At 34.5% G+C, this 57,671-nt stretch carries 55 protein-coding genes, 1 tRNA gene and 3 pseudogenes (1 of these 59 cut by a window edge); 37 read left to right on the forward strand and 22 right to left on the reverse strand.

The window, feature by feature from the left end; genetic code table 11:
* The 7 genes from AB3U99_RS06625 to pepF all read left to right on the forward strand — a co-directional run.
* Positions 1-42: the end of a putative glycoside hydrolase gene (locus AB3U99_RS06625; protein WP_400246533.1), read on the forward strand. It extends 1,146 nt beyond the left edge of the window; the window shows 42 of its 1,188 coding nt (coding positions 1,147-1,188); the start codon falls outside the window, past its left edge; its stop codon occupies positions 40-42.
* Positions 43-67: 25 nt separating this feature from the next.
* Positions 68-643: a GNAT family N-acetyltransferase gene (locus tag AB3U99_RS06630; protein WP_400246534.1), complete on the forward strand. Its 576-nt coding sequence runs from the start codon at positions 68-70 to the stop codon at positions 641-643.
* Between the two features lie 516 nt (positions 644-1,159).
* Positions 1,160-1,555 carry a transcriptional regulator SpxA gene (spxA, locus tag AB3U99_RS06635; protein ID WP_016204317.1) on the forward strand — a complete coding sequence of 132 codons (396 nt, stop codon included), beginning with the start codon at positions 1,160-1,162 and terminating at the stop codon, positions 1,553-1,555.
* 575 nt (positions 1,556-2,130) lie between these two features.
* The gene (mecA, locus tag AB3U99_RS06640; RefSeq protein ID WP_400246535.1) at positions 2,131-2,793 is read left to right on the forward strand and encodes an adaptor protein MecA; all 663 of its coding nucleotides are present in this window, start codon (positions 2,131-2,133) and stop codon (positions 2,791-2,793) included.
* Between the two features lie 338 nt (positions 2,794-3,131).
* Positions 3,132-4,649 (forward strand): cardiolipin synthase, encoded by a 1,518-nt coding sequence (gene cls / locus AB3U99_RS06645; RefSeq protein ID WP_400247973.1) that lies wholly within the window; start codon positions 3,132-3,134, stop codon positions 4,647-4,649.
* Positions 4,650-5,179: 530 nt separating this feature from the next.
* Complete coding sequence (locus AB3U99_RS06650; RefSeq protein ID WP_400246536.1) at positions 5,180-6,361, forward strand: competence protein CoiA; 1,182 nt, start codon at positions 5,180-5,182, stop codon at positions 6,359-6,361.
* Positions 6,362-6,529: 168 nt separating this feature from the next.
* Complete coding sequence (gene pepF / locus AB3U99_RS06655; RefSeq protein WP_400246537.1) at positions 6,530-8,353, forward strand: oligoendopeptidase F; 1,824 nt, start codon at positions 6,530-6,532, stop codon at positions 8,351-8,353.
* 83 nt (positions 8,354-8,436) lie between these two features.
* Here pepF and AB3U99_RS06660 read toward each other — a convergent pair whose 3' ends face one another.
* A complete protein-coding gene (locus AB3U99_RS06660; RefSeq protein WP_400242608.1) occupies positions 8,437-9,087 on the reverse strand; it encodes a hypothetical protein in 651 nt (216 codons plus the stop codon).
* Entirely contained in the window at positions 9,017-10,021 is a 1,005-nt protein-coding gene (locus tag AB3U99_RS06665; RefSeq protein WP_400242607.1) for a transposase, read from the reverse strand. Before AB3U99_RS06665 ends, AB3U99_RS06660 begins: the two co-directional genes overlap by 71 nt.
* 412 nt (positions 10,022-10,433) lie before the next feature.
* Between AB3U99_RS06665 and AB3U99_RS06670 the strand changes: the two genes are divergently transcribed.
* The gene (locus tag AB3U99_RS06670) at positions 10,434-11,573 is read left to right on the forward strand and encodes a murein hydrolase activator EnvC family protein (protein WP_400246538.1); all 1,140 of its coding nucleotides are present in this window, start codon (positions 10,434-10,436) and stop codon (positions 11,571-11,573) included.
* A 321-nt stretch (positions 11,574-11,894) separates the two neighbouring features.
* Here the strand turns inward: AB3U99_RS06670 and AB3U99_RS06675 are convergent, their stop codons facing one another.
* Entirely contained in the window at positions 11,895-12,281 is a 387-nt protein-coding gene (locus AB3U99_RS06675) for a hypothetical protein (protein WP_400246539.1), read from the reverse strand.
* Between the two features lie 507 nt (positions 12,282-12,788).
* On the opposite strand from AB3U99_RS06675, the gene lgt reads away from it, so the two are divergent.
* Together lgt and AB3U99_RS06685 are read left to right on the forward strand one after the other, a co-directional pair.
* Entirely contained in the window at positions 12,789-13,616 is an 828-nt protein-coding gene (lgt, locus tag AB3U99_RS06680) for a prolipoprotein diacylglyceryl transferase (RefSeq protein WP_400246540.1), read from the forward strand.
* A 432-nt stretch (positions 13,617-14,048) separates the two neighbouring features.
* A complete protein-coding gene (locus AB3U99_RS06685) occupies positions 14,049-14,462 on the forward strand; it encodes a multicopper oxidase domain-containing protein (protein WP_400246541.1) in 414 nt (137 codons plus the stop codon).
* 436 nt (positions 14,463-14,898) lie between these two features.
* Here AB3U99_RS06685 and AB3U99_RS06690 read toward each other — a convergent pair whose 3' ends face one another.
* The 8 genes from AB3U99_RS06690 to AB3U99_RS06725 form a co-directional block, all read right to left on the reverse strand.
* On the reverse strand, positions 14,899-15,279 hold the full coding sequence (locus AB3U99_RS06690; RefSeq protein ID WP_400246542.1) for a hypothetical protein: 381 nt from the start codon (positions 15,277-15,279) through the stop codon (positions 14,899-14,901).
* Between the two features lie 47 nt (positions 15,280-15,326).
* Positions 15,327-15,569 carry an SHOCT domain-containing protein gene (locus AB3U99_RS06695; protein WP_400246543.1) on the reverse strand — a complete coding sequence of 81 codons (243 nt, stop codon included), beginning with the start codon at positions 15,567-15,569 and terminating at the stop codon, positions 15,327-15,329.
* 176 nt (positions 15,570-15,745) lie between these two features.
* A complete protein-coding gene (locus tag AB3U99_RS06700) occupies positions 15,746-17,119 on the reverse strand; it encodes a sensor histidine kinase (RefSeq protein ID WP_400246544.1) in 1,374 nt (457 codons plus the stop codon).
* Positions 17,103-17,810: a response regulator transcription factor gene (locus tag AB3U99_RS06705; RefSeq protein WP_400246545.1), complete on the reverse strand. Its 708-nt coding sequence runs from the start codon at positions 17,808-17,810 to the stop codon at positions 17,103-17,105. The genes AB3U99_RS06700 and AB3U99_RS06705 overlap by 17 nt, the downstream gene beginning before the upstream one ends.
* Before the next feature lie 818 nt (positions 17,811-18,628).
* Entirely contained in the window at positions 18,629-19,501 is an 873-nt protein-coding gene (locus AB3U99_RS06710) for a ClpXP adapter SpxH family protein (protein ID WP_400246546.1), read from the reverse strand.
* Complete coding sequence (locus tag AB3U99_RS06715) at positions 19,501-19,908, reverse strand: globin (RefSeq protein ID WP_400246547.1); 408 nt, start codon at positions 19,906-19,908, stop codon at positions 19,501-19,503. Before AB3U99_RS06715 ends, AB3U99_RS06710 begins: the two co-directional genes overlap by 1 nt.
* Positions 19,909-20,014: 106 nt before the next feature.
* Positions 20,015-20,638 carry a lytic transglycosylase domain-containing protein gene (locus AB3U99_RS06720; protein ID WP_400246548.1) on the reverse strand — a complete coding sequence of 208 codons (624 nt, stop codon included), beginning with the start codon at positions 20,636-20,638 and terminating at the stop codon, positions 20,015-20,017.
* A 412-nt stretch (positions 20,639-21,050) separates the two neighbouring features.
* Positions 21,051-21,641, reverse strand: a complete 591-nt coding sequence (locus AB3U99_RS06725; RefSeq protein WP_400246549.1) for a CYTH domain-containing protein — start codon at positions 21,639-21,641, stop codon at positions 21,051-21,053.
* A gap of 198 nt (positions 21,642-21,839) precedes the next feature.
* Here AB3U99_RS06725 and AB3U99_RS06730 point away from each other — a divergent pair, with 198 nt between their 5' ends.
* The 4 genes from AB3U99_RS06730 (at position 21,840) to AB3U99_RS06745 (ending at position 24,816) form a co-directional block, all read left to right on the forward strand.
* Positions 21,840-22,208 (forward strand): hypothetical protein, encoded by a 369-nt coding sequence (locus tag AB3U99_RS06730; protein WP_400246550.1) that lies wholly within the window; start codon positions 21,840-21,842, stop codon positions 22,206-22,208.
* A gap of 184 nt (positions 22,209-22,392) precedes the next feature.
* Positions 22,393-23,025, forward strand: coding sequence for a GTP pyrophosphokinase family protein (locus AB3U99_RS06735; RefSeq protein WP_400246551.1), 633 nt, complete (start codon positions 22,393-22,395; stop codon positions 23,023-23,025).
* Positions 23,026-23,103: 78 nt separating this feature from the next.
* Positions 23,104-23,898: an NAD kinase gene (locus AB3U99_RS06740; protein WP_400246552.1), complete on the forward strand. Its 795-nt coding sequence runs from the start codon at positions 23,104-23,106 to the stop codon at positions 23,896-23,898.
* 45 nt (positions 23,899-23,943) lie between these two features.
* A complete protein-coding gene (locus AB3U99_RS06745; protein ID WP_400247975.1) occupies positions 23,944-24,816 on the forward strand; it encodes an RluA family pseudouridine synthase in 873 nt (290 codons plus the stop codon).
* A 36-nt stretch (positions 24,817-24,852) separates the two neighbouring features.
* On the opposite strand, the gene prpE is transcribed toward AB3U99_RS06745, so the two are convergent.
* Positions 24,853-25,617 (reverse strand): bis(5'-nucleosyl)-tetraphosphatase PrpE, encoded by a 765-nt coding sequence (prpE, locus tag AB3U99_RS06750; RefSeq protein ID WP_400246553.1) that lies wholly within the window; start codon positions 25,615-25,617, stop codon positions 24,853-24,855.
* A gap of 186 nt (positions 25,618-25,803) precedes the next feature.
* Between prpE and mgtE the strand changes: the two genes are divergently transcribed.
* The 5 genes from mgtE (at position 25,804) to AB3U99_RS06775 (ending at position 32,921) form a co-directional block, all read left to right on the forward strand.
* The gene (gene mgtE, locus AB3U99_RS06755) at positions 25,804-27,174 is read left to right on the forward strand and encodes a magnesium transporter (RefSeq protein WP_400246554.1); all 1,371 of its coding nucleotides are present in this window, start codon (positions 25,804-25,806) and stop codon (positions 27,172-27,174) included.
* A gap of 22 nt (positions 27,175-27,196) precedes the next feature.
* A complete protein-coding gene (locus AB3U99_RS06760; protein WP_400246555.1) occupies positions 27,197-29,050 on the forward strand; it encodes a monovalent cation:proton antiporter family protein in 1,854 nt (617 codons plus the stop codon).
* A gap of 1,131 nt (positions 29,051-30,181) precedes the next feature.
* Positions 30,182-30,955, forward strand: a complete 774-nt coding sequence (fabI, locus tag AB3U99_RS06765) for an enoyl-ACP reductase FabI (RefSeq protein ID WP_400246556.1) — start codon at positions 30,182-30,184, stop codon at positions 30,953-30,955.
* 588 nt (positions 30,956-31,543) lie between these two features.
* Entirely contained in the window at positions 31,544-32,053 is a 510-nt protein-coding gene (locus AB3U99_RS06770) for a CotO family spore coat protein (RefSeq protein WP_400246557.1), read from the forward strand.
* 574 nt (positions 32,054-32,627) lie between these two features.
* Positions 32,628-32,921, forward strand: a complete 294-nt coding sequence (locus AB3U99_RS06775) for an RNA polymerase alpha subunit C-terminal domain-containing protein (RefSeq protein ID WP_400246558.1) — start codon at positions 32,628-32,630, stop codon at positions 32,919-32,921.
* 449 nt (positions 32,922-33,370) lie between these two features.
* Here the strand turns inward: AB3U99_RS06775 and AB3U99_RS06780 are convergent, their stop codons facing one another.
* A complete protein-coding gene (locus AB3U99_RS06780) occupies positions 33,371-33,859 on the reverse strand; it encodes a CotY/CotZ family spore coat protein (protein WP_400246559.1) in 489 nt (162 codons plus the stop codon).
* A gap of 160 nt (positions 33,860-34,019) precedes the next feature.
* Here AB3U99_RS06780 and AB3U99_RS06785 point away from each other — a divergent pair, with 160 nt between their 5' ends.
* From AB3U99_RS06785 to AB3U99_RS06815, 7 genes are all read left to right on the forward strand, one after another.
* On the forward strand, positions 34,020-34,376 hold the full coding sequence (locus AB3U99_RS06785; protein WP_400246560.1) for a DUF1360 domain-containing protein: 357 nt from the start codon (positions 34,020-34,022) through the stop codon (positions 34,374-34,376).
* 382 nt (positions 34,377-34,758) lie between these two features.
* Complete coding sequence (locus AB3U99_RS06790; RefSeq protein WP_400246561.1) at positions 34,759-35,238, forward strand: YhcN/YlaJ family sporulation lipoprotein; 480 nt, start codon at positions 34,759-34,761, stop codon at positions 35,236-35,238.
* Positions 35,239-35,249: 11 nt separating this feature from the next.
* Positions 35,250-35,732: a stage V sporulation protein AC gene (gene spoVAC, locus AB3U99_RS06795; protein ID WP_400246562.1), complete on the forward strand. Its 483-nt coding sequence runs from the start codon at positions 35,250-35,252 to the stop codon at positions 35,730-35,732.
* Positions 35,732-36,742, forward strand: a complete 1,011-nt coding sequence (gene spoVAD, locus AB3U99_RS06800) for a stage V sporulation protein AD (RefSeq protein ID WP_400246563.1) — start codon at positions 35,732-35,734, stop codon at positions 36,740-36,742. The genes spoVAC and spoVAD overlap by 1 nt, the downstream gene beginning before the upstream one ends.
* Positions 36,743-36,814: 72 nt before the next feature.
* On the forward strand, positions 36,815-37,171 hold the full coding sequence (gene spoVAE / locus AB3U99_RS06805; RefSeq protein WP_341192225.1) for a stage V sporulation protein AE: 357 nt from the start codon (positions 36,815-36,817) through the stop codon (positions 37,169-37,171).
* 200 nt (positions 37,172-37,371) lie between these two features.
* Positions 37,372-37,491 (forward strand): YjcZ family sporulation protein, encoded by a 120-nt coding sequence (locus AB3U99_RS06810; RefSeq protein ID WP_081836596.1) that lies wholly within the window; start codon positions 37,372-37,374, stop codon positions 37,489-37,491.
* A gap of 212 nt (positions 37,492-37,703) precedes the next feature.
* On the forward strand, positions 37,704-37,958 hold the full coding sequence (locus AB3U99_RS06815) for a stage VI sporulation protein F (RefSeq protein WP_031536798.1): 255 nt from the start codon (positions 37,704-37,706) through the stop codon (positions 37,956-37,958).
* Positions 37,959-38,058: 100 nt separating this feature from the next.
* Here the strand turns inward: AB3U99_RS06815 and AB3U99_RS06820 are convergent, their stop codons facing one another.
* Positions 38,059-40,377, reverse strand: coding sequence for a UvrD-helicase domain-containing protein (locus AB3U99_RS06820; RefSeq protein WP_400246564.1), 2,319 nt, complete (start codon positions 40,375-40,377; stop codon positions 38,059-38,061).
* A 162-nt stretch (positions 40,378-40,539) separates the two neighbouring features.
* Here AB3U99_RS06820 and AB3U99_RS06825 point away from each other — a divergent pair, with 162 nt between their 5' ends.
* Positions 40,540-40,797 (forward strand): hypothetical protein, encoded by a 258-nt coding sequence (locus AB3U99_RS06825; RefSeq protein ID WP_400246565.1) that lies wholly within the window; start codon positions 40,540-40,542, stop codon positions 40,795-40,797.
* Between the two features lie 6 nt (positions 40,798-40,803).
* On the opposite strand, the gene AB3U99_RS06830 is transcribed toward AB3U99_RS06825, so the two are convergent.
* The 4 genes from AB3U99_RS06830 to AB3U99_RS06845 form a co-directional block, all read right to left on the reverse strand.
* Positions 40,804-41,487, reverse strand: coding sequence for a YetF domain-containing protein (locus AB3U99_RS06830; protein ID WP_400246566.1), 684 nt, complete (start codon positions 41,485-41,487; stop codon positions 40,804-40,806).
* A 162-nt stretch (positions 41,488-41,649) separates the two neighbouring features.
* Positions 41,650-42,075 carry a GNAT family N-acetyltransferase gene (locus tag AB3U99_RS06835; protein ID WP_400246567.1) on the reverse strand — a complete coding sequence of 142 codons (426 nt, stop codon included), beginning with the start codon at positions 42,073-42,075 and terminating at the stop codon, positions 41,650-41,652.
* A gap of 4 nt (positions 42,076-42,079) precedes the next feature.
* Positions 42,080-42,592: a 2'-5' RNA ligase family protein gene (locus AB3U99_RS06840; protein WP_400246568.1), complete on the reverse strand. Its 513-nt coding sequence runs from the start codon at positions 42,590-42,592 to the stop codon at positions 42,080-42,082.
* Between the two features lie 266 nt (positions 42,593-42,858).
* Positions 42,859-43,584: an alpha/beta hydrolase gene (locus AB3U99_RS06845; protein ID WP_400246569.1), complete on the reverse strand. Its 726-nt coding sequence runs from the start codon at positions 43,582-43,584 to the stop codon at positions 42,859-42,861.
* A 207-nt stretch (positions 43,585-43,791) separates the two neighbouring features.
* On the opposite strand from AB3U99_RS06845, the pseudogene nrdD (AB3U99_RS06850) reads away from it, so the two are divergent.
* The 3 genes and pseudogenes from nrdD (AB3U99_RS06850) to nrdG form a co-directional block, all read left to right on the forward strand.
* Positions 43,792-44,367 (forward strand): annotated as a pseudogene (gene nrdD / locus AB3U99_RS06850) (anaerobic ribonucleoside-triphosphate reductase); the annotation flags it as partial.
* An 857-nt stretch (positions 44,368-45,224) separates the two neighbouring features.
* Positions 45,225-46,517 (forward strand): annotated as a pseudogene (gene nrdD / locus AB3U99_RS06855) (anaerobic ribonucleoside-triphosphate reductase); the annotation flags it as partial.
* Positions 46,514-47,002 (forward strand): anaerobic ribonucleoside-triphosphate reductase activating protein, encoded by a 489-nt coding sequence (gene nrdG, locus AB3U99_RS06860; RefSeq protein WP_400246570.1) that lies wholly within the window; start codon positions 46,514-46,516, stop codon positions 47,000-47,002. The pseudogene nrdD (AB3U99_RS06855) and the gene nrdG, both read left to right, overlap by 4 nt.
* A gap of 47 nt (positions 47,003-47,049) precedes the next feature.
* Here the strand turns inward: nrdG and AB3U99_RS06865 are convergent, their stop codons facing one another.
* Positions 47,050-47,580 (reverse strand): DoxX family protein, encoded by a 531-nt coding sequence (locus AB3U99_RS06865; protein WP_400246571.1) that lies wholly within the window; start codon positions 47,578-47,580, stop codon positions 47,050-47,052.
* A gap of 271 nt (positions 47,581-47,851) precedes the next feature.
* Between AB3U99_RS06865 and ssuE the strand changes: the two genes are divergently transcribed.
* Together ssuE and AB3U99_RS06875 are read left to right on the forward strand one after the other, a co-directional pair.
* Positions 47,852-48,379, forward strand: coding sequence for an NADPH-dependent FMN reductase (ssuE, locus tag AB3U99_RS06870; protein ID WP_400246572.1), 528 nt, complete (start codon positions 47,852-47,854; stop codon positions 48,377-48,379).
* Positions 48,380-48,479: 100 nt separating this feature from the next.
* Positions 48,480-48,551: transfer RNA gene (locus AB3U99_RS06875), tRNA-Val, on the forward strand.
* Between the two features lie 336 nt (positions 48,552-48,887).
* Here AB3U99_RS06875 and AB3U99_RS06880 read toward each other — a convergent pair.
* A complete protein-coding gene (locus tag AB3U99_RS06880; protein ID WP_400246573.1) occupies positions 48,888-49,115 on the reverse strand; it encodes a hypothetical protein in 228 nt (75 codons plus the stop codon).
* 773 nt (positions 49,116-49,888) lie between these two features.
* Positions 49,889-51,307: a polysaccharide deacetylase family protein gene (locus tag AB3U99_RS06885; RefSeq protein ID WP_400246574.1), complete on the reverse strand. Its 1,419-nt coding sequence runs from the start codon at positions 51,305-51,307 to the stop codon at positions 49,889-49,891.
* A gap of 275 nt (positions 51,308-51,582) precedes the next feature.
* Here AB3U99_RS06885 and AB3U99_RS06890 point away from each other — a divergent pair, with 275 nt between their 5' ends.
* Together AB3U99_RS06890 and AB3U99_RS06895 are read left to right on the forward strand one after the other, a co-directional pair.
* Positions 51,583-52,914: a gluconate:H+ symporter gene (locus AB3U99_RS06890; RefSeq protein WP_400246575.1), complete on the forward strand. Its 1,332-nt coding sequence runs from the start codon at positions 51,583-51,585 to the stop codon at positions 52,912-52,914.
* 596 nt (positions 52,915-53,510) lie between these two features.
* Entirely contained in the window at positions 53,511-54,560 is a 1,050-nt protein-coding gene (locus AB3U99_RS06895) for a C45 family autoproteolytic acyltransferase/hydolase (protein WP_400246576.1), read from the forward strand.
* Between the two features lie 98 nt (positions 54,561-54,658).
* On the opposite strand, the gene AB3U99_RS06900 is transcribed toward AB3U99_RS06895, so the two are convergent.
* Complete coding sequence (locus AB3U99_RS06900) at positions 54,659-55,504, reverse strand: MurR/RpiR family transcriptional regulator (protein ID WP_284561050.1); 846 nt, start codon at positions 55,502-55,504, stop codon at positions 54,659-54,661.
* A gap of 180 nt (positions 55,505-55,684) precedes the next feature.
* On the opposite strand from AB3U99_RS06900, the gene gnd reads away from it, so the two are divergent.
* From gnd to AB3U99_RS06915, 3 genes and pseudogenes are all read left to right on the forward strand, one after another.
* Positions 55,685-56,581 (forward strand): phosphogluconate dehydrogenase (NAD(+)-dependent, decarboxylating), encoded by an 897-nt coding sequence (gene gnd / locus AB3U99_RS06905; protein WP_400246577.1) that lies wholly within the window; start codon positions 55,685-55,687, stop codon positions 56,579-56,581.
* A 100-nt stretch (positions 56,582-56,681) separates the two neighbouring features.
* Positions 56,682-56,996 (forward strand): annotated as a pseudogene (locus AB3U99_RS06910) (serine/threonine protein kinase); the annotation flags it as partial.
* 127 nt (positions 56,997-57,123) lie between these two features.
* A complete protein-coding gene (locus AB3U99_RS06915) occupies positions 57,124-57,612 on the forward strand; it encodes a tetratricopeptide repeat protein (protein ID WP_400246578.1) in 489 nt (162 codons plus the stop codon).
* The last annotated feature ends 59 nt before the right edge of the window (positions 57,613-57,671 follow it).

Below are 57,671 nucleotides of genomic sequence, written 5' to 3' on the forward strand. Positions count from 1 at the left end.
GGGAATAATTATACGAAAAATGTTAACTATAAACCCGACTAACAAAGAACAAAAAGGAGATTAATGAATGCATTGGTATGATAAACTTAATAAATATTTTCCTGTTGAAGAAATGAAATCGCAAGAACATTTGGAAGCATTACTTAAGGATTTTCCGGAATATTATCATAAGGATGAAGACAAGTATCATGTGTTGATGTATGTGGAAGCAGAGGATTTTATTTTTATAGATTATTTATTTGTTTCTAATGAAGCCAGAGGTCAAGGTCTTGGACATCAATTAGTAGAGAATCTGAAAACGAAGGGGAAACCAATTATATTAGAAGTGGAACCGATAAATTATAAGGATAGTGATACAAAAAAACGACTAAGATTTTATCAGCGTGAAGGATTTAAACATGCAAAAACAATCGGATATAGACGGTTATCATTAGCAACTAGAGAAGTAAATGCGATGGAAATTCTCTATTGGGCTCCAAATAATGAAGGAGAAGATGTTGTTTATCAAGCATTGGTAAAAACATATAATAAAATTCATACATATAAGGACGTCCAGTTTTACGGTGAAGCTTATGAACCTGTCGAAAAAGTAGTGCAATTCAATAATGAAGAGAAGCAAAAAAATATATTTGATGAAATTTGATTCGCTTTTAAATAGATATGATCCTTCTTTATGCTAGCTGCTTACATTGGAGAAGAGTATTCGTATTTTCATTAAAACATATTTAATTGAGAATAGAAACAGGTTTAGAGATAAGAAATAAGGGGGATTAAAAAGAAAGGTCAGCTTATAAAATAAATATTTTAACAGATACCGTAAATTTTTGAAACTTTTTTTGTTTTCAAACGTCTATAATGATAAGCAACAAAATAAGAGGGGAATTCGTACAATGATAACGAGTTTTTCTTACATAAAGGAGGAGGGCACAGCAAATATCGTAAGAGTAGAAGTTTATATACAGAAAATAATCATACTTGTGGATAAATTTTTCAAAATATATACCATAAAGCAAACAATTAGTGTATAATAATTAATATAAATTACTTGATTGAATTAATTATAATTTAAGAATTTTCGAAAAAAAGAATTCAAGTTATTTATAATTATAATGAATGTAGTTAATTACATGTCTAAATAAAGGGAGCGTGAATTTGTAAAATGGTAACATTATACACTTCACCAAGTTGTACATCCTGCAGAAAAGCAAAAGCATGGTTAGAGGAACATGAAATTGCTTATAAAGAAAGAAATATATTTTCAGAGCCACTTTCTATTGAGGAGATAAAAGAAATTCTTCGCATGACAGAAGATGGAACAGATGAGATTATTTCAACAAGAAGTAAAACTTTTCAAAAACTAAATGTGAATTTAGAAACAATGCCACTACAAGATTTATTTGGTATCATTCAAAATAATCCTGGGCTATTAAGACGTCCTATTATTATTGATGAAAAAAGGCTGCAGGTAGGGTATAACGAAGATGAAATTCGCAGATTCTTACCGAGAAAAGTTCGTACTTTCCAATTAAGAGAAGCTCAACGATTAGTTAACTAATTATAAGCAAGTATAAAAAAGATCTGACTTTAAAGGATATCATTTTATCATCCTTTGGTCAGATTTTTCTTTTTTATTTGGGAAATAAGCTCAATCCTATTAATAGGAAGAGAAACGACGAATGAAGTGTAGTGGTCATTAAGCTTGATTATTTCAAATATTATCAGTGAATCGCTTATGAAACGTAAACGAAACAATGGCGATATTTGGCTAAAACGGTTAGTACTTGCTGTTTCTTTTTAGTTTGAAATAATTTCTATGAGGTAATACTACTAAATATAACTAAACAGGAATAAGGTATTAAAAAGAAATAAAATCTGAGACTGAATCAAGTTGCGTTTAATTTAGAAAATTGGGAATTGTGAATGTTTTTTGAATGGGCATTTAATGGTTTTTTTCGATCCCAAGATATTTTAATTCCATTTATACAACTTTTGTCATAAAATATAAGGTACAAGGTACAATACGAGGAAAATACAATTTTTTATTTCAGAACGATTTATTGTAAGGAATAAAACAAATCTGTATGGGGGTCTCTTGTCCCTTCCATCATAGTCTGAAGGGAGTGTTAGCGTATGGAAATTGAAAGAATTAATGATCATACAGTAAAGTTTTATATTTCGTATATTGATATAGAAGAACGTGGATTTAAGCGTGAGGAGATTTGGTATAATCGGGAACGCAGTGAAGAGCTATTTTGGGAAATGATGGATGAGGTACATCAAGAAGAAGACTTCATGTTTGATGGACCATTATGGATTCAAGTTCAGGCACTAGAAAAAGGGTTGGAAATTCTCGTTACAAAAGCACAGCTTTCTAAAGACGGACAGAAGTTTGAAATTTCTATTCCAGAGGATAAGCTGAAGGATTTACCAATTGATGAACGTTTTGAAGACTTAATGGATCAACACTTTACTATTAAAGATGGTGAAGAGGAATATGAAGAAAGTCTTGAATTTATTTTAACATTTAAAGATTTTGAGGACATCATTTCCTTATCCAAACTGCAGGGACTAGAAGGAATTGATACCAAACTTTATAACTATAATGATCAATATTACTTATTTGTACAGTTCCTTGACGAAGAAATACCAGAAGAGGAAGTAGAAAATGCATTAAGCATTTTACTAGAATATGCTCAAGAAGATTCCAAGATGACTATTCATGTTCTACAAGAATATGGAAAGATTATTATTGAGAATGAAGTATTTATGGAGCTAAGAAAGTACTTTCATTAAATAATAGGGATTCAACATTAAATATATATGGAGTGAAACAAGAAACTCTACAACGTTCGGTCAACGCCTTGCATTGTAGAGTTTCTTTGCGTACATAGGATAAAATGCAAAACGGAAGCATGTATAATTGTCGATGGTTTTGAATAGATATAGACACCTGTAATAAATAGAAAGCTTCAGTACTGTCTTTCAAATATGGTTTGCACTCCTTTTTATAAGAAAGCAAATTAGAACCTTCTGAAGAGAGTATTAAATGGACATTGTGGGTAAATATAAGGAAATAATAATGGATAGAGCTAAGCTTAATGTAAGTAAATGGGAGAATGGCGGTGTTTGTTATGAATCATACTGCTAGGTTAGGATTGTTTTTTGCTGTAGCGGCTCTTTTGGTTTATGTGTTTAATTTATTTTTCTCTATTCAGGGTGGAATTTACGGCCAGCTAAGTTTAGTAATAAGTTTATCGGTTATTTTTATTGGGTTTGTCATTTTTTTTGAAAATAGACACCCAACACAAACGCTAACATGGTTAATTGTATTAGGAAGTTTTCCGATTATCGGCTTTGTCTTTTATTTATTCTTTGGTAGGAACTATCAGAAGGAAAGAGTTTATCGGAAAAAGTACTTTTTGGATAAAGAAGCATTTCTTAAGATGGAGCAAGAAATTGGTTCTAAAACAGAAGAGAAAAAGAAGATACTGGACGGACATCAACGCAATTTATTTCACTTAGCTGAAAAACTTGGAAATAGTCCAATCTCTTTTGGTACCTCTACTCAAGTGTTAACAGATGGAGAGGAGACTTTTTCTACTATTTTAAATGAACTAATGAAAGCAAAACATCATATTCACATGGAATATTACATTGTTAGAGATGACGCAATTGGTCGGGAGATAAAGGAAATATTAGTGGAAAAAGCAAGAGCCGGAGTTCAAGTGAGATTTCTATATGATGCGGTTGGATCTTGGAAGCTTTCTAAAAGGTTCCGTCTAGAAATGAAAGAGGCTGGTATTGAAGTTGTTGCTTTTAGTCCTGTTAAAATGCCTTTTTTTAATAGTAAATTTAATTTCAGAAACCACCGTAAAATTATCATAGTCGATGGGAATGTCGGCTTTGTTGGTGGTCTAAATATTGGTGATGAGTATTTGGGGAGAAACTCTTCGATTGGATATTGGAGAGACACTCATTTACTTGTAAAAGGAAATGCTGTAAGGTCTTTGCAATTAATTTTTCTCCAAGATTGGTTCTATATGACTAATCATAGTTTTTTAACAGAGGAATACTTAACACCTGTTTCTGAGGAAAATTCGCATGGAGGAGTACAATTGATTGCCGGTGGCCCTGATAATGAATGGAGTGTTATCAAAAGTATTTTTTTCAGCATGATTACGACTGCAAAAGAATCGATTTGGATTGCTACTCCGTACTTTATTCCAGATGAAGACATTTTTTCTGCAATTAAAATTGCTTCTTTAAGTGGAGTCGATGTCCGAATTCTAGTCCCTAGTAAACCAGATAAACGAATTGTTTTCCATGCTTCTCGTTCTTACTTTCCGGAACTATTAGAGTCTGGAGTGAGAATTTTTGAATACAATAGAGGGTTTATGCATAGCAAAATAATCATCGTCGATGGAGAAATAGCCTCCATTGGGACATGTAATATGGATATGCGAAGCTTTCATTTAAATTTTGAAGTGAGTGCTTTTTTATATAAAACAAGAAGTACTGAAAAACTAGTAAAAGATTATATAGAAGATATCAAGCACTCAATCGAATTAGAAGTGGACAGCTTTAATAAAAGACATTATGGATACAGGATGCTCGAATCCACTTCTAGATTGTTGTCTCCATTGTTATAACGCTGTTGCAGGATGAAAGCCGGAATAGGAGTTGCCCAAGGAAAAATGGTTTTCATAAGCAGGATGAAAGCCAGAAATAGTGATAGCCGAAGAGAAAATGGCTTTCATAAGTAGGATGAAAGCCGGCAATAGTGATAGCCGAAGAGAAAATGGTTTTCATAAGCGGGATGAAAGCCAGAAATAGTGATAGCCGAAAGAAAATGGTTTTCATAAGCAGGATGAAAGCCAGAAATAGTGATAGTCGAAGAGAAAATGGTTTTCATAAGCGGGATGAAAGCCAGAAATAGTGATAGCCGAAAGAAAATGGTTTTCATAAGCAGGATGAAAGCCAGAAATAGTGATAGTCGAAGAGAAAATGGTTTTCATAAGCGGGATGAAAGCCATCATCGGCAATTAGAAGTGGGAAACTGTCTTCCATGAATGAAGATAGCTTTTTTCTATTGTTTTTACATAAAAAATAATATTTTTGAAGGAATAGTAAAGCCGAAAAAGAATAAGTAAAGGAAGAAATCAAAAGGAGGGATTTTTATTTGTTTACAGCAATAACCGAAAAAGGAAGCATTATTAATCTATTTACTATGAAAGACAAGGACGAATTAAAAGTGTTAAGAAGCTTAGCAACATATTGTCCAGAATGTAAAGGGCGTGTCATTTTGAAAATGGGTGCAAAAAAGATTACACATTTTGCGCATGAAAGGAAAGATTGCTGTTCAGGTAACGGGGAGGCAGAGTCTTCTTATCATTTGCAAGGAAAGCTTCAATTGTATCAAAAATTACTTCAAGTAAATCTTCAGCCAGAATTAGAACCATATTATCCAGAAATAAAGCAACGCGGGGATATCAGCTTTATCTTGCATAATAAAAAGTATGTAATTGAATTTCAGTGTGCCGTCATTTCTCCTCAATTAGTAAAAAAGCGTACAGCGGGCTATCGAAAAATAAATATTCACCCCATATGGATTATTGGCTTTAGTCATTTAAAAAAATGGAATCCAATTAAATTGAAACTTACCGCTTTTATTTATCAATTTCTCACTTTCTATCAGGGGCAGTATCTTCTTCCAACATATTGCCCATTTAATAAGGTCTTTTATTTGCTTCAAAATCCAACTCCTATCTCCGTCTCCCAAACTTTTATCTCCACTTTTTCCTATCCTTTAGTAAAATTAGAGAAAAGCCTCCCAAAAATTTCAAGTATGAACTTGCATTTCTCCTATTGGCGAGAACTGATACACCGTCAAAAGACAAAGGATTTACATTACCCTACAAAGACGAATGATCATTTTTTAAAAGAGCTATATGCTCGAGAATTACATCCTCATTTCTTGCCGCCATTTATCGGTATCCCTGTGAAAGAAGGTTTCCTCATTGAAACACCACCACTATATTGGCAGGCATATGTTTTTCTAGATAGCTTTTCTCTTAATGATGAAAAGAAAATTTATCCACTTCAAAAAATCTATGCATTTTTTCAAAGAAGAATAAAGGTAGGACAAATAAAAATAAGAGAGTTTCCTTTTCTAACAAACATAGAATGGAAAACAGTTGTTAAGCATTATTTACAAATGCTTGTAAGTCTCCAGGTATTGGAAGAAATAAAACCTAATTTTTTTCGACTTCTCCATCAGAAAAAAATAAGCAATTATGAAATTCAGACACAAGAAGAAGTAATGTTTTACCAGCGATTAAAAAATCTTTTGGATAAGCAATAAATGATAATGAAAAAGTAGAAAATACATATGCTAATAGTATTGTTTGAAAGCTTAATATCGGAATTAAACCGGAAATTTGTTACAATAAAGAAGGAATTAGTTTATAAAAAGAGAACTATGTACTAAGGTTTTTTTTCGTATTACGAAGGATAAGAGTGGAGGATGAATATGTCAACAGAAACAGGTGTTAAGAAATTACTATTACGCAATGAGGTTCCAGTAGAGGACACATGGAAATTAGAGGATATTTTTGCGACTGATGAAGAATGGGATAAAGAATTTCAAGAAGTGAAGAATTTATCACAAAAGGCAACTGGTTATCAAGGTAAGCTAGCTGATAGTGCAGATGTTCTTTATGAAGCTTTACAAAATCAGGATGAGCTTCTATCAAGACTTGGAAAATTATATACATATGCACATATGCGGTATGATCAAGATACAACGAATAGTTACTATCAAGGAGTAGATGGTCGTATTAAAAGCTTATATGCCCAAGCTGCAAGTGCGCTTGCTTATATGGTTCCAGAGTTATTATCCATTGATGAAAAAGTAATCAATACATTTTTAGAAGAAAAGGAAGAATTACAGCTATATAAAAAGGCGTTAGAAGAAGTCAACTTGCAACGTCCGCATGTTTTAAGTGCAGAACAGGAAGCATTACTAGCACAAGCATCAGAAGTATTGGATTCTTCTAGCAATACATTTGGAATGCTTAATAACGCTGATTTAGAGTTCCCAACCATTAAAGATGAGAATGGAGAAGAAGTAGAGGTTACACATGGCCGGTATTCACGCTTTTTAGAAAGTGCAGACGAACGCGTACGTCATGATGCTTTTATGGCAGTTTATGACACCTATGGAAAATTTAAAAATACGTTTGCCTCTACTTTAAGTGGAGAAGTAAAAAATCATACATTTAATGCAAAGATAAGAAATTATAAATCGCCAAGACATGCGGCACTGGCTGCGAATAATATTCCTGAACAAGTGTATGAAAACTTAGTGGAAACAATAAATAAAAATTTACCATTATTGCATCGCTATGTGAAGCTTCGCAAAAAAGTTCTTGGTGTAGAAAAGCTTCATATGTATGATCTTTATACACCATTAGTAAAAGATGTAAAGATGGAAATACCATATGATGAAGCGAAGGAATTAGTAGTGAAAGGCTTGGCACCTCTAGGAGAGGAATATGCTTCTATCTTAAAAGAAGGCTTTGAAAACCGCTGGGTGGATGTCCATGAGAATAAGGGGAAGAGAAGCGGTGCCTACTCTTCAGGAGCATACGGAACAAATCCTTATATTTTAATGAACTGGCAGGACAATGTGAATAATTTATTTACATTAGCCCATGAATTTGGCCATTCTGTGCATAGCTACTATACAAGAAAATCACAACCATATCCATATGGAAACTATTCCATCTTTGTAGCTGAAGTTGCTTCTACTTGTAATGAATCTTTGTTAAATGATTACTTGCTTAAAACGATAACGGATAAGCAAAAACGTTTATACTTGCTTAATTATTTCCTAGAAGGATTCAGAGGTACAGTATTCCGCCAAACCATGTTTGCTGAATTTGAACAATTAATTCATGAAAAGGCAAGTAATAATGAGCCATTGACTGCTGATTTATTGACAAAAGAATATTATGCATTAAATCAAAAGTATTTTGGCGAAGAAGATATCGTAATTGACGAAGAAATTGGATTAGAATGGTCAAGAATACCGCATTTCTATTATAATTTCTATGTGTACCAATATGCGACTGGCTATAGTGCTGCAACGGCTTTAAGTAAACAAATTTTGGAGGAAGGAAAGCCTGCTGTCGAACGATATATCGATTTCCTAAAGGCTGGTAGCTCTGATTATCCAATTGAAGTGCTTAAAAAAGCTGGAGTAGACATGACAAGCAAAACACCAATTGAAGAAGCATGTAAGGTTTTTGAAGAGAAATTAAATGAAATGGAAAGCTTATTGAATGAACTATAATAGTATTTAACATGGAAAAACGGGTAGAAGAGACAGCTCTTTTGCTCGTTTTTTTTCTTAGACGGCACAACTAACACAATAGGTTAGTTGTGCTCGTTCCATTTGCTCTCAATATTGAGTAAATATGCATTTGGGTCCTTTTTAAACCTTCTCTGTTTTGTGTGTTCAAGTATCCGGTTATTCCACTTATTAGCTTCGTTCTTATAGGTAGAATAGTCAGCTTTCCTTATCTTATTCAAACCGTCTCGTTCATCTGTAACACCTTCAACAAAAACAATGTTTTCACCATGACGAACAATATAACGATTCCAAGTTCGACTACCAGTTATTCGCCTATGCCTTACTTTTGTACGTCTAAAGAATAGTTCTAAATCATTGTTCGTCCTAGGTAAGAGAGGGAAATCGTATATAGTAAAAAGTCCTTTCCAAAAGCCATTACTATATCTTAAAAGATTATCCACAAACGCATGATCCTCTTCCCGATTAAGCTCTTTTTTAATATGATCTAGATACTGTTTTAGTCTATTTTCGACCCAAGAACTTGTTTTATTTTCAGATGGCTCCATAATAGTGGCAATCCGTTTAAAACGCAGGTCCCAACGTTTCACAAGTTGATAATCTGAGTTAAAGTTATCAACATTACTGACTATTCTGAATAGCTTTTCAAGTAAAAGAGTCCCCTTTTTTATCCAGGCATTTTTCAATCGAGTCTTTGATTGATTTTGTTCGTTCATAGACTCGAGTACCAGGTAATTCAAACGGGGGCTTACCATCTTCCAGTAATACGGAGCGAATGGCTGCCACATAATCACTTGCGATTTCATCTTCTAAGCTTTCTGAAGGGGATTCTTCTATTTTTCTCTCGATATCTCGAATTCCCCTTAGCTTCTTTTTAATATTTGTCTTTAACTTTCGGTCCTTTTCCACTAATGGTTTGGCAATATCCTTAAAGTAATGGAACTGACAATACTGATATGGAATGTTTGGTGCGACTTTCTCAATCGCTAAACGGATTGACTGTTGCCCATCACTAATAAACCCTTGAATTGGGTAACCCCAATTAATGATGGGTTGAATAATCCCAACCAATTCTTGAGATGCACTACTCTTTAGATTGTGTGCAGCTAGGACAGTTCCACTTAGTACCTCACGGATTACATAAAGTGTTTCGTTTCCTTTTTCAGGTTGAACGCCATCAATAGAAAGGATTAATCCGTCACTTTCTTCTACGACTTTCTCTAAAATTTCTTTCGTGTTCTCTTCGACAGATGACCTAAGTAGTAACGCGTAGCGTTCATAGAGTTTTTGAACCTGTCTTTCAGAGATTTTAATCTGCTTCTCCGTTAGTATGTCGGTAATTTCTAATCGTGTTTTATGTTCTTTAAAGCGTAAATGACCAATATGAGCAATGACATCCATTCCATATGTAATATGTTTCATACTGAGTTGTTCAGCCTCTGCAGAGCGATAAACGATATGATTATCACAGGAGTTATTTTCGCATCTGTAACCTAGATTGATTACTTTAAATTCACCTTTAAGAGTAGAGATGGTTTTCCGCCATACAGGATGACAGTATGTTAATTTGCCTTCACATTTAGGGCAATGTGTAATCTCAGGAGTATAGTAAATAGATTCAACTGGATTTAACCGATTTTTTGTACGCATAAATAAACACCAACTTAAATAATTTATAAGTCTATTATAACTCATAAACATGGTTGGTGTTATTTATTCCGCGTAAGTTTTTTTTGTTCATTTTTTTCGTTTTGTTTTCTAAAAAATTTTCGTTTATTAAATAGAACATAAAAAATAAACACTTACTTTAATAAAACCGTATATTTTGCATCTGTATTTTAGAGGTTTTTTCAGAAGGCTTAAGTTTAATATTTATTGTAATAAATTTGAAATGTAAAACGCTAAAATTCTCCATATTTCATCGTTATTCTATCAATGAGAAAAAGGTTGGCATTTTAGTTAGTTTGTTTTTTCTTAGCTTGTTTTGCGTTTATAAAAACATACATATGAGAACTTTTAAGTCGAAGTTAATCTTTTAAGAGATGATAAGGAGAAATGAATCGTGAAAAATATTTTAATTAAAACAACGCTTATTTCACTTTTAGGAATAGGAGGAATTTTTGGTGGGGCAGTTCCTGTAAAGGCAGCGGAATATTCAAAATCAGAAATTGAAACAAAACCAACAAAAATGGACGAAATACAACAAGAATTGAAATTAGCACAATTACAAGTTGGTAAGATTAATAATAAAATAAATGATACTCAGAACAAAATAAAAGATAAAAAAATGCAAATTACAAATATGAAAATAGATATCGAAAATCTACGTGGTAAAATGAACGATATAAATAAACGAATTGAAGCCAGGGAAGGTCTACTAAAGGTCAGAGTACGCTCTTTGCAGGAATCAGGAGGAAACATTAATTATTTGGATGTTTTACTTGGTGCAAAAAGCTTTAGAGATTTTATTAATAGGACAGAGGCAGTAATAGTTTTTTTGGAGGCTGACCGTGATATTTTAGAAAATCATCAAAAAGATAAGGAACAGTTGACTAAAGTACAATCTGATCTAATAACTAAATTGTCATCACTAGAAGCTCTGATGGCGGACTTGAAAAAGATGGAGGAGGATTTAAAAGCAAAGAAAACAGACCAAACTAACTTAATTGAAAGTTTAAAAAAAGAAGAAAAGGAAGTGAAAATGAAAGTTAGTGTATTAGAAAATAAAAAAAATGAACGAATAAACAATCAAGTAGTTACTCAAATAATTAACGAGGAACCAAAAAACATAGTAGTTACGAGGGAGAAAGTTGCACAAAGTGAAGAAAATGTCCAATTTATTTGGCCAACAGTTGGAGGAACAATTACAACTTATCAAGGAATGCGTTGGGGGAAATTTCATAAAGGAATTGATATTGCTGGACCCGCAGATTATGCCATTTTAGCTGCAAATGGTGGAACAGTAAAATATGCAGGATGGATTAATGGTTACGGAAATACAGTTAGAATTCAACATAGTAATGGATATTTAACTCAATATGCACACTTAGATTCAATAAATGTGAAAATGGAGCAAACTGTAACAACAGCTAGTAAGATTGGTGTAATGGGTAGTACAGGTTTTTCAACAGGGATTCATTTGGATTTTGAAATATATAAAAATGGTAAACTATTAAATCCAATAGATATTCTCCCGAATTGATAAACGGAAAAGATATGCGAAAGTGCTATTATAGAAAACGTTAAAGAGAGACTGTCAAAAATTTTTCGACAGTCTTTATGTATGTGCGCAAATAAAATGGATAATTGGATGGAGAAATTAATTGAATATCTAATGGTGGAGCTGGAAGATATCTAGGATAAGGACTTCTAATCTTACAATTAGGCGTTCCTGAAGTGTAAGGTTATCCCACTCTTAACTGGCGATAAAATCCGCACTGGAGGAGGGTTTCTATATAGCAATCTAATTTTTGTGAATAACTCTATTCTTTCTTTGAGTATCTCTTTTTTCCCCTCTTTGAAATTAATTATGATCATTATGATTATGCTCTACCTGCTGCTCCTGTTGTTTCATACTTGATATAGAATCAGGTATTGCTGTAATAACAAGTATTATTGAGATTAAGGAAGAAACAATATATACAATGGCTGTTGTACGGTCTTTAGTCCATTTACGCTTTGCCACTATTAAAAACCATACGGAAAAAACAAAAGATGCCAACAAAAGCAATAATCTTATGCTTGGTGGTAGTGCTACTAAACCTGCTCCTAATGTAGTGAGACCAAGTGCGATAATAAGTGTGTGTAGCCAGTGGTGCGATGAGGCGACTATGGCAAATAATATGGAACCTACTGCTTTTAATAGGGTACTTTTCTTGTTAATAGATGAATGTTTGTGATTTTTTGACATGTACAACCTCCGCGAACGAATAAATAATATAAGAAATTTGACACAAAAATAGAAATTAATTGGGGATAAAATGAAGACTGTATCCTCTTTGAATAGACTTGAAACATTATCCTTAACTGTTGCCAAACTTTTTGCATTTGCTACTTTTCTTGGATTAATTGCATTTAATAGTTAATTTGTTTGTCCTCCCCTCTCTTTTGAAAATAGTTTTTTATCCAGTTATTAGTTTAAATAATGAATATGGAGAAAGTATGAATTCATAAATAATTCATAATTACATCGTGTTCAATAAAGTAGATAAACGCTTGTAAAAGCAATGGATTAGTAAAATTCTATAGGCAATCGATAATTTGATTTTAGGGAAATTATAATTTTATACACATTTTCTCGATAAAAAATTCATTTTTTACTTTTATGATAGAAAATATCGGAAGGTGTGATAAGAAATATATTAGGTAGAATAAAGTAATATTTAATTATAGTAAACAACGGAAATGAGGAAAATAGATGATACCAATGTTCAGTATAGGCCCGCTTACATTTTATTTTTTCGGAATTATGATTGCAATCGGTTCTTTAGTTGGAATTATAATTTTTAATAGAGAAGCTAAACGGCAAGGACTTGACCATAAATTATTAACAGATATTGCGATTTATTCCATAATAGGTGGGATTGTTGGAGCTAGAATTGTTTATATATTAGTATATAACCCTACTTACTATTTTTCTAACCCCATAGAAATATTCTCCATTCACGAAGGAGGGCTTTCCATACACGGAGGTATTTTAGGAGGGTTATTGGTTGGGTATTGGTTATTAAAACGTCATAAAATATCTTTTTGGAAAACAATGGATATAGTAGCTCCCGCTTTGATCATAGCACAAGGAATAAGTAGGATTGGTTGTGATGTTTTTGGTAGTCCCATTTCGAGTTCTTTACCATGGGGTATGGCAATCAACGGTGAATATCTTCATCCGGCTCAAGCCTACGAATTTATATTAGATTACTTATTATTTGGATATTTATGGTTGCGTTATAATAAACCCTCTTATTCCGGTCAAGTTTTTATTCATTATATAATTGGTTTTATGATTATACGTGGGATTGTTGAATTTACAAGAATTAACCCAATGGCTTTTGGTCCCTTTAGTGTAAGTCATGTCATGAGTATAATTGGAATTATCTTAGGGGTTGTTTTAATAAAATACCGAAAGTCAAAAGAGAGTGAGATAAAAGAGATTGAATTTAAAAAGAGTGAATTTTTAAAACTTGGACTATTTGTGTTAGGAATGATCATTGTATCAGTTATTATTTATTATTTCGTTCAAGGTTAAAAATAATTCTAAAATAATACTTTTTAAGGCTAGTCAATATTTTTGTGTATATGACTTTCCAACCTTAACAGGTAGTTTATACGCTAAAGGAAAACAGCCTTAATAATAGATGATCAGAAGAAATTTAATTTGCAATAGGGATTTAGGAAAACGAAGGATTGTAACACATTTAACAGTAGGTAAATCCATCGTAACCGAAGAGTATTAAAAATCACGTTAGTCCTAACAAAGTAGATATTATAATAAAAAATCATTACTGCTCATATATACGAACTCATCCCATATGTTTAACTAAAGACAATTCATGGTAAAGGAGGACCGTTTTATGAACTAGGAAGATAAAATTGTTATGCCGAATGGAAAAAAGAAACACCTCAATTTGGTTCCAATACGCGTTATTATAAACTAGTAGCTCAACCAACTAGCCATAAAATGCTAGAGGAGGTAACAATAAATGGGTTAGGGTACAATGGCTCCATTCCTGGGCCACTACTGCTATTTAGACAAGGAGAGAATATACAAATTGAATTGGAAAATAGATTAGATAAGAAAACCGCACTTCATGTTCATGGCCTTTCAAAACATTTCAAAACATTTCAAAACATTTCAAAACATTTCAAAACATTTCAAAACATTTCAAAACCTGTATCCCAGGATGGGGTTCCTGAAACAGAACCGGAAACTCCTTTTATTAGACCAGGCCAATCGTATACTTACCAATTTAATGCTTGGCAAACAGGAACCTTTTTTTACCATGCTTCAGATGCTTCTCAGATACCACAAGGATTAATGGGACTTTTATTATTTTACCAAATGATGTTCCATATGAACAAATTCCACATCTAGATTACGTTTTAGGCTTTAGCCGAGAACCCTCGTGACTTCAGTCGTGAGATGAATCGGCTTTGGACAAGGGTTAGCTTCTGCTAACTCAATTGTCCGACATTCTCTTTCTTTGCTAAAAGCAAAAAGTATGAAATATACTACTACTGCAAACAGTTGTGGTATAATAATACAAACGGGTTGCTTGGAGCCCAAACAGTATCTCTAGCTTGATTTGAAGGGCAAGACATTGGTCTTGTTGTCCGCTGTAAATTCCAAAGGTTGCAAGACCTTACAAGTCCGTGACTTCAGTCGTGGGTTGTTGACTTATGTTAAAGGATAATGTTGATTTTTGAAATTTTGAAAGGGAACCCAAATTTTCTTGAGTTCCCTTATTCTATTAAGGGTAGGTATCAACTTTTGGAGAAACGGGTTATTAACGACCTACTTAAAGTGAAAATTATAAACATCCTATTTCTTTAAATTTACTGCTTTGAGCTGAACCACCCGTTCCATGCATTCCCTTGTACATTTCTTCGAGTTGTTGGTTGTCTAAATTAGGATGCCTTTCACTCATATATGGTTTCATTTGACCAAAGTTCATATTCCCTGCTTCCATGAAATCTTGCATCTCATTAAAATCCATATTATCTTCTTCCATAAACGTTTGCATATTTCCGAAATTTGCTGATTTCATCATATCCGCCATTTGATTATAATTAACTCCTTGTTCCTGAATAATTGTATTTTGTTTCGGGATATCTTTTTCAGAATTTAGAGATATACCTGCGCCTCCTGTAAAAGCTAAAGTAGCTGCTAAAATACCATTCATAATATTCATATCTATTCGATCTCCTTTTAATAGTTGCCTTTTTAGAGTATTTCTTTTTATAAAATATTCTTCTTAATTTGCTCATATTCTTCAATAGAAATTTCGCCTTGAGCAAGTCTTGTTTTAGCAATTTCTAATGCATTTGAACTTGTAACTTCCTGTTGTTTCCTTTTAATACCTAATTTTTGATTATTCATTCCGAAATAGAAAAAGTAACCTATTAAAAAACCGAATAAAATCATCATAATAGATCCACCTCCCATTCCGAACATTCCGAAACCATGACCTAATCCCATCATTGTTTTATCTCTCCTTTCCTGTTTTTATCTTACATCTCACGAATGGAGAATTTATGAGCAACGTATGTGAAAGTTATGGAGAAGCTATAGTGAAATTATGTAGATGAAAGATGTCTATTTTATTTGCTTTCGAAAAAATAAATAAAATAGGCAAAAAAAGAATTAAGTCATGTGACCTAATCCTTATGCTTTGGAAATATTACTTCTACAGTTGTTCCTACATTTAATTGGCTCTCTACCTTGATGTCACCATGATGGGCTTCTAAAAGTGCCTTAACGATAGACAAGCCAATCCCAATTCCTCCTGTTTTCCGATCACGTGATTTATCCCCCCGATAGAATCTTTCAAATAGGAATGGAAGATCATCTTCGCTAATCCCATCTCCTTCATCTTTAATAATAAAACTAATTTGATCATTTTTTTCCTCTATATGAATCGATACTAGTTTTCCTTTCGGAGTATATTGAAGAGCATTATTAACTATATTTGTTAATATTTGAATGATTTTGTCGCGATCTCCTAAGAACCAATGATGCTTTTCAGGGAGCTGAACCTTTAATTCAACTCCTTTTTTCATAAACAGCGGACTGAATTGATCGTTAATGAAAGTTAATAGTTTACCAGATTCTAGTTTAGTTTTATCCAATCTAATCTGGGGATTTTCAGCTGCCATTAATTTTTCTAACTCATTAACTAGACGAACTAGCCGCATTAGTTCTTCATGACATTGCTCTAATCTTTTTGAATTCGGTTCCCAAATGCCATCTTGAAAAGCTTCAATATGACTTCTTAATGTTGCGAGTGGTGTTCTAAGTTCATGAGCAAAGTTAGCTGTAAATTGTTTTCGTAGTGATTCCTCTTTTGCTAAAGATTCTGCAAGCTGATTAAAGGACTCCCCTAAAGGCTTCATTTCTACTGTTAATTGATCAATAGGGACTCTAGTTCGCCATTGATGATTACGTAGTTCAATTATCGCATTGCTGAATTGCTTGAATCCTGTTGTAAGTCTTTTAGAAAATAGTAAACTAAATAAGAGCGATAATATAATAGTAACTAATACTGCAAGGTATATGTTTCTTTTAATAGACTTCAAAAACTCAGAATCCTCACCCATTAATTCTTCTGGATAAAATACCATCAATTTGCCTACTAATTTATTATTGGTTTTTAATGGATAAGAGGTTGATTGATACTCATTAGAATCAAGAGAGGAATGATTGCTCTCCATCATTCCCATCATGGATCGTACCGATGTTGTATCAATCAGTAAGTTACCATTTACGTCATAAAGTCTATAAAGTAAATTTTCAGTCATTGCCTGTTCATGCATTTTATAACTCAAATTTTGATTTAGTAGTTCTCCTGTCTTCCTATATTGTTGCAGTGCATCCGTTTTTATTGATTCGATATTTTCTTCTCTATTTTTTTTTAGATAGTCGGTAAATTGATTTTCAACTCCCCAAAAAATAGTGAAACTTGTAATGCAAATGCCGCTCAAAGAGACAATTAAAAGATAAGTTAAAATTCTTAACCTAAGTGTAAGATTCATCTTTTTTCCCTCCAAACTTATAGCCCATTCCGAACACAGTAAAGATAAATTCAGGGTGACGTGAATCGGTTTCAATTTTTTTTCGCAAATTTTTTATATGGGTGTCAATGCTTCTTTCATATCCTTCAAAATAGACACCATCTTCTTGAATTTTTGCCAATAAGTCAGCCCTACTATAGACTTTTCCAGGATAACTCGCAATCGTCATTAATAGCTTATATTCATTTGGGGTTAGCGTAAGTATGTCATCATTAAGTTTTACTTCCTTTTTCATATGGTCAATCATAAGTTTATGGTTGTTAAAACTGATTTGATTTACATTGTCTGTCTTTTGTGTTCTTCTTAATAAAGCTTTTACTCTTACAACCACTTCTCTTGGACTAAAAGGTTTGATCACATAGTCATCGGCACCAATGCCAATTCCATTAATTAAATCATCCTCAGCTGACTTTGCGGTAAGCATAATAATGGGAATATCACTTTCTTTTCTCACTAACCTACACACTTCTTCACCTGAAATATCAGGTAACATCAAATCTAATATAATAATGTCAGGACTCTCATCCTTCACTTTTTTTAGAGCTTCGATTCCATTGGTAGCACAAGAAATTTTCCAACTCTCCTTTTCGAAATAGGCTTCTAACACTTCAAGAATTACTTTTTCATCATCTACAACTAGAATTTTTGTCATAAAATAATCACCCCTTAATAGCATATTATCATCATATTTAGGAAAAAAAATAATCTCCATAATATCCACACAACTACTTTATCTTGTGAGCGACAATAGTTTATCATCAACAAGATGGAATTGTAAGACCAGATTGTATTTATGTAAATTATTGCTCTACAACTCTATGAGGGAAAACTCGAAATGAGGCGACTTAAAAACTGGCTAGCAATGGTGATGAACGGTAGCGATGTTTTAAACTCAGGTGTTGGATTTGTTTTCTGAGGAGACTGCTCGCTTTTCTATGAGGCAAGTGCCGAGTCACATCACATCATCCTAGCAGGGTCTCGTACTTTTTTGCAGATCCCATAGGAGTAGAGTGCTCGACCAATATATTTTTCGCTTTCAAAGGTCAAAATCCTAATGGAGTTTGCATTTCTTTACTTTTTCAGTGGTTTCGGCGAAATATTGAGGATGTATAAAGCTTTTCCCTCGGAAAGTGAAGTGTATTCAAGCTGCGGGTAATTGTAACAAACTTTACCCAAAAAGCCTTTAATTTTGACGTTTTTGTGAACAAAGTATCGAGTGTATTGCAGAAAATGGTTGATTTATGATATTATTTAGTTGTGAAGTTAATCACAAACAAACTTATACCCCTTTGTTTGACCGTGAAAAATTTCTCCCATCCCCTTTGTTCGTAAAAAAATAAAAAAGGCCTTGCCTTGAGACAGCAAGTCCTTTTTTATTTTTTTAGGATTACCTTTTCACAGTTCCTATTATGTAGAAAAATAAAAAATAGACATGGCATCTGTAGATAGATATGCCATATCCCTCATTTACTAACCGATATATTTCCAAAATACCCCGTATTTAGCTGGTATTTGTTCTACTAGTTGTTGTAATTGCAATTTCTTCATTTCTTTTTCAATTTCTTGTATCGATTTATTATAAACAACAGATAATTCCTTTGACGCAACAAGTTTAAAACACTCTAAAAAGCTTTCAAGTGGTGGTGGTGCTGCTTTTTCTGGTTGAATCTGCAGCATTTCTTCGATGATTTGTACATATACCTCATACGGATAGTAACCTGTAACTTTAATTCCTTCTTCTTCAATGTTTTCATTAAAGAAGACTAGTGTCGGAATTTCATTTACTTCCATTTCTCTTGTGATTTTTAAATCACATTGAAATGCCTTTGCTGCACTATTTGAATGGATATCGGCTACAAACTCTATTACATCTATCCCAACGCTTTTGGCACATGATTTAAGTACATCAAATGTGGCAATATTTTTTTTCTCCAAAAACAAAAGTTCTTGTAATTTTCGTAAGAATTTCATGCCAGATTTCCGACCTTGCAATTCAGCAGCCTTCAGAGCAATGGAAGGTAAATGTGGAGATACAATAGGATTATCAAACCATAAGGAACCATCACATGACATTCCTGAACGACTAGCTGTTTTTTCCCAAAATTCAGCAATGTTCGCATGCTTGCTTTTCTTACTACAATTTAAAGAAGATAATCTACCGCTTAATACGTGTTTAAGGGAGAAATATTGTCCATACTCAATCTGTAATTTTTTCATAATAGGCTCAAGTGCCCAGCATTCGGGACAGAGTGGATCGATAAACATATATATTTCAAGTGGTTTGCTTTCTTGGCAATTATCATCAGCTGTTTTCGGCTTGGATATAGAAAAGTCTTTTTCCATCACGTGTTATCACCTTTTTTAGTTTCGATTTCCTCCGAATTAATCATATGTTTTGCTGTCAGCACGAGTCTTGAAAAAATTCCTTCTCGTAATTCGCTATCTAAATCTACTTCTTCCATGGCTTGATCCATACAAGCTAACCATGCTAGTGCTCGCTTTTCTGTTATTTGAAAAGGTAAATGTCTCGCTCTTAACATGGGATGACCGTGTTCATTAGAATAAAGGGAAGGACCACCTAAAAATTGCGTAAGAAATTGTTTTTGTTTACGAGCTGTTTCTGTTAAATCCTTTGGGAAGATAGGAGCTAGGTCAGGATGTTGACCAACATGATTGTAGAATATATCTACAAGTTTATTTAATGTGGCTTCACCGATTTGATCATAAGGTGTCGACATTTTATCGACCATATTTAAAACTCCTTTATCGTTCTTTTTATAGCATTACTTTATTATATTGTAACAATCGATATTTCATTGTACAAATAAATAGCTTGTAAATAGATCGAGATAGAATTTATGCCATATAATGCTGCGTCACTTTGTTTACGTAATTCTGTGTTTCTTTGAACGGTGGAATACCACCATATTTATCAACATTGCCAGGTCCTGCATTATATGCAGCTAAAGCAAGTTCAACATTTCCGTTGTATTTCTCTAACATTTGCTTTAAATACTTACTTCCACCCATGATATTATCCAGTGGATTAAATACATTTTGTACACCTAATGATTTTGCCGTACTAGGCATTAGTTGCATTAATCCAGATGCTCCCGCATAGCTCGTAGCATTTGGATTGAAGTTAGATTCCACTTTTATAACGGAGTTTATTAGTTTTTCAGGTAGATTATATTTTTCCGCAGCTACTTTAATCATTTCATCAAAATCTGTGGAGGATGAAGATGATAGCTTTGTTAAGCTCATTGGCAGAAGGGAAACATTATTTGTTAGTCCTACAGGTAGGGAAGAAGCTCCTAATGTATTGTTATCAATAGAATTTGTTAAAGTTGTTTCTGATGACAACATATTACTGAGAAAGTCTTGGAAAAGGGTGGATGCATTATTATTTGTAGTGCTCATAGAATTTAAACCTTGTAAAGCTTGGAGTTCAAGCATTACTTTAAATTGATCAATTTTCATTGCTTTCCTCCGTTGTTAAAATAAGGACTTTTATAACAGGCATGCAAAATTTCGATTAACAAAAATGAAGAGGTTGGGACATAAGTATTCCAGTTAACGATAAGCACAAACGAATATATTTTCATGTTTTTGTCTTAAAAAAATGTTTTCGTGAAGTTCTGCTGTTATTTCACGCAGCCTGAATACACATCGCTTTCCATGGGGCGAGCGCCGAGCCGCTTCGTCACTGCGTTCCAGCAGGGTCTCGGACTTTCTCGCTGCTCCCATAGGAGTCTACGTGTATTCAGGCTGCTCCATTTATCCAACTAATTGATATTTTCTTGGATAAACAAAATTTTCAAGAAATAATCTTTAAAAACGCAATGGAACCATATATTAAGGTCCATTAAATTGTATATTAATAAGCTATTATTTATTTTTTTTGTTTATATTTTTCTTCATAAAATCTGCGTACTTTATTTTTCGTTTTTCTAACGGGAATGTTCAAGCTGGATAATAGTTCTGTGAAATATATTTCTCCTTCTTCCCGATTGCTTACTTCATATTCTAACTCATAATCTTCTTTTTTTAAATAAAAACTATGATCCAAAACTAGTAAACCATTTCCAATTGTTTTTTCTGCTCTAATAGTTCGCAGGCTTCCAAAATATAAAATGGAAGCAGGCTCGATGTTCATTTCTACCAACAGACTAGAAATTTTCTTATCATTTATTTTCCCAGTTGCAAAAATTGCTTCGCTTTCTTCTTTGGAAAGAACTTTATTTGTTTCAAGAAGTCCATCTGGATGAGGCTGTTTTAATGTTAATTCATATCCGTCATTTTTTTTGCGAATTCTTAATGCAGAATGGTTTGCCTTTAAAGCAAAATCGCTTGTATCAAAATAATGATTTTCTTGCTCAAATAAGTCTCCGTCTTGAATGTGAAAATGAGTAAGGAGCAATTCGTATTCTTTCTTCGTTAACATATTTTTAAATTCAATTTCAATGTTTTGAGTTTGCGACATAAATAAATCCCTTTCTAAAGTAATCTTGTCTATTATTATAAGGTGAGATGGGAAAACATGCTATTTTCTGGTTCATTTTGTTCTGATTGTGTTTTTTTCATTCTTTTTGTGTTTAATCCAATGCTATCCAGACACCTTCGCTTTTCTATGATAATTCTTTTGGTTGTGGTAAAATAATGCATAGTTGGAGGGTGAATTATGAAACAAAAATGGAAAATTAAAGAGAGTGTTATAAGAGAAAATGAATTGGTATTTCAATTGCAAGAGGATGCAAATTTAGAGAATGCAAAAGCAAGTGGTCAAATGCTTGTTGATTCTGATTCTCTTGCATTTATATATTTACTTGAAAAAGAAAATGAATATGTTTATCTAGAAATTCCTGAAATGGTATGGAAGGATTGCAAAGTGGCATTAGCAGCAAATGATACATTCTTTATTAAGGATTTAAATGGGGAATTATTGCTTGAGAACTTTAAAGAGGAAATGGAATATTTAATTGAAAATATTCGAGGAAATGGAAATTATGGAGAGGATATGGAAAAAGCGGTTTCATCCGTTTTCCTATAATGATTTGTTGATTGTTTTTGGAAGAGAAAATACAACTGCATAGCTTTTAAGACATTGTGAATTGGATTACAAAAACATGAATGTAGGTGCTAGTTCTTGTATAGAGAACAAGGAATAATTAACAGATCTTCTATAAAAGAGATGCCTCGTCTCAAAAAGAAACCTTGGAAATGAGGTGTTATAAATGAAACAGTGGGATCAATTTTTGGCTCCCTACAAACAGGCAGTGGATGAATTAAAGGTTAAATTAAAAGGAATGCGACGCCAATTTGATCATGAGGAAGAGCATTCTCCAATCGAATTTGTAACAGGGCGCGTAAAGCCGATTGCAAGTATATTAGATAAGGCGAATGAAAAGGGGATTCCTTTAGACAAATTAGAAATGGAAATGCAGGATATTGCAGGACTCCGTATGATGTGTCCATTTGTTGACGATATTATAAGAGTAGTTGAACTATTAAGACAAAGAAATGATTTTGAAATAGTAGAAGAAAGAGATTACATATTACATAGTAAAGAAAGCGGCTATCGATCCTATCATGTGGTAATTGTCTATCCTGTACAATCCATTAATGGGGAAAAGAAGCTATTAGTTGAAATTCAAATTCGTACCCTTGCGATGAACTTTTGGGCGACGATTGAACATTCACTGAATTATAAATATAAGGGGCAATTTCCTGAAGATATTAAAATGAGGTTGCAGGGAGCTGCAGAAGCAGCTTTTCGTTTAGATAAAGAAATGTCCTTAATCCGTGGAGAAATTCAAGAAGCACAAGCTTTCTTTAATCGAAAAAAAGAAAATGACAAGAATAGTTAGTATTTTTTTCTTAAGTTAAAGCAATAGAAATAAAAATATATTCTGCATTTCTAAACTGAGAAGAGGAGCTACTAAACAATGAAATTTGCCGTAACCTCAAAGGGTGATTCAAAATCAGAAAACTTAGTACAAATAATCCAACAATACTTACTTGATTTTGAACTTCAATATGATGAAGAAGAGCCAGATATTGTTATCTCTGTAGGGGGAGATGGAACGCTTCTATATGCATTTCATCGCTACAGCAATCGTTTAGACAAAACAGCATTTGTTGGTATGCATACAGGTCATTTAGGATTTTATGCGGATTGGACGCCAGCTGAATTGGAAAAACTAGTGATTGCGATAGCGAAAACGCCATATAACATCATTGAATATCCAATCTTGGAAGTGATTGTACGATATCTGAATGAAGAGAAAGAAACGAGATACTTAGCATTAAATGAATCAACGGTGAAAAGTATAGAAGGAACCTTTGTAATGGATGTGGAAATGAGCGGCAAGCATTTCGAGCGGTTTAGAGGAGATGGCCTTTGCGTCTCAACACCTTCAGGAAGTACTGCCTATAACAAAGCATTAGGTGGGGCTATTGTACATCCTTCCATTGAAGCAATTCAGCTGGCAGAAATGGCGTCCATTAATAATCGTGTTTTTAGAACGGTTGGTTCCCCATTGATTTTACCAAAACATCATACATGTGTTTTAAAGCCAGTTAATGAGCCGAATTTTCAAATTTCTATTGATCATTTGAATCTATTACATAAAAAAGTACATTCGATTCAATATCGTGTAGCCGAAGAAAAAGTACGGTTTGCAAGATTTCGTTCGTTCCCATTCTGGAAACGAGTACATGATTCTTTCATTTCTGAATAAGAAATAGACAGGAGCGATAGTTTGAGCTTTTTGTTAGAGTGGGTTATGCAGCATGAAACAGGCATCACCATTAAAGAGTTTTTGAAAACACAATGTATCTCGAAGGCTGCCTTAACAGATATAAAGTTTAAAGGCGGAAAGATCCTTGTAAACGACCAAGAAGAAAATGTACGCTATTTTTTAAAAAGGGGCGATCGGTTAGTTGTTCTTTTTCCACCTGAGTTGCCTAGTAGTGGATTAATTCCAGAACCAATTCCTTTAAACATAATCTTCGAGGATGAGTATATTCTTATCGTGCAAAAAAATCCTGGGATGAATACGATACCTTCAAGAGAGCATCCTACAGGCAGTTTGGCAAATGCCTTAGTTGGTTACTATCAGAAGCATGGCATTGAAGCAACAACCCATATTGTTACACGTTTAGATAGAGATACATCGGGATTAGTACTTATTGCAAAGCACCGCCATATTCATCATTTACTAAGTGAGCAACAAAAAACTGGCGATGTTAAAAGAAAATATAGCGCTATTGCAGAAGGGGAAATTAAGCCCGTAAGTGATATAATTAATGAGCCAATTGGCAGATGCTCAGACAGTATTATTAAAAGAGAAGTTCGAGATGACGGACAAACAGCCATTACACATTATCGGGTATTATCACAGGATATTCATTATTCTATAGTAGAATTAACACTTGAGACAGGAAGAACTCATCAAATCCGAGTTCATCTTGCTTATAAAGGTCACCCGCTTCTAGGGGATGACTTATATGGCGGGAAAAGAAACGAAATTGACCGGCAAGCATTACATTGTTTTTTTATCAAATTTACACATCCAGTTACGAAACAAACGATGACATTTACAATTGATCTCCCGGACGATATGAAAAGGTTGGAGCAAAAAATAACAAAGAGTTAAGGATCACAGAAAAGATCTTTAACTCTTTTTTTTCACTCACCTGCCATTGTTCCCTACGGATTCCTCATCAAATGTACGGAATTTCTCTGCAATAAAGGGCATACTGGATGGTACAGATTCGGTTGTCATTTCAGGATATTTTAGAGCGGTTAATTTCCCCCCAAACACTGCTCCCGTATCAATGTTATAGGTACGATGGATTTCTCTTACATTGAATACAGGTGTATGACCATAAACAATGCTTGATTTTCCTTTATAATATTTAGCCCAATCTTTTCTTACTGGTGAACCGTCAGCATGTACCTCCCCTGTGATATCACCATAAAGTACAAATGTTTTTACTTTATTATGATATTGGCCAATGTAATCCTCCCGAATACCAGCATGAGCGATGACAAGCTTTTGATTGTCAAGCACATGGTATAATGGTGCATTTTCATATAATTCTTTAAACATTTTTCTTATTCTTTCCTGCTCTCTTTTATTTAATTGCTTCCATTCTGCTACTGTTGTTTCTAAGCCATGGGCAATTTTCACATTTCTTCCTAGGAAGAATCGATATAGCTTGTCACAATGGTTTCCCGGTACATAATAAGCTAAATCCTTTTTGACTAATAAATAGACCGTTTCTATTACAGCTAAGGAAGCAGGACCGCGATCTGTTAAATCTCCTACAAATGCTAGTTTTCTTTCTGCAGGATGCTGTGGATAATCCTGATCCCATACATATCCTAATTTCGCTGTTAAATGTTTAAACTCCTCATAGCATCCATGAATATCTCCAATAATATCAACCTTCATATAATCCCTCTCTCATTATTTCTCTTTTTTACTATACCCAATTGCTGTGAGAGCATTTTTGTTAATTGTTTCTGCTTTTGGGGAAAGATAAAAGAATGAAAGTGCCATGTCTAAATAAAAGACAAATCGTCTATCTTTTGTTACTATAAAAATCATATTTATTTTTTAAAGAGAGGAGGAAGATCAGTGGCAGAGAAAAATTTAACGAATGAAGCACAGCATGATGTAATTCTCCATTCTTTACAAAATGAAAACTTACAGGAATTTCGTAAAAATTTCCTTGATTTACATCCTTATGACCAAGCTTCATTTTTTAAAGAAATGGAGATAGAAGAGAGAACCAAAGTTTTTGAATACTTAGCTCCAAGTGAAATCGCAGAAATGTTTGAGAACTTAGAAATGGATGATTGGGAATATCAAGAGATTTTTGCTAAACTTATTCCTGATTATGTAGCAGAAACTTTAGCAAATATGTCTGTAGATGATGCTGTAGATATATTAAATGTATTAGAAAAAGAGCAAGTAGAAAGCTATTTGGCAATAATGGAGCAGCCGACGGCAACGAGCATTAAAGCACTTATGCATTATGAAGAGTCGACTGCTGGAAGTATTATGACAGTTGACTATATTAGTCTATCGGCAGAACAAACGGTGGAGACTGCAATGAATATTTTAAAAAGAGAGGCTCCTAATGCTGAAACTATTTATTATATTTATGTTGTTAATGAACAAAAACAATTAGTTGGTGTTGTCTCCTTACGAAGTTTAATTGTTAGTGATAATCAAACGCTTATAAAAGATATCATGAGCGATCGAATCTATTCTGTCTCTGTAAGTGAGGATCAAGAAGAAGTAGCTAGAAAAATGCAAGACTATGACTTTTTGGCCCTTCCTGTTATTGATTTTCAAAAAAGATTACTTGGGATTATAACAATTGATGATATTGTCGATGTTATGCAAGAGGAAGCTTCAGAGGATTATTCGAAATTTGCTGCTGTATCGAATATGGATTTTGTTGATCAGCATCCATTTTCTGCTGCAAAAAAGAGACTACCATGGCTCATTATTTTATTATTTCTCGGGATGTTTACTGCCAGTTTAATTGGTCGGTTTGAACAAACGTTAGATCAAGTGGCAATTCTAGCTGTTTTTATTCCACTAATTGCTGGAATGGCTGGGAATACAGGGACGCAAGCTTTGGCAGTGGCTGTTCGTGGGATAGCCACAGGAGATATTGGCAAGGAAAACAGCTGGAAGTTAATTGTAAGAGAAGCAGGGACTGGGTTAATTACTGGAACGATATGTGGCATACTTGTTACGATTGTGGTGTATGTATGGAAGGGTGATTTATTTCTCGGAATTCTAGTTGGATTTTCTATCCTTGGAACGCTAATAGTAGCAACGATTGCTGGTGCAATCATCCCCCTAATTATGCACAAATTTAATATAGACCCAGCTGTGGCTTCAGGTCCATTTATTACAACAATCAATGATATTATTAGTATTTTGATCTATTTTGGTATGGCAACCATATTCATGAGTTATTTAACGAATTAAAGGAAAAAAAGGAGGGATAGCGATGGAACACGGTGCTTCTTTCACATCACTAGTTATCGTAGTTACGGTGGCTCTATTAACACCAATTATTTTGCAACGACTAAAATTGAATATCATTCCCGTAGTTGTTGCAGAAATTTTGATGGGTTTAATTATCGGGAAAAGTGGATTTAACCTTGTTGAACAGGATATGTGGCTAGAAACTCTATCGACTTTAGGGTTTATCTTTTTAATGTTTTTAAGTGGTTTAGAGATAGATTTTTCTGCTTTTTCTAGTAGAAAAAAAAGAGAGCCATTGCCTAACGGGAAATTAGAGCCTAAATCATTTCAGACGGCAATGATTATTTTTGTGGCAATTCTTATTCTATCAATCGGATTAAGTTTCTTATTTGTACTCGCTGGATTTGTTGATAGTGCGTTCTTAATGACAATTATTATTGCAACTATTTCTTTAGGTGTAGTAGTTCCAACTTTAAAAGAAGCAAACATAATGAAGTCCGTTATTGGGCAAATTATTTTGCTTGTAGCAGTAATTGCTGATTTAGTCACAATGATTCTACTAGCTGTTTTTGCTTCTATTCATGAAACAGGAGGGAATACTTGGCTATTATTAATTCTTTTTGTAGCAGGTTTAATCCTTTACTTTGTTGGTAGAAGAATAAAAAATAATAAAATTATGGATACACTTTCTAGAGGAACGGTACAAATAGGCACTAGAGCAGTATTTGCACTAATCATCTTTCTTGTCGCATTATCAGAATCTGTTGGAGCAGAACATATTTTAGGTGCTTTCTTGGCAGGAGTACTGGTGTCACTATTATCACCAAATGAAGAATTGGTTCACCAATTAGATTCTTTTGGATATGGATTCTTAATACCTATTTTCTTTGTGATGATTGGTGTTGAAATGGATATATGGTCGCTATTTACAGATCCTAAACTATTATTATTTATTCCTTTACTATTAATTGCTTTATTAGTAAGTAAGTTGTTACCAGTCTACTATTTAAAAAAATGGTATGATACAAAAACGATTATGGCTTCTGGATTTTTATTAACATCTACCTTGTCACTTGTTATAGCCGCGTCAACGATAGGAGAACGTCTAAATATAATAACGCCTCAAATGAGCGGAATCTTTATTTTGGTTGCTATCATATCTTGTATCATTACTCCGATTGTCTTTAAAAAGCTATTCCCAAAAGAGGCAGCTCGCGAAAAAGTAATAAATGTTTCTATTATTGGAGTTAACCAAGTAACAATGCAGGTTTATCAAGAGTTGAAATCAACTTTGTATGATGTCACTTTTTATCATAAGCAACAAGAAAAGTATGATTTTCAAATAGCAGATTCCTTGTTTGAAATTGTGGAACTGGAAAATTATTCAGAGGAGATTCTACGACAAACAGATATTTACTCAGCAGATATAGTTGTGATTTCGACAGGAGATTCTTTCTTAAATGCAGAGATGAGTCTTATGATTAAAAGAGCAGGGGTAGATCGAGTGATTTGTCGTGTGGAAAATATGGAGATGGAAGAGGAATTACGTAGAGAAGATATAGAAGTGTTCTCTATGCTGACATCTACGAAAGCATTATTAACTGCATTAATTCAGTCTCCAAATATTTTTGCATTACTTGGAAATACGGAGACATCTCTACATGAAATAATATTAAGAAACAAAGAATTTGAAGGGATGTCCTTGCGATCATTCCCGTTTACCGGAGATGTCATTTTCGTCCGAATCTTTAGAGGCTCTGATTTCGTCATCCCTCATGGAGATACAGAGCTACAGCTTAATGACCATCTTCTTGTAACAGGATCACATGAATATGTTACAGAATTAAAGCGACAGTTGGAGTTTAATTTTAAATAAGAGAATGAAGAAGCTTTCCCTTCCTTTTTGATGTAAAGGAGGGGAGAGCTTTGTTTATTGGAGCCCTTTTCAGCAAGAAAAAGGGATAAGAGGTAACAGAGAAGCCGTCTCTAAGCCCTTTTCAGCAAAAAGAAGCAGTAAAAAGTAACAGAGAAGCCGTCTCTAAGCCCTTTTCAGCAAAAAGAAGCAGCAAAAGGTAACAGAGAAGCCGTCTCTAAGCCCTTTTCAGCAAAAAGAAGCAGCAAAAAGTAACAGAGAAGCCATCTCTAAGCCCTTTTCAACAAAAAGAAGCAGCAAAAGGTAACAGAGAAGCCGTCTCTAAGCCCTTTTCAACAAAAAGAAGCAGCAAGAGGTAACAGAGAAGCCGTCTCTAAGCCCTTTTCAGCAAAAAGAAGCAGCAAAAGGTAACAGAGAGCCAGCCTCAGAGACCTTTTCAACAAAAAGAAGCAGCAAGAGGTAACAGAGAAGCCGTCTCTAAGCCCTTTTCAGCAAAAAGAAGCAGCAAAAGGTAACAGAGAAGCCGTCTCTAAGCCCTTTTCAGCAAAAAGAAGCAGCAAAAAGTAACAGAGAAGCCATCTCTAAGCCCTTTTCAACAAAAAGAAGCAGCAAAAGGTAACAGAGAAGCCGTCTCTAAGCCCTTTTCAACAAAAAGAAGCAGCAAGAGGTAACAGAGAAGCCGTCTCTAAGCCCTTTTCAGCAAAAAGAAGCAGCAAAAGGTAACAGAGAGCCAGCCTCAGAGACCTTTTCAACAAAAAGAAGCAGCAAGAGGTAACAGAGAAGCCGTCTCTAAGCCCTTTTCAGCAAAAAGAAGCAGCAAAAGGTAACAGAGAAGCCGTCTCTAAGCCCTTTTCAGCAAAAAGAAGCAGCAAAAAGTAACAGAGAAGCCATCTCTATGCCCTTTTCAGCAAAAAGAAGCAGCAAAAGGTAACAGAGAAGCCGTCTCTAAGCCCTTTTCAACAAAAGGAAGCAGCAGAGGTAACAGAGGCAGCCTCTGAGCTCATTTCAACAAAAAGTACCAACGCCAAAAATGACAAAAGAGCCTATTGGAACAGTGCTTTCTTTTTTTATTTTTTTGTAGTAAAATTAGTACTAGGTACTAATAACTTGTAATAGTATATAGGAGGAATAAGAATGACTTTTTCGTTAAAGGGCAAAACCTATGTTGTCATGGGTGTTGCAAATAAAAGAAGTATTGCATGGGGAATTGCGACTTCCTTGCATAAAGCAGGTGCTCGTTTAATTTTCACTTATGCAGGGGAAAGATTAGAAAAAAGCGTTCGTGACCTTGTTGCTACTTTAGATTCAACAGATAGCATTGTGTTACCATGTGATGTTACAAATGATCAAGAAATTGCAACTTGCTTTGAAGCAATTAAAAAAGAAGTTGGGACAATTCATGGAATTGCTCACTGCATCGCTTTTGCACATAAAGAAGAATTACAAGGCGACTATATGAATACAACAAGAGACGGTTTTTTGCTTGCGCATAATATCAGTTCTTATTCATTAACAGCTGTTGCTAAAGAAGCAAAAGGTTTAATGACAGAAGGCGGAAGCATTGTTACATTAACTTATTTAGGAGGAGAGCGTGCAATTAGAAATTACAATGTAATGGGTGTTGCAAAAGCTTCCTTGGATGCAAGCGTTCGTTATTTAGCTGCTGATTTAGGAAAAGAAGGTATTCGTGTGAACTCTATTTCTGCAGGTCCGATTCGCACATTATCTGCAAAAGGAATCAGTGATTTCAATTCTATTTTAAAAGAAATCGAAGAACGTTCTCCACTTAGAAGAACAACAACTCCAGAAGAAGTAGGAGATACAGCATTGTTCTTGTTCAGTGATTTAGCAAGAGGAACAACTGGAGAAAATATTCATGTGGATTCAGGTTTTCATATTGTTGGTTAATTCGATTAGAGGCTGGGACAAAACAAAATAGCCAACCTGTAAAGACGAATAATTCTTAATTTAGCTCTTAAATAAAGGCTACTTTTTCATGCTAGTTATTTATGATTTTAAATATAGTCAGTGTAAAAACTAATTCGTTTTTAAAGATTGTTTTTCTATAAACTATTATGTAAATAGAAAAAATTAATTAATTGGAAAAACGGAGCAGCCTGAATACACGTAGACTCCTATGGGAGCTGCGAGAAAGTCCGAGACCCTGCAGGAGCGTGAGCGACGAAGCGGCTCGGCGCTCGCCCCATGGAAAGCGAAGTGTATTCAGGCTGCGGATCATAACACCATCTTTACTGAAATAGCCTTTTATAAACCAATATAAACCCGAACAATCATATGGAACTGCCGTATAGTTGTTCGGGTTTATCTGTGGCTGGAATACTTATGTCCCAGCCTCATTTTTTTTACCAAACCTCATACGTTTATCCTCATACACTTCCTTTCATTTTCGATAATTAAGTTACATATTAGGCAAATCATGCATACATTAGGATGAATCCTATAAAAATATGGTTTTTGTTTTAGGAGGTGATTATAGTGTACAGTGAGAATAGTAAGCCTTATCTTTCTCAGTCTGGTACAAAAAAGATGGAAGGCAATATGCAAGTTAGCTACTCTGCAAAAATTTCTAAACAGAAGCAATACAAAGAACTGATGGAGAAGAAGCAAAAAGAAGAAATGCTCCAGGAAATAAAAGAAAAAAAAGAGCTAACAAAAGAAGGAGCGGAAAAGCAAGCTTCAACAGCGAATACCCAGGAACAAATTCAAAATTATCAGGAGCAGCTAGTTGAAAAATCTCCAAGAAAACCAGCCTTTAAACGGTTGAAAAGTTTTAAAGAAATGGAAATAGTCGAGAAATTAGAGTACTTACTTAATTTTCCTAAGCAGTTACCACCAGTCCCGTGTAATGTTATAACTGCAAACGAGAATATTCGTGGATTTATTGTTGATTTAACAGAGGGAAATGTTGATATAAAATTAATGGATCAGTCGATCGTTACCTTAAAAATAACTGCAATTCAGGAAGTAAGAATGATTGGTATTTAAAAAGGTCTTCCTCATTGATAAGTGAGTTATTTCAAATTAGCTTTGATTTGTATATAAATATATTAGCAGTAATAAAGAAATTACGTGCTGGCTAACGATATATTTATAACCATTCATCGATTTGGAATAACTCTATTTTTATTTTCTGCAGGGGAAAATCCGTTCATCAACCAAACGAAAATTAATCTTATACAAGCATAAGAAAAAAGGGGTTCATCATGCGGTTAAGTAGTTTACGTTTTTGTTGAGAAACATAGTAAATAATATATTGATTAGCAGACAAAATCGCATTAGATTTGTTCTTTGTCATCATGACATTTAAGTTGTTAAATTGGTTGCTAATTATGGTGACAATCTTATTCTTAGTGTTAAACGGAAGGAAGTTCTCGGAGTTTAATGGTAATATTAAATTTAACAAATATAGAAGTAGCAAGCAGGATTGTTAAATAAAGAAATGATGAAACATGTAATAGTAAAACTTTGGTAAATAGAGAGGTATCCCGAAAAAAGCATCATTCAATAACTGACAAGGTGTTGAAAGGAAAGAAAATAATAGTAAATAAGGAGACATTTTATGACTACTTCAAAAAAGATTTTAAGAACTTGCGATAAGGGGCACAAATACTTTAAAAGCAGCGATTGTCCAACCTGCCCGACTTGTGAGCAAGAACGCAAGCCTAATAATGGATTTCTTTCATTGCTGTCGGCACCAGCAAGACGCGCATTGGAAAACAATGGGGTAACATCTCTAGATGAGCTTTCAAAATATAGCGAAAATGATATTTTGCAGTTTCACGGTATGGGACCAGCTTCTTTACCAAAACTTAGGTCTGTATTAAATGAAAAGGGGTTATCATTCAAAAACTAAACACAAGGATTATTAATCATACAAGATTGCAATTTTGACAAAGGGGGTATTTTTTCCTCAAGGGAGAGAGGCTTTCAAATGAAAAAGAGTAGCTCTAAAGCCCCCGTTTATCACACTGAGAGGGGGGATTGGTATGCGATTTTTGCTGTGAGATAATGTGTTATTTTAAATATCTTTTGAAATTTTCACCGCATTATCGGAACTACTTATTATATGGATGCCCCCATTTTTCATTTTATTCTAAAAAATCAAGCTGGAGAGAAGAACTTCCACTGATTTCTTCTTGTCCATGTTTAACAAATTTGTGATAGCAATGAATAGGCTTGTCAGGTAACATGACAACTCCTTTCCGTGCATAAAATGTAAGGAAAAAGAAAGGAGTAAACTTAAAAATGGAGGCGCCATGATAGACGTCCTCCGAGGGTAAAGCATATACAATTTTATAGTTATTAGTCACAAATGTTTAAGTCAACGTCAGCGATACATTGAACAGCACAGAAGCATTTTAAGTCAACTGTTATGCAGCTTGAAGTGCGAACGAAACCTTCTAACTCACAAATTTTGCTTAAGTCGATTCCTTTGTGTCCAACGATATCAAGTGTATCTCCGTCCTTACCGATTGGAGCAAGAACTCTTAATACTGCGCAGCAGTTATCAAAAACATCCTCTACTCGGAAAAAGATAGAAACACAGTTGCAGTCTGAACCTGTATAAAATGCATGGAATGGAGAGCCATCAGCAGTACTTAAAACGAATACACGAGTATCTGCTTTATTACGCTTTTTTGGAGATACAAGAGCTCCTAGTGGCTCTGAGAAACAGTTAGTTTCGCATTCGCAGGTGTCTTCAGCGTTATCCTGGATATCTTTAATGGCACGAACCACTTCGCAAACACAGCTGGATGTACCGTGAATATCTTCTTTTTTTCCACAACCCATAATTGTTTTCCTCCTTGTTTGTTTCTTTCTTTATGTTTCTTACATTACTAACATATTGCCGAAGAGCCTTATGGGTTACGGACAAACGCCTTTTTTCTCAAAATTTGGGCATCTGACTATTCGTTTATAATACCTTGGTCGATTGGAGAGGAGAATCTAGATGGATATCCAATGGATGGAGTTTATTTTATTCATTTTGGCAAGCTTTCGTCTAACGAGATTAGTTGTTTTTGATCAAATCACAGAATTTTTCCGAAAGTTTTTTTTAGATGAAGTAGAGGAACGGAATAAAGAAGGTCAAACGGAAGTTTTTATAGTACCTAAACCGGGAAAAATTCGTGGTTTTTTTGGGGAGTTAATTAGCTGCTATTGGTGTACAGGTGTGTGGGTTGCAATCTTCCTTACGCTTTTATATTATTTCTTTCCAAGCATTTGTGGACCTTTTGTTCTTGTCTTTGCTATAGCAGGAGGGGCTTCCTTAATCGAAGCTATCCTACAAAGAGTATTTGTTGATTAGTTGAAGTAGATAGGCTAGTTGTTTACACATGCATTTCATTCCATCATACACTGTGTTAAGGCACATATGAACACAGTGTTTTTATTCGTGCATAGATATCATTATTGGAGGGATTGAGATGCTGGAAAAAAAAGTATTTAAAGTAAAAGAGACGGTAAAGCCGAAAGTAACAACTAAAACAAAAAAGAAAAAATCAGGATGTAATTGCGGAAAAAAATTAGCGAAATAAGGATAATGCCCGACTTTGAGCGGGTATTTTTTTGTATGTAAAATTGAGTTTGTAAAAATTGGATTTTAATTGTTGCGTAAACCTCTAATAAATAAAGCCTAAAAAGAAGAAAATATATACATCAATTCATCATTTACATAGGAAGGGAAGAATATGACGAATAAAAAATACGCTTTTTTTATTTTGATTTTTAGCATATGTGTTTTATTAACTGGTTGTGAGAAAGAAACTCCGAATAGCAGATGGTCTATGCTGAAAAAGGTAGATCCAGAACCAGTCGTTATTTATACAGAACCAGAAGCAGGTCAAAAAGAATTGGTACAAGGGATAAAGGAAGAAACAAATACGATTCCGTCCATTTATGATGTAGCAGTGGTTAAAGGCAAGAAGGATACACTAGTAGCCTATAAAGTAAAGCAGATGGCTCGGTTTAAAATGAAAAGCATTGAAAAAAAATTAACGAAAAAACTGGAATCTAAATATCCAGAGGAAAAATTTACTGTTTCTAGTGATTTTAAAATTTTCTTAGAGACAATGCGCTTAAGGGATAAAATCCAAGAGCCAGACTTTAGTGAAGAAAAAGCAGACAAGCGTTTGAAAGAGATAATTAAATTAAATAATGAGCTAACGTAAGGAGGGATAAAATGGCAAATAGTAAGAAAAAAAACAAAACACCAGAGCAACAGCAATATGAAAAATTTGAACAACAATATGAAACAAAACGTCCTGTTTTAAAAAATTGCATAAAAGCTTTTTTTGTCGGCGGATTAATATGTATGATTGGACAGATTATTTCTTATTTATATATTTACTTTTTCCATTTTACTGAACAAACATCAAGCAACCCAACAACAGCTACGGTTATATTTCTTTCGATGCTATTGACGGGGTTTGGCATTTATGATCGGTTAGGACAGTTTGCAGGAGCAGGAAGTGCTGTTCCTGTAACAGGATTTGGTAATAGCATTATTTCTGCGGCAATTGAACATCGTACGGAAGGATTTGTGCTTGGAGTTGGTGGAAATATCTTCAAGCTTGCTGGTTCCGTTATTTTATTCGGTGTTTTTTCCGCATTTGTGGTCGCGCTTATTAAAACAATATTTATTATAATGACGGGGGGATTCTAATGCTTCAGGGAAAACAGTCCTGGATTTTTCAAAATCATCCAGTAATAAAAGCAACCGGCGTATCAGGAGGCCCCTTTGAAGCAAATGGAAGGTTAGCTAATGATTTTGATATTTTACATGATGATTTATGGATGGGGAAAACTTCTTATGAACAGGCCCATCGGATATTACTAGAGGAAGCTGCACAGACAGCTTTAAAAAAAGGGGAAATAAAGCCAGAGGATATCCAGTTTTTTTTAGCTGGTGATTTAATTAACCAAATTACCCCTTCAAGCTTTGCAGCAAGAGATTTGAAAATCCCTTATTTCGGTTTATTTGGTGCCTGCTCTACGTCTATGGAGGGTCTTGCTCTTGCTTCCTTCATGGTGAATTACCAAGGTGCTACGAATGTATTAACAGGTGCTTCTAGCCATAATGCAGCGGTTGAAAAACAGTTTCGTTATCCAACTGAATATGGTGGGCAAAAACCACCGACAGCACAATGGACTGTAACAGGTGCAGGTGTGGCGTTAGTGACAAATAGGCAATCAAATGAACAATTACCGTACACAACCTCTGCCACCATTGGCAAAGTGGTTGATATGGGATTAGCGGACCCATTTAATATGGGGGGAGCAATGGCTCCGGCAGCTGTAGATACGATACTTGCACACTTTCAAGATTTAAATATTGATTCATCTCACTACGACTTAATTGTAACAGGTGATTTAGGAAGAATCGGAAGAGAAACCGCGATGGCGCTTTTAAAAGAAAAAGGATTGAGTATAGACGAAAATAAATTCAAAGACTGTGGTTTGTTGGTTTATACAAAGGATCAGCCGGTCCAATCTGGAGGAAGTGGAGCGGGTTGTTCAGCAACAGTACTCTATGGACATTTATTAAATGAAATGAAAAAAGGGTCGTACAAAAGGATTCTATTAGTAGCAACAGGTGCGCTTCTTTCACCATTAACAGTGCAACAAAATGAGACGATACCTTGTATCGCTCACGCTGTATCAATTGAAATTTAATCAATCAGTAGGAGGTATTTCTTTCCTACTGGTTATCAAATGGATCAAATATAAGGAAAAGGAGGAATAGGTATGCTCCCAATGTTTTTTTGGGCATTTGTCATAGGAGGCATTATTTGCGTTATTGGACAGCTTATGTTTGATGTTGCCAAGCTAACCCCAGCACATACATTAACAACATTAGTCGTAGTAGGTGCGATATTGGATGGATTTGGATTATATGAGCCATTTGCCGATTTTGCAGGTGCAGGTGCTACCATTCCAATAACGAGTTTTGGTAATGCATTAGTACATGGAGCAATGCAAGAAGCTGAAAAGCATGGCATTATTGGCGTATTAACTGGGATGTTCGAAGTAACGAGCTCAGGGATATCTGCTGCTATTATATTCGGCTTTATCGGTGCCCTAATTTTTAAACCAAAAGGGTAAGAATATCTGGGATTCCTTCGTTCTTTGATTATTGGTAGGAAAGTTAATTATTATCTAATAAGCATCCGTTCTTGGTAAGCAAGGCAAGGGATACTCATGACAATCGTACATTCTATTCGTTATTAGTAGCTTGCCTATACATAAACTTCAATTCTCCATATTCTGATAATGAGTACAAGGAGAAGCGAGGTGAAGTAGGAATGTGTTATGGCGGATATGGCTATGGCGGCGGCTATAGCGGAGGAGGTATCTCTTCTTTTGCTTTAATCGTTGTTTTATTTATCTTGTTAGTAATCGTAGGAGCTAGCTTCTACAACTAATTCATGGGAAAAAGGGGCTCTCTTTTTATAGGGAGCTCCTTTTTATTTTAGACTTTAGTCTGAAGATCTTTTGTAGCAATAAGCTTACGTAAGTATCTTTTAGTATTTGTTATGCTTTTTATTCATTTTTGGTTTTCTCCTCTTCGTATTTTCACCTTTTTCCCATTGCTTCATACAATGTAAAGTAGCTCACCTAAGGAGGAAACAAGTGTATGAACAATAATTTCTTTAAAAACATAGAATCAAAAACTGGTGTAAATATGAAAGATATTCTGGAATTAGCTAATTCCTTACAAAATGCTAATTTTAAAGATGAAAAAACAGTGAGAAGTGTTATTCGCAGAGTATCGCAAATTGCTGGTAAATCTGTTCCAAAGCAAACAGAGGATAAAATTGTTGAATCGATTGTAAAAGACGGCAAGCAGTTGGATTTTAATACGCTATCTAAAATGATTAACAAAAAGTAAGGGTAAAACGGGTAACTGATCAACATTTATGACAAGTTACCCAATTTTTTGTTTAGCCCATCAAAAAAGGAGAATAAAGTTTTAACATAGCTTTCAAAAATTAATCTAAATGAACAAAAGGAGACATCGACAAGGGAGATAAAAAACGTGATTCCTTAGCTTTTTTCCCTCTTAGATACATAGGAATCGACAAAAATAGTCCTTGCTGTGCTCTTGTCATCGCAACATAAAGGAGACGACGTTCCTCCTCAAGGGGCAAAATGTTATTATTTCGGAATGATTCTAATGCGAAGTCATGAGGGATAGACCCATCAACCGCACCGAGTATATAAACGGTTTTATACTCTAATCCTTTTGCACGGTGAATGGTACTTAAAGTAATTACGTTGGATTCATTTTTAAATTGCTTACGTAATTCTTCATTCATCGCCATCATATGATCTGTATATTGTACAAATTCTTTAATGGAATTAAATTTACGTGCAACGACCTTTAAATCGCGAATATCGTCTGAACCTTTATCCCATTGATTACCTTCATTTCCCCGTTTTTTTATAAATTCCTGAAAGCCTAATTCTTTTTCAATATAATTAATGGCATCAAGAGGGGAACGATCCATTAATCGCTTTAACGTATCTGGAATTTTTTTAAGTCTGCTTTCCTGAAAAGCAAACCCTGTTTTAATAAAATGGAGGCAATCTAAAAAGCTGCAATCCTCTAAAATACTCATTGCTTTAATATCCTGCAAAACTGTTTTTTTCAAAAAGAGAGTAGGAAGGATATCGACAACAGCTTGTTGATTATCCGGATCATGAATAAGCTTTAAATAAGCCAACATGCTTTTTACGATAAACCTTTGGTAGAAGGAACCTATATCCTGTTCCAATCTAAATGGTAAACTAGAAGATGCTAATCGCTCAAACATGGCACGACTATTCGTATTTGTACGAAAGAGAATCGCAAAATCCTTTGGCTCATAACCTAACTTTATCTTTTCTTGAATATCTGTCAAAATCATCGTAGCTTCTTCTTCCTCGTCATAAGGATAAAAGGCAAGCGGATGCTTTCCTGAATAGCCTGTAATCATTTTTTTTGCACGTCTCTTTGTGTTTTTGCTAATGGTTGATTTTGCTGCAGACACGATTTCTTGTGAAGAGCGGTAATTATAATCAAGAATAATTGTCTGTGAATTTGGATAATCTTTTTCAAAATTTAACAGGTATTTTGGATCACTGCCTCGAAAAGAATAGATAGATTGATCATCATCACCCACTGCATAAATTGATTTAGCAGAACCTGCCATTAGCTTTATCCACTCATATTGCACTTTATTTATGTCTTGAAATTCATCTAATAAGAAATGAGTAAAGCGTTTTTGATAGGTTGCTAAAATGGCTGGGTTTTCCAGAAAGAAATGATAGCCACCAAGAAGCATATCATCAAAATCATATTGATTTTGCTGTTGTTTTTTCGTCTCGTAGCCGGTATATAACTGTGCGACTTTTTGTTCCCAGTCATTATTAGGCTCAACATCACTGGGGGATAGCATGCTGTTTTTCCAGGCGCTTATTAATTGAAGGGCTGCATCAAATGGGAAGTCTTTCTCATCAATTTGCTTTTCCCGTGCTATTTCCTTTAATAAAAGCTCTCGTTGCCAATTACTACTTAGTAGTTGATTTCGTTGCCATTTTTCTCGTTCGTGAAAAATCAATATTTGATAAAGAATACTATGGAAAGTTCCAGAAATAATTTTTTGTACTAAACCTTTGTTCATCTTTGGATAGTGTAATAATCGCTCCTTCATTTCGTTTGCGGCTTTATTGGTGAAAGTAACGAGCATGATTGTCGACGGATTAACGTTTTTCTCATGTATTAGAAAAGCAGCTCTCATTGTTAATACTCGAGTCTTGCCACTTCCTGCTCCTGCAAGAACAAGAATCGGTCCATCATCGATTGTAACAGCTTTACTTTGGGTGGCATCAAGTGAATAACCATTTTGGTCGAGAATATTTAAATAAGATTCCTTTGGGTAAGTAACTGGTAGACTATTTGCTAATTCAGATGTATGAATCGTTGCTTTAATAGTCATAGGTGGCTTAAAAGATGTGCTTTCTGTAACACTCTTTGAAATGCTTCTACTCTTTGGAATTCGAAACCCGTTTGTTCTTTCGTCGTTTATATCAATAGTAGCAGCATGTTCTTGCTGGACATTGGGTACGTCTTCTGTCATACATGGTAGTTTAGAAGAATAATGATAAAAATAGGGAGCGCTCTTTATTCCTAAATAAAGCTTTACCGCTTCTCCACATACAGAGCATGCAAGAAGCCCATTTTTGCCAGCTTCATAAATTTTCTGCAATTCTTGTCTATCGATTGTATTTAATGAAATGAGTCTATCATAATTAAAAGCTGTTAGCATAGGAAACCTCGAATCTATTTTTAATACATCTATCCATGTCTTTTGTGAAATAATATCTATCATATCAAAAACAGAGGATTGTTTAAAGAGTAGAAAACTGGTTTAACATGTGGGAAAGAAGGGAAAAGGATAAAATAATATAGAAAGAAAGGACAGATTAAGATGGGATATATCTTACCAATGACTCATTTTCAAGTAGAGCAGTATGCGGTTAGAGATATTGTTAGCAAAACAAAAATCTATAAGAAAGAAGCAGCCTATCCTGTTGCCAAGATCGCTAATCTTCCTACTAATCAAGATGAAAAATCTTCTACTAAGGCTTTTTATCAAAAAAACAAAACGCATGAAATAAAAGTAGCCAATGAGCAGCTAATTGCACAATTAACTGGAAAGGGTACTTATTTTCATGCACAAGTATAGTGGATTTTAATTCATTTTGTAGCTCTGTACATATAATGGCGAGCCTTCGCACCACTCCGCATAGAGGATATCTTTATGGGATTTAATATTTTGTTTTTTTAATTCTTGCATTAATTGGTCCTCGTTCCAACCTATTCGAGGTAAGTTTTCTGTTATGATTTCACCATCTAAAATGACACTTATCGGGAGGGAAATGATATCAAGTGGTAAATTCATATCTTGTTTTGTTGGATTCGAAAATGCGGATTTCTTTAACACGCTTATGGTGCCGTCCGTTTCTAAAATAGCATAAGCACACTCTGTAATCGAAAATACATCTTTTGCACGGAGTAAATGTTGTAACTGATTTATATCCAAATGATTTTTCTTTAGTTCACGAAAATCAATCTTGCCTTTATTAATAACAATAGATGGTTTTCCTTCTAAAAGCTGTCTTGTTTTCCGAAACTTTTGAGTAATAAATTCTGTGACATAAATTAAAGCTCCCCAAAGAAGGATAGAATATGTAATTTCTTTAATTCCCGTTTCTGTATCATACATGGCATTTCCAACGAGTTCACCTAGCACCAGAACAGAAACAAAGTCAAAGGTAGTAATCTGAGTGATTTGTGTTTTTCCTAATATTTTTGTTAAAAGAAGCAACAAAAAATACCCGATAATAAGTTCACTAAAAATATGTGTGAATTCCATGCAACTCAACCCTTTCCTACATCTATTGTAGGCAAATGCATGAAAATTAAACCTATTAAGCTGTAGAGCTGGAAATAAAAAAAGGCTGCCCAATTAGGTTAGTCACAAACAATTTCCATTCATAGGAATAAGTGACATCAAACCTTCGGACAACCAAATATTTCATAATCTCTTTATCATTGTTCTATGCGGAATACCGGCATCTAAGAATTCTTCGGAAACCACTTCATACCCTAGTTTGCTGTAAAAAGGAATCGCATGTGTTTGAGCGTTGAGCTTCAGTGCAGGAGCCCCGCTATTTAAGGCATATTCTTCTATTTTATTCATGACAGCTTTCCCTGCGCCGCCTTTTCGATTGGTAGAGAGGATACAAATTCTTTCCACTTTTCCATACTCATCGAATGCTCGATAGCGACCAGCACCTATTGGTTTTTTATTCTCATCATAAAGGACAAAATGGGTACTGTTCTTTTCAAATTCATCTATTTCTTCTTCTACTGGTACATTTTGTTCTTTTACAAAAACTGTTTGACGTACATAAAATGCATCTTCTAATTCTTTATCTGTTTTAACGACAATTGCTTCCACTTTTTCACGATTCCTTTCCTAACCTAAATGTTTCATATACAGTCCATGATCCATTTTCCAATTCATAAAGCAAATGGAAGCGGTCAGATTTTTCCTCAAAATGAAAGTTTTGCATTCGTAAATTACTGTATAAATCCAAATGCTCATCACTCGATAAATTTTGTCCAAGTGTAATATGTGGAACAAATGGATGTTCTGGACTAACGCCCAATGTACTTATTAGTTCTTGATGAAGGTGTTCTAAATCTGAATTTGGTTCAATCTTTAAATAGACCACATTACTGACTGGTTTAAAAGAACTGACTTTTGATACTTTAATAGGAATAGAATGATAATGATTAGCAACCGTTGCAAGTTTTTTACTTACTTCTTCAATCTCTTCGTTTCCTGCTTCAAAATCACCAATTAATGTAATATGTGGCGGGATTAACGCATATTTCGGATCATATCGTTTACGAAGGGAATTGGCCAAATCCTGCAATTCTTTTCCAGGAAAAATAGCAATACCATATTTCATTTGGTGGACCTCCATTTCATAATAAAAACGTTATTTTAAGATATAGAAAATGGACTATCTATTATTACGATTTCAATGTTCTATATGTAAGATATTATAACAAAATTATTCTTTTAAGTTCAAAGATTTCAGAAAAAATCTAATGTTTGGCAAACAACTAATCATGTCCTAATTAGAATGTTTTGATTAAGTGTTTCTTAAAGACTAAATTTTCATCCTACCATAGAGAAAAAGTACATCATATTCTAAACGAATATAACTTCCATTTAGGAAGGAAATATTCTTACTAGCATTTTGGCTATATATGGTTGCCAATGTTTCCAAGTATGATCACCATCAAATTCTTCATAGTTATAATCGGAGTTGGTTGATTTCAGAAGATGAGCCATCTCTCTATTTGGGGTAAGGAAATCCTCTGTTGTTTGGATTGTTGTCTTCACAGCCGTTTCACTTGTACCAATAATATGATCGATTTCTAGTAAATGATAGGAATCGAATTGGCGAACAGCTTGTAATACTTTCTCATTTACTAATGGAGATTGCAACATGAGTTTGCCAAAGGTATGTGGATATTTTAAGGCGGTCATTAGTGATACGGTTGCGCCTAATGAATCTCCAATCAGTCCACGTCCTAATCCCATTTGATAGGTTGGAAACTGTTTATCTAAATAAGGAACAAGTTCATGTGCTAAGAAGCGGATATATGCTTTATTTTGAGGACCGTCTGGGTGATATTTTCCCCGACGATCTTGAACTGAGGAATAAGGAATTCCAACAATGATAGTCTCCGCTATTTGATGATTTGCATGTAATTGATCAGCCACTCTTCCGATTCGACCGAATTGAAAATAATCTTTCCCATCCTGTGCGATAAGCAAATGGTATTTATAAAGAGGCGAAAAGGCTGGAGGAAGATAGATAAGTAAAGTTACTTCTTCTCCTAATTCTTTGCTAAATAATGTTTCCTCTTTTAATGTTCCTTTTGTCGTCATAGTTATCCTTCCTTTGTCACTGAATTTACCAATAGTGTATCAATAAAAATACTTCATGAATAGTAGAAAGTCAGGCTGGCATGAGGTGATTTGTTTAGAGTAACCTATATATTGTGTATATTTTGTGAAAACGACACAATATATAGATTAATTTGAAGAGCTACTATTATAATGGATAAGAATTCCTTTATGAATGGAGTGAGTTAAATGGGCAATAATGTCCAATTATTAAATGAGTTTGATGAAATAGTTAAAAGCAATAATCAAGACTTTATTCAAGAAAATGCAAATATTGATGGAATGTCACCGATGAGCCATATGATGCAATTTGCTGCTACTGCTTCCAAGTATTATACAATGGAGCATTTGTTAAAGAAAGAGGTGAGGGAGGCACATCAAGAAGGATATATTCATATCCATGATCTTGATTTTTATTCTTCTGGTACGACAACTTGCTGTCAAATCCCATTAGCTAAACTCTTAAAAAATGGATTTAATACAGGTCATGGATTTATGAGAGAGCCAAAATCTATTATGAGTGCAATGGCGCTTACATCCATCATTTTACAAGCTAACCAAAATCAGCAACACGGGGGACAATCTATCCCAATGTTAGACTATGATCTAGCACCATATGTATATAAAACATACTGCCAAAATAAGCTTCGTTTAAGTGAATTAATAGATGATAGTAAAGAGTTGGAACGTAGTGCTTGGAAATGGACAGAAAGAGAAACCTACCAAGCTTGTGAGGCATTTATACATAATTGTAATTCGATGCATGTGTGACCCGTTTACTAGTGAAAAGCTGGTACAACAATTTTTTATTGTTAGAACTGATAATCTGAGAAGTAGAATGATAGGGTAACGCCTTGAAATGCTTCCTCTGATACTCCGACGTGCCTGATATTGGGTTAACATTTGATGGTACGAAGCTCGGTGAAGTCGGCAGAGAGCAACCGAAAATCTTTTTGATTCGAAACCTATTCAGAGGTGAATAGCGTAGCCTATATGCCGGGAGTCCATAAAATACCTATGGTTAGAATGTGGTTGGCAAACCACCGACGAACCATTGACCTAAAGAGTCTATAGTGTGATATGTAGAAATGCATATGCCTACAATGTTAGGTGCTTGAGGGGTTTAGTAAAATGGTGCATTATGAAACACCCTTCATCATTAAAGGTGATGACGTTCAAGCAGGCTCATAGATGGAACCTAAGGGTAAATGAAAGGATAAGAATATCGGAACGGGGAAAGCTCGGAACGCAGAGGATTAACCACCAATGAGGCGTAAATACGGTTCAAAAGCAATTTGTTATAACGTATTGAATCCGAGTGAGAGCGGAGGCACAGTACCTTTGAAGCCATGGAAACATGGTGGAGGGATAGCCTCTAGTCGAAATAGTAAAATCATGGTTCTTTTGTAATAATCATAAGGTTCGATTATGACTAAGAGAGGTGGTAACACCGACTTATGACTATGGCAAAAAAGAAGAAAAAAAGATTAACGAACTCCGAAAGCTAGTGGGAAATTACAACATTACCTTTTAGTAAATTTTTGATTTAACTATTTCGATGGCACGCCGTATGAGCTGAAAGGTTCACGTACGGTGTAGAGTGGGGGAAAACATGGTGATAACTTCAAAATGTTACCTATCACTATTCAAGAGGTGGGGGGCAGACTCCATTTGTTTCGGTAAATTTAGGGACAGATCTATCGCGGGAGGGAAGGATGTTAACAAAGAACTTGCTATTAGCAACACAAGCAGGTCTTGGTGCTGGAGAAACGGCAATTTTCCCGATCATCGTATTTAAAGTGAAGGATGGAATAAATTATCAAAAAGAAGATCCAAATTATGATTTATTTCACTTAGCCATCGAGACAACAAGTAAAAGATTGTTTCCTAACTTTGTTTTTATCGATGCACCTTTTAATTTAGCATATTATGACGGTACTCCTCATTCAGAAGTGGCAACAATGGGGTGTCGAACAAGAGTAATGGGAAATATCCATGGAAGGGAACAAACGATTGGAAGGGGGAATTTATCTTTTACAAGTATTAATCTTCCTTTACTTGCTTTAGAGTCCAATACTATAGAATCGTTTTTTTATAAATTGAATGAAACGATAGACTTGGTTACTGATCAACTGCTAGAAAGATATCATTACCAAGGAAAGAAAAAAGTAGCAAATTTTAAATTTTTATATGGACAAGGAGTTTGGCAAGGTGGAGAAGAACTACAGATGGATGCTCAACTAGATGAACTTTTAAAGCAAGGAACATTATCGATTGGGTTTGTTGGTTTAGCAGAGTGTTTAGTTTCTTTGCTTGGTTTTCACCATGGAGAAAGCGAAAAGGCGTATGAGCTTGGTTTGCGCATTGTTCAGTTTATGCGCCAAAAAGCGGATCAAGCAATGGAAAAATATCAGCTGAACTATTCACTGCTTGCAACACCTGCGGAATCCTTTGCGGGAAAAGCATTACGGGCAACTAGAAAGAAGTTTGGAATTATTAGAGGAGTGACGGATAGAGATTATTTTACTAATAGTTTTCATATCCCCGTCTATTATCCAATATCTATTTATGAAAAAATTAAACGGGAATCACCATTTCATTCTTTAACGAATGCGGGTCATATAACATATGTCGAACTAGATGGTGATGCTAGTAAAAATATGGATGCGATGGAGAAGATCGTTCGGACAATGAAAGAATCAGGGATTGGCTATGGAAGTATTAATCATCCAGTGGATCGCTGCATAAGCTGTGGCTATAAAGGGATTATTGATAACGAATGTCCTAAGTGTGGAGAAAAGGAAGAGACAAAGATTGAACGGATACGAAGAATTACTGGATATCTTGTTGGATCACTTGATCGTTGGAATACAGCTAAGCGTGCAGAAGAGCGGGAAAGGGTTAAACATCGTTGAGAGTATTATCAATAGTTGAAGATAGTATTGTCGATGGTCCAGGATTAAGAACTACTATTTTTTTTGCTGGGTGTACTCATTATTGTAGAGGGTGTCATAATCCAGAGAGCTGGCGAATAGATGGGGGAATCGAGATGTCAATGGACGAAATGATGAGTCAATTGAATCGAAATCCATTAAATGATATTACCTTTAGTGGTGGAGAGCCAATGCTACAAATAAGAGAACTTATACGATTAGCTAAAAAATGCAAAGAAAATAATAAAAATATTTGGTGCTATACAGGATTTCTATGGGAAGAGCTAGTGACAGAATTTAAAGAAGATTTTGCGGAATTAAGTATATATTTAGACGTTTTAGTTGATGGCCGGTTTCTAATCGAACAAAGAGATTTAAGTCTCCTTTATAAAGGAAGTAAAAACCAACGAGTGATAGATTGTCGGAGAAGTCTGAAGGAGCATAAACTATTTTTATATGGCGAATAGAACACCAAAGAAAGGCACTTACTATTTTAGTAAGTGCACTTTCGTCATTATGTCAAACGAGGTTTTTTATTCAATTCTTCGTTATCTTCTTCTTTTTTAAAGATTGCTTTTCTAACATAGGGTAGTACCCAGCGATCTAGACCATAATAACCAGCATTTGCTCCAGCAAACATGATAATCATGCCCAATAGTATATCAGTTGGATTATGAGAAATTGTGCCAGCAAGTAAGAAACAGAAATTCATTAGTACTCCGAAGAATGCTGCAGCTGTAGTTAAACAACCTAAAATTAACCCAAGTCCGACTAATACTTCCCCAATTGGGACGAGTACATTAAATAGACCTACATTTGGTAAAGCAAAACCTTCGACAAAACTTGTATACCAGCCATATACTGCTGTTCCGTCTGGACCTTTAACAGGGTTTGTAACTGCATTTGTTAAAAATCCAGAAGCGTCAAATCCACCGCCAGTTAATTTTCCAAATCCAGAAGTAAACCAAGAATAGCCTAGAAATAAACGAATAATAGTTAAAATACCAGCTGCAATTTTATTTTCTCTTAAAAACCCTATATACATAAGAATCATCCTTTCTAATATTTCGTTTTTATTATTTACAAGTTAAATATATCAAATACTCATTAGATAAATATAATTTCGTGAATGAATACACAAAATGTTCAAAAGAGTATGTCTAAAATGTGAACTTGATTTATAGGGAAAGTGATTTATGTAACACAATTGTTTAGAAACAGGGGTTAAGCACATAAACTGTTATTCATGATAGAATAATTGCACAAGGAAAAAGCAATTATTTACATGTAAGATTTTTTTAAAAGGGGAGACTTCAATGACGACAGTAACCATCATAGCGGGTGGACATAAAATAGACTCAAGGTTAACTGGTATTCTACAATATACTGCAGACTTTTTTGAAAAAGAGAAAGTAGAAGTTCACGTCATACAAGTGCATCAATTGCCAAGCAATGCATTGATTACGGCTGATTTTATGAATCAAGAAATCATAGAAGCGAGACAAAAAGTGGAACAAAGTGATGGAGTTATTGTCTTATCGCCTGTGTTTCAGGCTTCTTATTCAGGTATTATTAAGACATTTCTTGATCTACTGCCACAAAAGAGTCTGCGCAATAAAACGGTGCTACCGCTAATGCTGGGAGGTAGCTATGCCCATTTATTGGTGATGGATTATGCCTTGAAACCAGTTTTAGCTAATTTAGGTGCTACAAATATATTAACTGGGGCTTATGTAACAGATAATCAAATTACAAAGCAAGATAAACAAACCTATTTATTAGATTCAGATTCTGAGACAAGGATTACCAACCAGTTAGAGCAGCTGCTTGAAGAAATTCAATAAGTGTGAAAAAGTGATGGGGAGACCGTCACTTTTTATTTTTTTTCTAGAATATAAGGGAAGGACATGATAAGATAAAGGGAGAGATAGAATTACTAAATATGACTTGTTAGCTCAGTGGGAGAGCACTTGCTTGACAGGCAAGGGGTCACTGGTTCGAACCCAGTACAGGTCATTATGATTAATGGTTAATAAAAAGGGTTCTCGAAAAAATAAAGAGAAGCCCTTTTTTTATTGAAAAAATCGAACGGTTGTCCTGTTTCTTACATATAAAAGTTGTTCATTGAGAACTGAATATAGAAGGTTGTGGCAAGAAAATGCTTTGTCACGTAAAATATTCAAGCTCTAATTGGTTACAACGTAAGGCTGTTGCTTCACGCAAAGCATAGTGAGTGCGTCAACCATCCTTGTGTACTCGACTTGTCGGGGCTTGTAGCACACTCCGTAGAAATAAGGAAAACAAACAATAGAAATAACTTCAAGCTTTATGGAAGATGGAGCATTCAAAAAATTAAAACCACTGTCTTTGTCTTATACTCAAAGGAACATTCGGACCCAAATATGGATAGTATGCTTGTGATCCTTGGGGTCTTGGAGCAATCTGGAACATTTGTCCTCCTACCATGTAGTAATAATTATCGCCAGTTCCTAAAAGTTGTTGATTCCAAGCTCCATATGCTGGCTGAGGAAAGTTTTGATACATTACTCCATTAAGTCCAGTAATGACTGTTGGTTGCATAAGGTTGCCTCCCTAATTTTTGATTTATAATATGTAAATTACCTTAAATAGTGGGTTGTCCTTAATAAAATAGGTGTTTGTGTTATTGAAAAACTGTAAATAAAAAAGAGGCTGGGACATAAGTATTCCAGCTTAAAATAAACCCGAATGATTATACGAAGATGCCAATGAAAGGTTCGTATAATCATTTGGGCTTTTTTATTCGTTTATAAAAAGGATGTTCCATGAAGTTTGTTGCTATTACCCGCAGCCTGAATACACTTCGCTTTCCGTGGGGCTCGCGCTAAAGCCACGGTCTGCTTTGCTTCCGCCTGCAGGGTCTCAGACTGTCTCGCTAATCCCCGTGGCGTCTACGTGTATTCAGGCTGCTCCATTCTTCCAACTAATTTATTTTTTCTTGGAAAAACAATATTTTTTTGGAAATAGCCTTTAAAAACGAAGTGGAATGGAGCGGAAGACACTCGACTCCTGCGGGAAGTAGAGGAAAGCGAGTGTCTGTAGCGCAATGGAAAGAATTAGTTTTTACACTTGACTATATTTAAAAACATAAATAATCAGTGTATGAAAGTAACCTTTATTTAAGAGCTAAATTAGAGATTGTTCGTCTTTACAGAATATCTATTTTGTTTTGTCCCAGCCTCTCGGAGAAAATCTAATATTCGTATGGTTATTCTTTGAGACAATGAAGCAGGTTAAATCTGTATCATTTATATATTTGAATAATGGTAACTATTTATCATCCTCTAATGATAAATAGTTATAACCTCTAAATCTCACTTATTTTTCCGCTCTTCTTGCACTTCCCGTAATTGTGAAATAGTCACCAGCTGATACCCTTCCTTCGTTAGTTTTTCGATGAGTTCTACTGCTGCGTCAGCACTTTTATCATAAATGTCATGCATGAGAATGATGCTTTCATCTTTTGATTCTTTTATAACCTTATCGACAATTTTCTTTTTCGATGACTGTTTCCAGTCTTTTGGATCAATGGTCCAAAGAATAATCTCTTTTTCTAGCTCTTTTTTTAAATCCTTTTGGATTGCTCCATATGGTGGGCGAATAAGGGTGGTCTCTATTCCTGTTATTTCTTTTAGTAATTCATCTGTATCCTGAAACTCTTTTAAGGCTGCTTTCTTTGTCATTTTAGTTAGAAGGGGATGATCCCAAGAATGGTTTCCGATTTCATGCCCTTCTTTGATAGTCTGCTGAATGACTTCAGGGTAATATTGAACACGTTCACCAAGAACAAAAAATGTTGCATGACCGTTGTTTTTCTTTAAAGCGTTTAAGATTTTTTTTGTTGGTTTATTACTTGGTCCATCGTCAAAAGTTAAGGCGATGACTTTTTTGGACGGATCAATTTTCGCTACATCTGGTAATTCTGTGGCCATTTTATTAGGAGTCGTTTCGGTAAGTTGATTATTATTTTTTTCTTTATCTTGATAGATTGGCAACAGGTTATCCTGTAAGATTTCTTTTTTGATAGCTAGTTCTTGAACTCCGAGTTCTACTGCAGCGACTTGATTTTCAGGAAAATAGAAGAGAATGGAATCATTAAGAACAGCAAAGTTTTGAAAGTTTTCTTCTATAGGTGCCGTGCCTTTTTTTAATAATGCTTTGTCAGCTGCTATGTCATTATCCTTCATTAATTCACAATAACTAATTTTTGAAAGAATAAATAAATAATGGCTGTTTTCTTGGAAAAGCTCTTTTAGTGTAAGCTGTTTATGTGTTTGTAAATCGAATGTTAAGCTTTCTTTTTTCGAAATTCCGTTGGTCCCTGTTATATATTCATAGGTTTCAAAAAGAATAGAGATGGTTTGCTTGCTGTAATGGGTGATCGAGTAAGAAATATGTAAGGAAGTTTCCTGTGTTTTTGGGACATTGGCTTTTTGAATATGCTGATCATATTCGATAATCTTCTTTGTAATATACTGCTGCAACGAGGTTGTTATCGTTTTATCTGGAAGGATAGGATAACTCGTCCAGTACCCCCCGTGCTTTTTATCCTTAACATACGAATTTATTTCAATGGTTTTATAGTTCTTATCATATTGTATTTTTACCTCTGGCTTTTTGGCTGGAGGCTCAGCAGCTTTCTTTTTTTCACCTTCAAAAAATTTGAATCCCAAAAATAATAGGCTGAGGCAAAAAAGGAATATAAAAAAATTACTCCATTTTAGACTTTTCATGCTGATCTAGCTCCTTGCTTGTAATCTATTAGTTGATTCTCCATTATATATAGACGTAATAGAAGGTAGATTTGTTTTACAATTAAAGAAATTTTTTGAAAAACTTCTTCCTAATTGGAAAGGTGAAAATAATGATAAGTATTAAACGTAATTTTTCAGGGATTTTAAGAATAAAAAATTTTCTTTAATAATGGGTTGATAAAAGAAAAATTTTTTCGTATAATATGATTATCAAATGAAAACACTTTCAAACGTAAGAGAAAAGGGGTACAAAAATGGATGCCTATTTATTAATTATTGCATTACTATCAATTGTAATTGTTATTTTAGGAGTTTCACTATTAAAGTGGCACGCTTTTATCAGTTTAACAGTTGCGAGTTTATTTCTAGCAATTTTTTCAGGATTATCTTTTGATAAGATTGTAAGCGCTTATGAGACTGGTGTAGGTGGCGTATTAGGTCACTTAGTTGGAATATTAGCATTAGGAACGATTTTGGGGAAAATGCTTTCAGAATCTGGGGCTGGATTGAGAATTGCTAACTTTTTTGTAAACGTTTTTGGAGAAAAGAAATTACCTTGGGCGATGTTTTTCTCTGGCTTTATTATTGGAATTCCTGTATTTTTTGAGGTTGGTATTTTAATATTATTGCCACTAGTTATCTCTATACAAAAAGCAACAAAGAAGAACATCCTATTGATAGCATTACCTGGTATTGCTGGATTGTCTATTGTACATGGACTTGTTCCGCCACATCCTGGGGCAATTGCTGCAATTGGAATTTTCGATGCTAATTTAGGAACTGTCTTATTATATTCATTGATTATTGCACTACCTGCTGGAATCATTGGTGGACCGTTATTTGCGAAGTGGATTAATAAGCGTGTTTTTCCGAAGGGAGAATCTTCTCTTATCACAGCAGAACCATTAGCAGAAGATAAATTGCCAAGTACTGTAGTATCTTTTCTGTCTATCTTATTACCTGTTATTTTAATGATTATTGGAACTGCTGCACCTTATTTGACGATTTTTTCAGAAGGGGTAAGAAATGTACTTGCATTTCTAGGTAGTCCATTATTAGCGTTATTAATTGCTGTATTCTTTGCTTTCTACTTCCTTGGTATACGTCAAGGAATGAATAAAAATAGTATTAAAAAATTTACGGAAGATTGTTTTTTACCAGTTGGTTCGATTTTATTAATCATTGGAGCAGGTGGAGCGTTCAAACAAGTGTTGATTGATAGTGGAGTAGGGAGTACGATTGGAACCATGTCAGAAAGCTTATCCTTATCACCACTAGTATTAGCTTTTCTCATTGCTGGATTAATTCGAATAGCTACAGGTTCAGCAACAGTAGCATTAACGACAGCTGCAGGAATTGTTTCCCCAATCATTGCTGGAATGTCAGGAGTAAATGTGGAGCTATTAGTTATCGCAACAGGTGCAGGTTCCCTAATGTTCTCTCATGTAAATGATGCCGGGTTCTGGATGGTAAAAGAATACCTTGGGTTAACAGTAGAAGAAACATTTAAAACTTGGACAGTACTAGAAACAGTATTATCATTCGTCGCATTTGCAGGAGTGTTAATATTAGATTTAATTGTTTAATAGAAAAGCCTATAGTGGATAGGCTGGGACATAAGTATTCCAGCCCAAGTTAAAACCAAACAATTACACGAATTCGTATGATTGTTTGGTTTTTTAATTAGCTTGTAAAAAAGCTGTTTGTGTTGTTAGTACCCGCAGCCTGAATACACTTCGCTTTCCGTGGCGCTCGCCCCATGGAAAGCGAGCTGTCGCCTCGGAAAACAAATGAAATACCCGAATTTAAAAGTCAGCCACCAACAATTATGATTATATTGCAGTTTTTCAGCGTCCTCTCCGACGCATCGTGTGTCTGTAGCGCAATGGAACAAGTTGTTTTTCTACAATTGATTTGATTATATTTAAAATCATAAATAACTAGTATGAAAAACTAGCCTTTATTTAAGAGCTAAATTAGAGATAGTTCGTCTTTACAGATTGGTTATTTACTTTTGTCTCCTCCTCTTCTTAGTTTAAAGAAAATTAGGAGCGTCTATTGTTTATAATCAATGGACACTCCAAATTTCGAAAACATTTACCAAAAGCAATTTACTTGTCATTCTCTAAAAATATAGTATAGTTATACTCTCCATATGGAAGCAATTAAAGGGGAAATGTTAATGAAACAAGTATATAGTGATTTCATTCAGTTTCGTGGAAATCATTATGATTTTGGATATATGCAAGGGCAATTATTGAAGGAATCTCCCATTTTGCCTAATCGGATAAAGCACTGGACATCAAAGCGGAAACGTTATTTTACCATAAATGAAAAAGAATCCATCCAGCTTCTTAATAAGTTTATTCCGGGAATGCTAGCGGAAATCACTGGCCTAGCAGACGCTCTCCACTGGCAACTAGAGGATGCATTAAGGGAATTTGGTGGCCATTACGTCGAATATGCAAGAAGCGGCTGTTCTATCTTAGCAGGATCCCATTACTTAATTAGAAACTATGATAGTCATCCTGGTTCATATGAAGGACGTTACATGATTTATCAGCCAACTGATACGGGTTATGCTGTTATTGGTCCTTCTATGCAAATAACTGGAAGAATTGATGGTATGAATGAAAAAGGTCTAGCAATGGGCTATAACTTTATTAATCGAGTGGGTTCTGGGGATGGTTTTATATGTAATATGATTGGTCGAATAATCTTAGAAACATGTGCAAATGTAGAGGAGGCAATTACTTTATTAAAGGAAATACCCCATCGAACTTCTTTTAGCTACGTATTATTAGATCCGCGTGGAGAAGCATACGTGGTAGAAGCAACTCCAAGGTCAGTCATTGCGAGAAAATCGAATATAAGCACCAATCATTTTGAAATTTTAAAGGAAGAAAATCGCTATCAAATGGATGACTCGATACGAAGAAAGCGGAAAATAGAAGGACAGCAAGGTAGTCATTCAAATGTGTATGAAGCTTTTCGCATATTGAACGATAAGGATAAAGAGGTGTTTTCAAATAAGTATAATGCTTGGTCTGGAACGCTTCACACTGCAGCATATCTCCCTAATGAAAGAAAAGCATGGTTTGCGATTGGTAGTGATAGAATGCCTTTAATCATTGATTTGGATTCCTTTTTGAAGGGAGAAAAACTGAATTTAAAAAGAATTAAAGGACAGCTTGAATTTGATACTCCTTTTATTAATATGGAGATATTATAATAGTTTGAATAGATGAAGGGAGCTAATTATGGATTACCATAACTAACTCCCTTTTTGGTTTTGTTAAAACACGGAAGTAGTAAGAATCGTTCGTTCCCTTATATTCTTGTATCAGATATAGCATTTCTGATTCTTTCTAATGATTGATTTGCAATATTTTTATTTAAAATCATCACATTTACATATAATGCATCAATTAAACTAAGTTGACCAATTCTTGAAGATAAAGCTTCCGAACGGTATTCCGTTTCCTCAGAGCTTGTGAATAGAGCTACATCTGAATTCTGACCGATTGGTGATTTGGGATACCCAGTAATTCCAATGGTTTTAGCACCATTACTTTTAGCTGTTTTCATTATGCTAATAGTATCTTTGTTAGTACCAGAGTGTGAAATAATGACAGCGACGTCCTGTTCTGATAGTTGAGAAGAAGACATTAGCTGAAAATGAGAGTCGACGAATGAAAACGCTTTAATTCCAGTTCGTACAAATTTATGGAAAGCATCCATTGCAATAACAGCTGAACCACCTGTACCATAAAACTCTACTCGTTTTGCATGTAATAATAATTCAACTGCTTTTTGAATAGAATGGCCGTTGAGTATTTCCAATGTATTTTCGAGTGTTCGCACATTGGATTTAAATACTTTTTCAGTAACGGTTTTGACACTATCATTTTCGCTAATTTCCTCATGAATTTGCTGAATCGGTTCAATTACTTCAGAAGCTAAAGCTATTTTCATTGCTTGATAGCCTTTAAAACCAATCCGCTTACAGAACCGAAAAACCGTTGCGTCCGCAACGCCTAGATCTTCTGCTAATTCATTGATGGTGGAATGAATGATTTTTTCAGGATTCTCAAGAATATAATCAGCGATTTTTTTTTCTTTTTCACTTAGTCTAGCGTAATAGGAACGAATTTTCCCAAGACAATTTTGCGCCATAGACTTCTATCCTTTCCAAATTAATATAGTTGTAGTATAACACAATTAGTCTCTTGAAAAAAAATTTCTTATTATAAGATTTTTTTTCGAAAAATTTTTGTAAAGGGGTATTATTTTTAAAAAAAATTTCGTATAATAATAAATAGAGAGAAAATTTTTTTCAAAAGGAGAGAGTAACGCATGAACATCGGTCTTATTGGTTTAGGAAAAATGGGCTATAACTTAGCTTTAAATATGGTGGATCATAAGTATAGTGTAACAGCTTTTGATATAAATGAAAGCGCTGTAAAAGAAATTTCTCATAAAAATGTAACAGGAGTAAATACAATTGAGGATTTAGTGAAAAATCTGCCTACACCAAGAGTAATTTGGCTAATGGTTCCTGCCGGAGAAGTGACAGAAAATGTGTTGCGCGAAGTAAAGAAGTATGTGGAAACAGGAGATATTATTATTGATGGTGGTAATTCTCATTATAAAGACTCGAAAAGAAGAGGACTTGATTTAGAAGAACTTGGCGTTTTCTATTTAGATGTTGGTACAAGTGGCGGTGTAGACGGGGCTCGAAATGGCGCTTGTATGATGATTGGTGGGAATAAAGAAATATTTGATACAGTAGAAGAACTATTTAAAGATTTATGTGTGGAAAATGGATATACGTATGCTGGCGTATCTGGAAGCGGCCATTTTCTAAAGATGGTTCACAACGGAATTGAGTATGGCATGATGCAATCCATTGCAGAAGGCTTTGAGCTGTTAGAAAAAAGTGAGTATGATTTTGATAACGAAGGAGTGGCAAAGGTTTGGAATAACGGATCTGTCATTCGTTCTTGGTTAATGGAATTAACACAAAATGCTTTTTCTAAAGATCCAAAGCTTGAAGGTATTAAAGGAGTAATGCATTCCTCTGGTGAAGGAAAATGGACGCTGGAAACAGCATTAGATTTACAAACTGCAATGCCAGTTACAGCATTATCTTTAATGATGCGCTATCGTTCATTAGATGAAGATACATTTTCAGGTAAAGTTGTTGCGTCTTTACGAAATGAATTTGGCGGACATAGTGTGGAATCAAAATAAATTACGGAGTCCTTTAGCAAGTATGTTTGCTGAAGGATTTTTTTTATAGAAAAAATCCGTCTATAGTTGTTGTTAGATTATGAAGGTAAACTTCATTGTTACAAAGATTTGTGATATTGATTTATATAAGAAAAAACCATTTACTAATACAATGGGGCGAATATGGGGTTCATCAAGATTCATGCCACCAGAAGAATTTAAATTAGGTGCTAGAATAGACGGAAAATCAAATGTATTTAACATGGCAGCAATCGCATTTGGGATGTTAGGTGGAGAACTTGACCGATCCATTTCAAAGTGGGATGCAGGACAGGTACTTTATCAAGAAGCAAGTAAAGCTGTTAAATTAGATAGATATTCGACAATAGAAGAGTTCCTATCTGTTTGGAATGTCATATCAAAAGAGGAAGTGTGAAAAAGTATACTTAAACTAATGGGGCAGGTTAGTGGAAGAAGGAATTTTGCGACTCATATAGAATTAATAGTGGAACGGCGTTATGAGAGTAACATAGTGAAAGAAAGAAGTATTGGAGTTGTAAGAAGTGAATAACAAACTTAATAAAGCAATAGATTTACGGAAGAATGGAGATCTCAAAGAATCTAACCAAGTGCTTAGTGAATTAGTAAGGGAATCTCCAAAGGATGCTTTATATAATTATCAATATGCCTGGAGCTTTGATATATTGGGAGAAGAAGAAAAAGCAGTGCCATATTACGAAAATGCTATAAAGATTGGAGGATTACCTTCTAAGGATATGGAAGGTGCAATATTGGGATTGGGTAGTACATATAGAGCCTTAGGAGAATATGAAAATTCAAAAGATGTATTTCTAAAAGGAATCGAATTATTCCCAGAAAATCATGCAATTCAAGTATTTTATTCCATGACCTTATACAATTTAAAAGAACATAGTAAAGCGATGGAACTAATACTAAAGTGTTTAATAAATACGACAAATGACACAGAGTTACTAAGTTATAAAAGAGCTATAAATTTCTATGCAGATAAACTAGATGAAACTTTCAACTAAATTTTGTGCCCTTTCCTCAAACAAGGAGATGACTACTCTATGTGACAAACGGAGCAGCA

This window comes from Niallia tiangongensis, assembly GCF_044704065.1.
Taxonomy (GTDB): domain Bacteria; phylum Bacillota; class Bacilli; order Bacillales; family Cytobacillaceae; genus Niallia; species Niallia tiangongensis.

What these genes read in the sequence shown, in the direction of transcription:
- AB3U99_RS06630 (WP_400246534.1), top strand. Translation starts at nt 68, where the DNA reads ATGCATTGGTATGATAAACTTAATAAATATTTTCCTGTTGAAGAAATG.
- spxA (WP_016204317.1), top strand. Translation starts at nt 1,160, where the DNA reads ATGGTAACATTATACACTTCACCAAGTTGTACATCCTGCAGAAAAGCA.
- mecA (WP_400246535.1), top strand. Translation starts at nt 2,131, where the DNA reads ATGGAAATTGAAAGAATTAATGATCATACAGTAAAGTTTTATATTTCG.
- cls (WP_400247973.1), top strand. Translation starts at nt 3,132, where the DNA reads ATGAATCATACTGCTAGGTTAGGATTGTTTTTTGCTGTAGCGGCTCTT.
- pepF (WP_400246537.1), top strand. Translation starts at nt 6,530, where the DNA reads ATGTCAACAGAAACAGGTGTTAAGAAATTACTATTACGCAATGAGGTT.
- AB3U99_RS06660 (WP_400242608.1), bottom strand. Translation starts at nt 9,087, where the DNA reads ATGAACGAACAAAATCAATCAAAGACTCGATTGAAAAATGCCTGGATA.
- AB3U99_RS06665 (WP_400242607.1), bottom strand. Translation starts at nt 10,021, where the DNA reads ATGCGTACAAAAAATCGGTTAAATCCAGTTGAATCTATTTACTATACT.
- AB3U99_RS06675 (WP_400246539.1), bottom strand. Translation starts at nt 12,281, where the DNA reads ATGTCAAAAAATCACAAACATTCATCTATTAACAAGAAAAGTACCCTA.
- lgt (WP_400246540.1), top strand. Translation starts at nt 12,789, where the DNA reads ATGATACCAATGTTCAGTATAGGCCCGCTTACATTTTATTTTTTCGGA.
- AB3U99_RS06685 (WP_400246541.1), top strand. Translation starts at nt 14,049, where the DNA reads ATGCTAGAGGAGGTAACAATAAATGGGTTAGGGTACAATGGCTCCATT.
- AB3U99_RS06690 (WP_400246542.1), bottom strand. Translation starts at nt 15,279, where the DNA reads ATGAATATTATGAATGGTATTTTAGCAGCTACTTTAGCTTTTACAGGA.
- AB3U99_RS06695 (WP_400246543.1), bottom strand. Translation starts at nt 15,569, where the DNA reads ATGATGGGATTAGGTCATGGTTTCGGAATGTTCGGAATGGGAGGTGGA.
- AB3U99_RS06700 (WP_400246544.1), bottom strand. Translation starts at nt 17,119, where the DNA reads ATGAATCTTACACTTAGGTTAAGAATTTTAACTTATCTTTTAATTGTC.
- AB3U99_RS06705 (WP_400246545.1), bottom strand. Translation starts at nt 17,810, where the DNA reads ATGACAAAAATTCTAGTTGTAGATGATGAAAAAGTAATTCTTGAAGTG.
- AB3U99_RS06710 (WP_400246546.1), bottom strand. Translation starts at nt 19,501, where the DNA reads ATGGAAAAAGACTTTTCTATATCCAAGCCGAAAACAGCTGATGATAAT.
- AB3U99_RS06715 (WP_400246547.1), bottom strand. Translation starts at nt 19,908, where the DNA reads ATGGTCGATAAAATGTCGACACCTTATGATCAAATCGGTGAAGCCACA.
- AB3U99_RS06720 (WP_400246548.1), bottom strand. Translation starts at nt 20,638, where the DNA reads ATGAAAATTGATCAATTTAAAGTAATGCTTGAACTCCAAGCTTTACAA.
- AB3U99_RS06725 (WP_400246549.1), bottom strand. Translation starts at nt 21,641, where the DNA reads ATGTCGCAAACTCAAAACATTGAAATTGAATTTAAAAATATGTTAACG.
- AB3U99_RS06730 (WP_400246550.1), top strand. Translation starts at nt 21,840, where the DNA reads ATGAAACAAAAATGGAAAATTAAAGAGAGTGTTATAAGAGAAAATGAA.
- AB3U99_RS06735 (WP_400246551.1), top strand. Translation starts at nt 22,393, where the DNA reads ATGAAACAGTGGGATCAATTTTTGGCTCCCTACAAACAGGCAGTGGAT.
- AB3U99_RS06740 (WP_400246552.1), top strand. Translation starts at nt 23,104, where the DNA reads ATGAAATTTGCCGTAACCTCAAAGGGTGATTCAAAATCAGAAAACTTA.
- AB3U99_RS06745 (WP_400247975.1), top strand. Translation starts at nt 23,944, where the DNA reads ATGCAGCATGAAACAGGCATCACCATTAAAGAGTTTTTGAAAACACAA.
- prpE (WP_400246553.1), bottom strand. Translation starts at nt 25,617, where the DNA reads ATGAAGGTTGATATTATTGGAGATATTCATGGATGCTATGAGGAGTTT.
- AB3U99_RS06760 (WP_400246555.1), top strand. Translation starts at nt 27,197, where the DNA reads ATGGAACACGGTGCTTCTTTCACATCACTAGTTATCGTAGTTACGGTG.
- fabI (WP_400246556.1), top strand. Translation starts at nt 30,182, where the DNA reads ATGACTTTTTCGTTAAAGGGCAAAACCTATGTTGTCATGGGTGTTGCA.
- AB3U99_RS06775 (WP_400246558.1), top strand. Translation starts at nt 32,628, where the DNA reads ATGACTACTTCAAAAAAGATTTTAAGAACTTGCGATAAGGGGCACAAA.
- AB3U99_RS06780 (WP_400246559.1), bottom strand. Translation starts at nt 33,859, where the DNA reads ATGGGTTGTGGAAAAAAAGAAGATATTCACGGTACATCCAGCTGTGTT.
- AB3U99_RS06785 (WP_400246560.1), top strand. Translation starts at nt 34,020, where the DNA reads ATGGATATCCAATGGATGGAGTTTATTTTATTCATTTTGGCAAGCTTT.
- AB3U99_RS06790 (WP_400246561.1), top strand. Translation starts at nt 34,759, where the DNA reads ATGACGAATAAAAAATACGCTTTTTTTATTTTGATTTTTAGCATATGT.
- spoVAC (WP_400246562.1), top strand. Translation starts at nt 35,250, where the DNA reads ATGGCAAATAGTAAGAAAAAAAACAAAACACCAGAGCAACAGCAATAT.
- spoVAD (WP_400246563.1), top strand. Translation starts at nt 35,732, where the DNA reads ATGCTTCAGGGAAAACAGTCCTGGATTTTTCAAAATCATCCAGTAATA.
- spoVAE (WP_341192225.1), top strand. Translation starts at nt 36,815, where the DNA reads ATGCTCCCAATGTTTTTTTGGGCATTTGTCATAGGAGGCATTATTTGC.
- AB3U99_RS06810 (WP_081836596.1), top strand. Translation starts at nt 37,372, where the DNA reads ATGTGTTATGGCGGATATGGCTATGGCGGCGGCTATAGCGGAGGAGGT.
- AB3U99_RS06815 (WP_031536798.1), top strand. Translation starts at nt 37,704, where the DNA reads ATGAACAATAATTTCTTTAAAAACATAGAATCAAAAACTGGTGTAAAT.
- AB3U99_RS06820 (WP_400246564.1), bottom strand. Translation starts at nt 40,377, where the DNA reads ATGCTAACAGCTTTTAATTATGATAGACTCATTTCATTAAATACAATC.
- AB3U99_RS06825 (WP_400246565.1), top strand. Translation starts at nt 40,540, where the DNA reads ATGGGATATATCTTACCAATGACTCATTTTCAAGTAGAGCAGTATGCG.
- AB3U99_RS06830 (WP_400246566.1), bottom strand. Translation starts at nt 41,487, where the DNA reads ATGGAATTCACACATATTTTTAGTGAACTTATTATCGGGTATTTTTTG.
- AB3U99_RS06840 (WP_400246568.1), bottom strand. Translation starts at nt 42,592, where the DNA reads ATGAAATATGGTATTGCTATTTTTCCTGGAAAAGAATTGCAGGATTTG.
- AB3U99_RS06845 (WP_400246569.1), bottom strand. Translation starts at nt 43,584, where the DNA reads ATGACGACAAAAGGAACATTAAAAGAGGAAACATTATTTAGCAAAGAA.
- AB3U99_RS06865 (WP_400246571.1), bottom strand. Translation starts at nt 47,580, where the DNA reads ATGTATATAGGGTTTTTAAGAGAAAATAAAATTGCAGCTGGTATTTTA.
- ssuE (WP_400246572.1), top strand. Translation starts at nt 47,852, where the DNA reads ATGACGACAGTAACCATCATAGCGGGTGGACATAAAATAGACTCAAGG.
- AB3U99_RS06880 (WP_400246573.1), bottom strand. Translation starts at nt 49,115, where the DNA reads ATGCAACCAACAGTCATTACTGGACTTAATGGAGTAATGTATCAAAAC.
- AB3U99_RS06885 (WP_400246574.1), bottom strand. Translation starts at nt 51,307, where the DNA reads ATGAAAAGTCTAAAATGGAGTAATTTTTTTATATTCCTTTTTTGCCTC.
- AB3U99_RS06890 (WP_400246575.1), top strand. Translation starts at nt 51,583, where the DNA reads ATGGATGCCTATTTATTAATTATTGCATTACTATCAATTGTAATTGTT.
- AB3U99_RS06895 (WP_400246576.1), top strand. Translation starts at nt 53,511, where the DNA reads ATGAAACAAGTATATAGTGATTTCATTCAGTTTCGTGGAAATCATTAT.
- AB3U99_RS06900 (WP_284561050.1), bottom strand. Translation starts at nt 55,504, where the DNA reads ATGGCGCAAAATTGTCTTGGGAAAATTCGTTCCTATTACGCTAGACTA.
- gnd (WP_400246577.1), top strand. Translation starts at nt 55,685, where the DNA reads ATGAACATCGGTCTTATTGGTTTAGGAAAAATGGGCTATAACTTAGCT.